The sequence below is a fragment of the Pseudomonas sp. NPDC089406 genome (assembly GCF_044900265.1).
Lineage (GTDB): Bacteria > Pseudomonadota > Gammaproteobacteria > Pseudomonadales > Pseudomonadaceae > Aquipseudomonas > Aquipseudomonas fakonensis.
In genome coordinates, this window is record NZ_JBJDNC010000041.1 from 1 (window position 1) to 53343 (window position 53343).

Below are 53343 nucleotides of genomic sequence, written 5' to 3' on the forward strand. Positions count from 1 at the left end.
ACTTCAGGAGGCCGAACGCAGGGATTGCGTAGGGGGGCGACCGGCATGGATGCCGGTCGAGCGCCGATCGGGCCAGGGACGGCCCGTCGGCGCGTACCCCCGGAGCAAGCCCGGAGTGAGGGTACCCCGGAGCGAAGCGCAGGGGCCGGATGAATGGAGCGAGGATTTTTTGGTGACTTTTGATTGGCCGGCATTCCGGACTTCAAAAAGTTACCCGCCGTAAGGGCGGAAAGGTGAATAAGCGTCACAACAAATAATGAATGCGCCTACAACTTCCAAAACCAACTCAAACCCACCCCAAACCCCATCAAGGCATCACAGGCGCAACATACTCCAAGGTCGTCCCCAACGCCCAAAGCAACACCAGCACCAACGGCACATGCACCAGCAACTGCACAAACGAGAAACCGATCAAATCCCGCGCCTTGAGCCCCAGCACCCCCAGCAGCGGCAGCATGTAGAACGGGTTGATCAGGTTAGGCAAGGCCTCGGCCGCGTTATAGATCTGCACCGCCCACCCCAGGTGGTACTTCAGGTCATTGGCCACCAGCATCACGTAAGGGGCTTCGATGATCCACTTGCCACCACCGGACGGAATGAAGAAGCCCAGCACCGCCGAGTACACCCCCATCAGCAACGCATAAGTGTCATGGGTGGCAATCTGGGTGAAGAACAGCGAAATGTGGTGGGCCAGGGTCTCGGCGTCAGCGCCCTTGACCTGGGTGAGAATCGCCGCAATCGAGCCATACAGCGGGAACTGGATCAACACGCCAGTGGTGGTCGGTACCGCGCGGGCCACGGCGTCGAGGAAGCTGCGTGGGCGCCAGTGCAGCAAGGCACCGAGCATGATGAACAGCAGGTTGTAAGTGTTCAGCCCGGAGATCGCGGTGATCGCAGGCTTGGTGGCGAACTCCTGGTACAACCAGCCCCCGGCCAGGGCCACCAGCAGCAGGATCAGGATCGGGCTGTATTCAAGCCACTCGCCCGGGCGGGTACGCTGCGGTGCCGGCGGTGCGGTGAAGCTGGGGTCGACGCCGCAGTCTTCGGCGCTGCGCGCGCTGTTGGGACCTGGCGCGGTGGCGTAGGCGATCACCAGCGAAACCACCACCAACGCCGCCAGCATCACCCCCGACTGCCAGAGGAAGATGGTCTGGGTGAACGGAATCACCCCGGTGATCGACAGGATCGACGGCGGCAGGCTGGCCGGGTTGGCCTGCAATTGCGCAGCCGACGACGACAGCCCCAGCGCCCACACCGCACCCAACCCCAGGTAGGCGGCAGCACCGGCGGCGCGGTAGTCCATCTTCAAATCGGTACGCCGTGCCAGGGCGCGCACCAGCAGGCCGCCGAACACCAGCGACAAGCCCCAGTTGAGCAGCGAGGCGAGCATCGAGATCAGCGCCACCCAGCACACCGCCGAACGGCCGTTTTTCGGGATGCGCGCCAGGCGGTCGATCAGCTTGGCAGCGGGTGGCGAGCTGGCCACCACATAACCGCCAATGACCACGAAGGCCATCTGCATGGTGAACGGGATCAGGCTCCAGAAGCCGTCACCGAAGGCCTTGGCCGTGTCGGTGGGTTTGGCGCCCATGGCCAGGGCGCCCAGGCACACCAGCACCACCGCCAGGGCGGCGAACACCCAGGAGTCGGGGAACCAGCGTTCGGCCCAGTTGGAGCAGCGCAGGGCAAAGCGGGCGGAGCGGCTGTCTTGAATATCAGCGGCCACGTGAGTCTTCCTTTTATTGGTTTTATTGGTCAGTTCTGAAGCGACGCAAATACCTGTAGGAGCGGGCTTGCCCGCGATAGCGATAGATCAGGCAGCGGTGTTGCCTGAGCTGGCGCCATCGCGGGCAAGCCCGCTCCTACAGGGGCACGGCAAGATTAAAAAGTCATTTCCTTCACATCGTCAGGCACGATCAGCTTGCCGGCGGTCTTGGCGATGATCTCCTCGACACTCACCCCCGGCGCGGTCTCACGCAGGATGAACGCGCCGTTGTCGATCTCGAGGTAGGCAAGGTCAGTCAGCACCTTGCGGATGCAGCCGGCACCGGTCAGTGGCAGGCTGCACTGGCTCAGCAGCTTGGACTCGCCGTCCTTGGAGGCGTGGGTCATGGTGACGATGATGTTCTCGGCACCGGCCACCAGGTCCATGGCGCCGCCCATGCCCTTGACCAGCTTGCCGGGGATCATCCACGAGGCGATGTTGCCCTGCACATCCACCTCGAAGGCGCCGAGCACGGTGAGGTCGACGTGGCCGCCACGGATCATGGCGAACGACTGCGCCGAGTCGAAGATCGACGCACCGCGCCGGGCGGTGACGGTCTGCTTGCCGGCGTTGATCATGTCGGCGTCAATCGTGCTTTCGGTGGGGAACTCGCCCATGCCCAGCAGGCCGTTTTCCGATTGCAGCATCACGTCCATGTCGGCCGGCACGTAGTTGGCCACCAGGGTGGGGATGCCAATGCCAAGGTTGACGTAGTAGCCATCCTTGAGTTCACGGGCGACGCGTTGTGCCATCTGTTCGCGGGTCAGTGCCATGGTCTGGGTCTCTTTGTTGTTCTTCGGGAGGCGGCGCTCAGGCCTTGACGGTGCGCTTTTCGATGCGTTTTTCGAAGGTGCCGACGATCACCCGGTCGACGAAGATGCCCGGGGTGTGGATCTCGCTGGGCAGCAGCACGCCGGGCTCGACGATTTCCTCAACCTCGACCACGGTGATCTTGCCGGCGGTGGCGGCCAGCGGGTTGAAGTTTTGCGCGGTGTTGCGGTACACCACGTTGCCGTAGTGGTCGGCCTTCCAGCCCTTGACGATGGCGAAGTCGCCGGTAATCGACTCTTCGAGGATGTACTTGCGGCCCTTGAACTCGCGTACTTCCTTGCCTTCGGCAACCGGGGTGCCGTAGCCGGTGGCGGTGTAGAAGGCCGGAATACCGGCGCCGCCCGCACGCATTTTTTCCGCCAGGGTGCCCTGCGGGGTGAGTTCGACTTCCAGCTCGCCGCTGAGCAGCTGGCGTTCGAATTCGGCGTTTTCGCCCACGTACGAGGCGACCATCTTGCGGATCTGCCGGTCTTCCAGCAGCACGCCCAGGCCGAAGCCATCGACGCCGCAGTTGTTGGAAACCACGGTCAGGCCCTTGACGCCGCGGCGCTTGATTTCGGCTATGAGGTTTTCGGGGATGCCGCACAGGCCAAAACCACCGGCCAGTACCGTCATGTCGTCGGTCAGGCCTGCCAGGGCCTCTTCGTAGGTTGCTACACGCTTGTCCAGTCCGGCCATGCTCAGTCGCCTTTTATAGTTGTTGGAACCGTACGGTCATCTTCACCGCAGCCGACTGATTTGTTAATTTTGTTTTCGTCATCGATTGATAACTTTTACAAAACAAATCGCGAGCCCGTCATGAACGTCAAGCAGCTGCGTGCCTTTGTCACCGTAGCCAAGTACCAGAGCTTCGCCCAGGCCGGCGAGCACCTGCATGTGTCGCAACCGGCCCTGAGCCTGACCATCAAGGCGCTGGAGGACAACCTCGGCGGCGCCCTGCTGACCCGCACCACCCGCAGCGTCAGCCTGACCCCCGAGGGCGAGGTTCTGCTGCCCCTGGCCCGGCGCCTGCTGGGCGACTGGGACGACACCGAAGAAATGCTGCGCCAGCGCTTCACCCTGCAACTGGGGCGGGTGTCGGTGGCGGCCATGCCCTCCTACGCCGGCAACCTGCTGCCCGATGCGCTCAAGGTGTTTCGCCAGCGCTACCCCAAGGTCAACGTCACCGTGCACGACGTGATCAACGAACAGGTGCTGGAACTGGTGCGCCACCGCCGCGTCGAACTGGGCATCGGCTTCGAGCCCGACAGCAACGCGGCGCTGCACTTTCACCCGCTGTACATGGACCGCTTCGTCGCCGTGGTGCCGGCAAGCTCGCCCCTGGCCCGGCAACCCCAGGTGCGCTGGCAAGAGCTGCTGGCCCAGGACTTCGTCGCCCTGCAACGGCCTTCGGCGGTGCGCCTGCTGCTGGAGCAGCAGGTGGCAGCAGACCACGGCAAGCTGGCGGTGGCCTTTGAAAGCCACCAGTTGTCCACGGTCGGGCGCATGGTCGCCAGTGGCCTGGGGGTGAGCGCGGTGCCGGCGCTGTGCATCGAACAGATGCAAGAGCTCGGCGCCTGCTGCGTGCCGTTGATCGAACCCTGCGTGGAGCGGCGCATCGGCGTGATCGCCCTGGCCGACCACAAACTGTCCAAGGCAGCCGAAGCGCTGCTCGACGTGTTGCTCAAGCACACCCATCCACAGGAGGTGACATGCGTTACGTGAATCTGGCGGGCAAGCAGGTACCGACCATCGGCCAGGGCACCTGGTACATGGGCGAAGACCCCGGCCGCAAGGCGGCTGAAGTGGCCGCCCTGCAACAGGGCATCGAGCTGGGCCTGACGCTTGTCGATACGGCCGAAATGTACGCCGAGGGCGGCGCCGAACAGGTGGTCGGCCAGGCCATCGCCGGGCGCCGCGACCAGGTGTTCCTGGTCAGCAAGGTGTACCCGCACAACGCCAGCCGGCGCGGTGTGCCGGCCGCCTGCGAGCGCAGCCTGCAGCGCCTGGGTACCGATTGCATCGACCTGTACCTGTTGCACTGGCGCGGGCAGCACCCGCTGGAAGAAACCGTCGAAGCCTTCGAGCGCCTGATCGAGCAAGGCAAGATTCGCCGCTGGGGGGTGTCCAACTTCGACCTGGACGGCATGCGCGAACTGGGCAACCCCGCCTGTGCCACCAACCAGGTGCTGTACAACCCGGCCGAGCGCGGCATCGAGTTCGACCTGCTGCCCTGGAGCCGCAAGCAGTCCATGCCGACCATGGCCTACTGCCCCCTGGCCCAGGCCGGGCGCCTGTTGCACCACCCGGTGCTGGGGCAAGTTGCCGAACGTCATGGCGCCACGCCGGCGCAGGTGAGCCTGGCCTGGGTGACCCGTGGCGAGGGGGTGATTGCCATCCCCAAGGCGGTCAGCCCCGAGCATGTGCGGCTCAATGCACAAGCCGCCGATCTGGTATTGAGCGACGCCGACTTGCAGGCGCTTGACCATGCGTTCCCGGCGCCGACGCGCAAGCAGCGCCTGGCGATGGTCTGAAGGCCGAACAAGGCCCAAAAAAAAGGCCCCTGGGCACGAACCCCAGGGGCCAAACGGCTGGAATCACCCAACCAAAGGAGCCGTTGCCAGGCGCCTCACTCCACCGCGTGCGCCTGCGCCGCTTGCGGCCGGCGCTTGAGCCGCGACAGCACCCAGACGAAGCACACCGGCACGAACACCACCCCCAGCAGCGTGGCGCTGAGCATGCCGCCGATCACCCCGGTGCCGATGGCCCGCTGGCTGGCAGCGCCCGCCCCGCTGGCGATGGCCAGCGGTACCACACCGAGGATGAACGCCATGGAAGTCATCACGATCGGCCGGAAACGCAGGCGCGCGGCCTCAAGCGCGGCGTCGCCCAGGCTGTAGCCCTTCTCCCAGAGCTCCTTGGCGAACTCGACGATGAGAATGGCGTTTTTCGCCGCCAGGCCAATGATGGTGATCAGCCCCACCTTGAAGTACACATCGTTGGGCATGCCCACCACCATCACCGCCAACACCGCGCCCAGCGCGCCGATTGGCACGATCAGCATCACCGTCAGCGGGATCGCCCAGCTTTCGTACAGCGCCACCAGCAGCAGGAACACCACCAGGATGGCCAGCGCGAACAGGCTCGAGGCCTGGCCGCTGGAGACCTTTTCCTGGTAAGAAAGCCCGGTCCAGGCATAGCCGATACCCGGCGGCAGCTCGCGGGCCAAGCGCTCCATCTCGGCCATGGCCTGGCCTGTGCTGTGGCCCGGCGCGGCGTCGCCGGCAATGCGGATGGACGGGTAGCCGTTGTAGCGCACGATCTGCACCGGCCCCTCCTCCCAGCCGGTGGTAACGAAGGCGCTGAACGGCACCTGCTCGCCGCTGGCATTGGGCGCGTACAGGCGTAGCACGCTCTCCGGGGTCATGCGCTCGGCCTGCTCGGCTTGCACCACCACCCGCTGCTGGCGGCCGGCGTTGGTGAAGTCGTTGATCACCGCCGAGCCGAACGCGGTGGCCAGGGTGCTGTTAAAGCTCTCGAAGCTCACGCCCAGGGCGCGGGCCTTCTCCCGGTCGATCTGCACCCGCAGCTGCGGCGCCTCGGCCAGGCCCTCCATCATCGCGTAGAGGATCACCGGGTTGCCGTTGGCAGCGCCGAGCAACTGGTCGCGGGCCGCCAGCAGCGCTTCGCGGCCCAGGCCGCCGCGGTCGAGCAGGCGCAGGGCGAAGCCGCCGGCATTGCCCAGGCCGTCGATCGGCGGCGGGTTGACCGCCATGATGCTGCCATCACCGTGGGCGGCGAAGCGCGCGTTGATCGCCTGCACCTCGGCGTCGGCCGACTGTTCAGGGCCACGCTGCGACCAGTCCTTGAACGTGGGGAACGCCAGGGCGGCGTTGTCGCCCATGCCCGAGAAGCTGAAACCACTGACCACAAACGCCGAGCCCAGCGCCTCGCGGGACATCAGGAACTGCTCCAGGGCCTGGCCGGTGGCGTCGGTACGCACGCGGCTGGCACCGGGCGGCAACTGCACGTCGACGATGGCGTAGCCTTGGTCCTCCACCGGCACGAACGACTCCGGCAGGCGCAGGTAGAAGTAGCCGAGCATGGCGATCAGCCCGACATACACCAGCATGCAGCGCCCGGCACGGCGCACCAGGGCGCTGTTCAGCAGCGCGTAGCGCTCGGTCAGGCGGGCAAAACCACGGTTGAAGGCACCAAAGAAGCCGCGTTTTTCGTGATGCCCCTGGGGCACCGGCTTGAGCAGCGTGGCGCACAACGCCGGGGTGAAGGTCAGGGCCAGGAAGCCCGAAAACAGGATCGACACCGCCAGCGACAGCGAGAACTGCTGGTAGATCACCCCCACCGAGCCGGACATGAACGCCAGCGGCATGAACACCGCCGACAGCACCAGGGTGATGCCGATGATCGCCCCCGACACCTGGCCCATGGCCTTGATAGTGGCCTGCACCGGGGACAACCCCTCCTCGGCCATCAGCCGCTCGACGTTCTCCACCACCACGATGGCGTCGTCCACCAGGATGCCGATGGCCAGCACCATGCCGAACATGGTCATCATGTTCACCGAGAAGCCCAGCAGCTTCATCACCGCCAGGGTGCCCAGCAGGCACACCGGCACCACGATGGAGGGGATCAGGGTGTAGCGGATGTTCTGCAGGAACAGGAACATCACCAGGAACACCAGCACCATGGCTTCGATCAGGGTGTGGATGACCTTCTCGATGGCCACGTCGACAAACCGCGAGGTGTCGTAGGGCACTGAAAACTCGACGCCTTCGGGGAAGTACGCCGACAGTTCGGCCAGGCGCTGCTTGACCCGCTCGGCGGTTTGCAGGGCATTGGCGCCCGGGGCCAGCTGTACTGCGCCGGCCACTGCCGGGCGGCCGTTCAGGCGCGAGTCGAAGTTGTAGCTTTCCAGGCCGATTTCCAGGCGTGCCACGTCCTGCAGGCGCACCAAGGAGCCGTCGGGGTTGGCCCGCAGCACCACCCGGCCGAATGCCTCGGGGTCGTCCAGGGTACCCTGCACGGCCAGGGTGGCGGTCAGTTCCTGTTCGCTGCTGCCGGGCGTTGCGCCGAAGGCGCCGGCCGGTACCTGCACGTTTTGCCCGCGAATGGCGTTGCCCACATCATCGATGGACAGCCCGTAGCCCACCAGCTTCTGCGGGTCGACCCACACCCGCATGGCGGCTTCGGAGGAGAAGAACTGCAGCTTGCCCACCCCGGGAATGCGGCGCAGCTCGTTGTTGATGTTGCGCGCGGCATAGTCGCCCAGCTGGGTGGTGTCGGCCCGCTCGAAGCCATCCTTGTAGCTGAGCGCGTAGATCAGCAAAAAGCCCGCGCTGGTCTGCTCTACCTGCAGGCCTTGAGTGGTCACCGCCTGGGGCATGCGCGCCTCGGCCTTTTTCAGGCGGTTCTGCACATCCACCTGGGCAAGCTCCGGGTTGGTGCCGGGCTCGAAGGTAACCACCACCTCGGCCATGCCGTTGGAGTTGTTGGTGGACTCGAAATACAGCAGGTTCTTGGCGCCGTTGAGTGACTCCTCGATGACGCTGGTGACCGACTCCACCAGCACCTTGGCCGAGGCGCCCGGGTAGGTGGCGGTGACGGTGATCTGCGGCGGCGCGACGCTGGGGTACTGGGCGACCGGCAGCAGCGGAATCACCAGCAGGCCGGCCAGGGAAATGAACAGTGCGACGACCCAGGCAAAATTGGGCCGGTTGATGAAGAATTTCGACATGTTGCTCCCCTCAGCGTGCCTGGGCCTGTTGCGCCTGGGCCGGCGCAACCTGCATGCCGGCGGCCAGGCCCGCAGGGCTGCCGACGATGACCTGGTCACCGGCCTGCAGGCCCTGGGTGATCTGCCAGCGCGCGCCGTGCATGGCGCCGGTGCTGACCGGGCGCGCCTCGGCCAGGTTGCCGGCGCCCACCACCATCACCCGCGCCTGGCCGTCACTGGCGCGCTGCACCGCACGCTGCGGCACCAGGATGGCCTGGCGGTCGACGCCCTGCGGGGTGTGCACGCGCACGTACATGCCCGGCAGCAGAATGCCGTCGGCGTTGTCGAAGCGCCCGCGCAGGGTGACCTGGCCGGTGCCGCGGTCCACCGCCACGTCGGTGAACATCAGCGCGCCCTGGCGCCGATAGTCGGTGCCTTCCACCTGGGCGCTCAGGGCGCGCTCTTCACCGCTGGCCAGGCTGCCGCTCTGCAGCGCCTGGCGCAGGCGCAGGGCATCGGCGGCCGACTGGGTGAAATCGACGTAGATCGGGTCGAGTTGCTGGATGCGCGCCATCAGCGTGGCGTCGCCCTGCCCGACCAGCGCGCCCTCGGTGGCCAGCGCCCGGCCAATACGCCCGGAAATCGGCGCGGTGACCGTGGCGTAGCCCAGGTTCAGGCGCGCCGTCTGTACGTCGGCCTGGGCCGACAGCACTGCGGCCTGGGCGCTGCGCGAATTGGCGCTGGCGGTATCGAAGTCCTGCTGGCTGATGGCCTGGATCTGCACCAGCGGCTGGTAGCGGCGCAGCCGCGCCTGGGCTTCGTGTTGCACCGCCTGGGCACGGGCCAGGTCACCTTCGGCGCGGGCCAGTGCCGCCTTGAACGGTGCCGGGTCGATCTGGAACAACAAGTCGCCGGCCTTGACGTCGGCGCCCTCCTCGAATGCCTTGCGCAGCACGATGCCGGCTACCCGCGCTCGAACTTCGGCCACCCGCATCGGTTCGACCCGGCCCGGCAAGGTCGAGGCCAGGGCCAGGGCCTCGTGGGTTACCGTAACGGTGTCCACGGGCAACGCCGCAACCGCTGCCTGCGGTTCATCCGCCGCCTCGCAGCCTGCCAGCAGCACCGCAGCCGCCAGCCAACCGGCCACCCCAATTGCACGCATCTTGCCCATGACTTCACCCGAGCCTTTGATTGAAAACGGCGCGAATGGTACGACCGGCCCTGCAATGAGTCAATTTAGTCTCATACGGTATTTGTGTGAACAATTGTAAGCATTGGCCGATCGTCGGCTGGCTGCATCCCTACCCGCCCCCAAGCGTCAAATGGGTTCTATCCCCACGGGAGAACCCCCATGACCTTGCATGCCGTCGCAGCCCTCGACCAAATCGACCCGCACCGGCCGCTGCGGGTACAAGCCGGCACCGAGGAGCTGATATTGGTGCGCCAGGGCGACCAGGTGCATGCCTACCAGGGCAACTGTCCCCACGCCGGCGCGCCGCTTGACGAAGGGGTTGTCTGCGCCGGGCTGCTGGTGTGCCCCTGGCACAAGGCGGCCTTTGCCGTGGATGAAGGCGCGGTGTGCGAGCCGCCGGCGCTGACCGGGCTGCGCCGCTACGCAGTACAGGTCAAGGACGGCCAGGTGTGGGTGGATGACCAGCCGCTACCGGATATTGCTGCCCCTCGTCACAGCGACGCCCGGGTATTTGTGGTGGTTGGAGCCGGCGCGGCCGGGGCCGCTGCGGTCGCCACCCTGTTGCAGCACGGTTTTGCCGGGCGCCTGGTGTGGGTCGACCAGGAGCAGGCACCCGCCTACGACCGTACGGCCTTGAGCAAATTCGTCATAGCCGGGCAGATGCCAGCCGATCAGGTCCCGGCCTTGCTGGAGCCCGACGACCTGCGCCGCGGCCAGTTGCAGCGGCTTACCGGCAAAGTGCGCAGCCTCGACCCCGGCAAGCGCCAACTGACCCTGGCCGACGGCCAGCAGGTGAAGTACGACGCGGCACTGCTGGCTACCGGCGGTAAAGCCAAACGCCCAGACCTGCCGGGCGTGCAGTTGCCCGGCATATGCGTGCTGCGCTCGCGGGATGACGCTGCCCGCCTGCTCGACCTGGCCGAACCGGGGCAGCCGGTGGTGGTGGTTGGCGATGGATTCATCGGCCTGGAGGCTGCGGCGGCGCTGCGCGAATATGGCTTGCAGGTGCATGTGGTGACGCGCCATGCCCTGGCGCTGGTTGGCCAGCTGGGCGAACGCATCGCCCGCAGCTTGCGTGAGCTGCATGAGCGCAAGGGTGTGGTGTTCCATGGCCCAGTGGAGGTGGCAGGGTTCGAAGGCACCGAGCGGGTCGAGGCCGTGTGCCTGGCCAACGGTGAGCGCATCGCCACCGGGCTGGTGCTGCTGGGCACCGGGGTCAGCCCGGCCACTGGCTGTGTCCAGGGTTTGCCGCTGGCGGCGGATCGTTCGCTGAATGTCGATGCGCACTTTCAAGCGGCTGATGGTCTGTGGGCGGCGGGCGATATCGCCACCTTTCCCCTCGCCGGCAGGCCCACGCGCATCGAACACTGGCGGCTGGCCCAGCAGCAGGGCGTGATTGCGGCGTGCAACATGCTGGGCGAGCGGCGCCGGTATGACGATGTGCCGTATTTCTGGACCTACCAGCATGGGCAGACCCTGGAAGTGCTGGGGCATGGGCGGCAGTGGAACCGCATCGAGTATGTGGGCGAGCCAGGCCTTGGGGATTTCGTTGCCTTGCAATGCGTTGATGATCAGGTCGAGGCGGTGGTTGCCGTGGGGTACTCGCGGGCCATGGCGGTGTTGTCGCAACGGATGAAGCGGCCGTTGAGCAGCCGGGAGGCGCGGGAGTTGATTGACGCTTGGCCGGGGTGAAATTTGTCTGCGAAGTGCTCGCCACAGACTCTACAGCGCCTGTGAGATCGAGCGCCGCCCGCGCGGCGCTTCGCGGGTAAACCCGCTCCCACAGTTTGTTTCGGGCCAATTATTCCTGTGAAAGTACCGCTGTCCGCCTTGGTGCATGCCTTGAGTCATGTGGAGCGGCGGCAACGCACATGCTGAAACCGCGTCGTACCAACAAGGCGGACCTGGTAATGGCACAGGACAGACTGGCCCGAAACAAACTGTGGGAGCGGGTTTACCCGCGAAGCGCCGCGCGGGCGGCGCTCGATCTCACAGGCGCTGCAAGGTTCATGGCGAACACCTCACAAGCACTGCAAAGCTTATGGCGAACACACCCTAGCCCAACCCCCTCCCCCGATAACTCCCCGGGCTCTGCCCCGTCCACTTCTTGAACGCCCGGTGAAACGCACTGGGCTCCTGAAACCCCGTGCGCCCGGCAATCTCGGCAATGCTCAAACGCCCCTCGCGCAACAACTCGAAGGCCATGGCCCGGCGCACCTCGTCCTTGATCTGCTGGTACGAACGCCCTTCGCGCTCCAGCCGCCGGCGCAGGCTGCTGGCACTGAGCCGGTGCTGCCCGGCCATGGCATCGAGGGTCGGCCATTGCCCGTAATCCAGGCCGCGCAGGTGACGGTATACGCCAGCCACCAAGCCATCATGGTTGCGAAAGCGCACCACCAACCCTTGCGGCGCACTGCGCAGGAAGGTCTTCAGCGCCGCCAGGTCCTGCACCACCGGCAGGCGCAGCCAGGCGCTGTCGAACTCCACCTCGGTACGCCCGCTGCCCAGGCGCAGGTCCGGCCCCCACAGCAGCGCATCATCTTCCTGGGCCGGCCGGGCCAGGGCGAACTCGGTGCGGTCGATGGCAATGCGCCGGCCAGCCAGCCAGCACAGCAGGCCGATCACCAGTACCAGGTAGGTTTCTTCGGCATATACCCGGGTCAACGGGTCGTCGATGGCCGATTGCACGCTGATCACCACGCGGCCCCCGCGCACCGTGAGGCTGCCGCGCACATCGTGCAGAAACAGCGCAAAGTTGCCCAGGCACTGGCGCAGGGCTTTTTCCAGGTTCGGTTCCTGGATCAACCCCCGGCAAATCAGGGCGAAGCTGCCCAGCGGCATGCCATGGCGGTCCAGCTGGAAGAACTCGTCGCCCAGCTCATTGATCAGCACCAGCCACAGCTGGGCGAACGCCTTGGCCGGCACCCGCGCCTCGGGCCTGGCCAGCAGCGCCGGGTCGATACCCACCGCGTGCAAGTGAGCGTCGCGCGCCTGGGGTTGCTCGCGCAGGGCATGGAGCATGGCATTGAGGAAGTACACCGCGACGGTGTCGCTATCGCGCATGGCAAAAATCCGATGGTCTAGGCTGAGTGGCAAAAACTGCCAGGCAAGCTGAGCAAATCCGGCATAGGCCACCTGCAGGCCTTTGCCTAGACTCCTTGCACCTTCTGGCGGCGGCCATTCTGGCAGAGCCTCGCCCCACCCCGCCATGCCTTCACACGGAGCCCTAGCATGAGCAGCACGCAAATTTACGTCGTCAGCGCAGTACGTTCGGCCATCGGCAGCTTTGGCGGTTCGCTCAAGGACCTGCCTCTGGCCGACCTCGCCACCCAGGTTACCCGCGCGGCCATCGAGCGCGCAGGCGTCGAGGCCGGGCAGATCGGCCACCTGGTGATGGGCAACGTGATCCCCACCGAACCGCGCGATGCCTACCTGGGCCGGGTTGCGGCGATGAACGCCGGCATCCCCAAGGAAGCCCCGGCGTTCAGCGTCAACCGCCTGTGCGGCTCGGGTTTGCAGGCCATCGTTTCGGCCGCACAGGGCCTGCTGCTGGGCGACAGCGACATCGCCCTGGCGGCAGGCGCCGAGGCCATGAGCCGCGGCCCGTACCTGCTGCCTCAGGCCCGCTGGGGTGCGCGCATGGGCGACCTGCAGGGCATCGACTACATGGTCGGCATCCTGCAAGACCCGTTCGAGCACTTCCACATGGGTATCACCGCCGAAAACGTCGCCACCGCCCACGGCATCAGCCGCGAAATGCAGGATGAAGTGGCCCTTACCAGCCAGCACCGCGCCGCCCGCGCCATCGCCGAAGGGCGTTTCGACGGGCAGATCGTGCCGATCGAAATCAAAACCCGCAAAGGCACCGTGCAGTTTGCCGTGGACGAAAACGTGCGCAGCGAGGTGACTGCCGAGCAACTGGCCGGCATGAAACCTGTGTTCAAGAAGGACGGCAGCGTCACCGCGGGCAATGCCAGCAGCATCAACGATGGCGCCGCAGGCCTGGTGCTGGCCACCGGTGAGGCCGTGCAGCGTCTGGGCCTCAAGCCCCTGGCCCGCCTGGTGGCTTACGCCCACGCCGGGGTCGAGCCGGCGCTGATGGGCCTGGGGCCGATCCCGGCCACGCAGAAGGTGCTGGAAAAGGCTGGCCTGAAAGTCACCGACCTGGACGTGATCGAGTCCAACGAGGCCTTTGCCGCCCAGGCCTGCGCCGTGTCCCGCGCCCTGGATTTCGACCCGGAGAAGGTCAACCCCAACGGCTCGGGCATCTCCCTCGGGCACCCGGTGGGCGCCACCGGGGCGATCATCGCCACCAAGGCGATCCATGAACTGCAGCGGGTTCAGGGCCGCTACGCCCTGGCCACCATGTGCATCGGCGGCGGCCAGGGTATCGCCGTCGTCTTCGAACGCGTGTAAGGAGCCAGCTACGTGACTATCGTGACTATCGAACAAATTGCCGTGATCGGCGCCGGCACCATGGGCAACGGCATCGCGCAGGTATGCGCGCTGGCCGGCTACCAGGTGCTGCTGGTGGATGTGTCCGAGGCTGCGCTGGAGCGCGGCGTGGCGACCCTGGGCAAGAACCTCGAGCGCCAGGTGAGCAAGGGCACCATTGAAGCCGGCAAGGCTGACGCCGCCAAGGCGCGCATCCGCACCAGCACCGACTACAGCCAGCTGGCCGCCGCGCAACTGGTGATCGAGGCCGCCTCCGAAAACCTGCAGCTCAAGCAACGCATCCTGCAGCAAGTTGCGGACAATATCGGCGAACAGTGCCTGATCGCCACCAACACCTCGTCGCTGTCGGTGACCGAGCTGGCCGCCAGCATCGCCCACCCCGAGCGCTTCATTGGCGTGCATTTTTTCAACCCGGTGCCGATGATGGCGCTGGTGGAGATCATCCGTGGCCTGCAGACCAGCGACGCCACCTACGCCCAGGCGCTGCTGGTGACCGAAAAGCTCGGCAAGACCCCGATCACCGCCGGCAACCGCCCGGGCTTCGTGGTCAACCGCATTTTGGTGCCGATGATCAACGAGGCGATTTTCGTGCGCCAGGAGGGCCTGGCCAGTGCCGAGGATATCGACACCGGCATGCGCCTGGGCTGCAACCAGCCGATCGGCCCGCTGGCCCTGGCCGACCTGATCGGCCTGGATACCCTGCTGGCGATCATGGATGCCTTCCACGAGGGCTTCAACGACAGCAAGTACCGCCCCGCCCCGCTGCTCAAGGAAATGGTGGCCGCCGGCTACCTGGGGCGCAAAAGCGGGCGCGGCTTCTTCACCTACTAACTAAAGGGGCGCCTGCCATGCCTGCGGTGCAAGCAGCCCTGCGCTGCGCCAGTTTCGAGGAACGTCGCGACAGGGCCATGGCGCTGTTCGCCGAAAAGGGCTTCGGCCAGGTCAGCATGCGCGAACTGGCGGCGCATGTAGGCCTGACCGCAGGCTCGCTGTATCACCACTTCCCCAGCAAGCAGGATTTGCTCTACGACCTGATCGAGGAGCTTTACGAAGAGTTGCAGGCAATTCTTGACCAGGGGCGCCGGGCACAGGCCCGGGGCAAGCCGGTGCTGGCCTGCCTGATTGCCGCGCACTGGCAGTTGCATGGCGAGCGGCCGTTGCAGTTTCGCCTGGCCGAGCGCGACTTCTGCTGCCTGAACCAGGCGCAACAGCAACACCTCGGGCAGTTGCGCGAGCGCTACGAAAGCGGCCTGCTGCGCCTGATCGCGCCGCAGGCCAGGCTTGGCGGCGAAGCGCTGGCGGCCACCGGGCAGGTGCTGGCCACCTTGCTCAACCAGTTGCCGGGGTTGCTGCGGGCCCGGGCGCTGAGTGAGGGGGATGGTTTGGCGTTGATGGAGCGCTTGGTGCTTGGGGGCGTTGAGCGGGCTCTGGGGTAAGCACACGCCCTCTGTAGGAGATCACCCAGCCCTTTGGGCTGCGCTGTCGCGCAGAGAACAGAATTCGTAAGCGCGCCACATACCCTGTGGGAGCGGGTTTACCCGCGAAGCAAGCGACGCGGAGTCTGGCACCGGCTTCGCCGGTGTTCGCGGGTAAACCCGCTCCCACAGGACCCTGCTAAATCAATGAGTTGTGTTTTGTTCTATGAGAGCTGGCTTGCCAGCGATGGGGCCGCGCAGGGCAGACAAATTTGCATCAGGGCTTAGGGCCCTATCGCCGGCAAGCCGGCTCCTACAGGGCTCGCATAACGTCCAAAGAGATAGCGCAGCGAGCCCGATCCTTCAGCGAATCTGGTGCTTGTGCAGCAGGCGGTAGAAGGTTGGCCGCGAGATGCCCAGCACCTTGGCGGCGATGCTCATGTTGTCGCTGTGCCGGTCGAGCACATCGCACAGGGCCTGGCGCTCGGCGCGCAGTTTGTAGTCTTCCAGCGTACCCAGGGGCTGGTCCTGCTCCTGCAGGTCTTGCAGGCCCAGGTCGGGGGCTTCGATCTGCCGTCCTTCGGCCAGCACCAGGCCACGCCGCACCCGGTTGGCCAGCTCGCGCACATTGCCCGGCCAGTCGTGACGGCCCATGGCCGCCAGGGCGCCGTCGCTGAACGAGCGCGGGCGCCGGCCCGTCTCGAGGCTGTAGAAGCGCGCAAAGTGCCCGGCCAGCAGCGACAGGTCACCATGCCGGTCGCGCAGTGGCGCGGTCACCACTTGCAGCACGTTCAGCCGGTAATACAGATCCTCACGAAAGCGCCCCAGGCCAATGGCCTTTTCCAGGTCGACGTGGGTCGCCGCCAGCACCCGCACATCCACCGGGATCGGCTGGTTGCCGCCGACCCGCTCGATGTGTTTCTCCTGCAAAAAGCGCAGCAGGTTGGCCTGCAGCTCCAGCGGCAGGTCGCCGATTTCGTCGAGGAACAAGGTGCCGCCGTTGGCCGCCTCGATACGCCCGACCTTGCGCTGGTGGGCGCCGGTGAAGGCGCCCTTCTCGTGGCCGAACAGTTCGGACTGGATCAGGTGCTCGGGAATGGCGCCGCAGTTGATGGCGATAAACGGCTGGTCGTGACGCTGCGAAAGCCGGTGCAGGGTGCGCGCCACCAGTTCCTTGCCGGTGCCGCTCTCGCCACGCACCAGTACCGGCGACTCGGTGGGCGCCAGCTTGCCCAGCAGCTTGCGCAGCTCGCGGATGGGCCGGCTTTCGCCGAGCAGCTCGTGCTCGTGCTCATCGACCCGTACCGCACCCTTGCCGCGCAGCCGCGCCATGCCGAAGGCGCGGCCAAGGGTCACCTGCACCCGCGACACGTCAAACGGCAAGGTATGGAAGTCGAAAAACCACTCACAGACAAAGTCGCCGACGTTCTGCATGCGCAGTTCTTCGGCGCTGAGCACGGCGATCCACTCGGTCTTGCTGCGCTGGATCAGATCCTTGACCGCGTCGGGGTGGCGAAGGTGCTGCGCCTGCAGGCGCAAAAGGCCGACATCGCAAGGGTGTTGCAGCGCCGTATCCAGCGTGCAACTGCGCACATCCCAGCCGACATTGCGCAGCCCGGGCAATAACCGGTGGCACTCTTCGCACGGGTCGACGATCAACAAACGGCGGTGGGATGAAGGTTCAAGCATGACCTTTCCTTGGCGCCGGTTTTCAGTTTTTTTCGTATAAACAGCAAGTTGCGACGCCAGAACTAACAGTAGCAATTAACTTGACGCACCCTGCTACCGTTGGTCAGCCCGCCTTTGTCACCTTGCCGTCATACGGGAATTTTCCCGAGTAAACAGCGTCACACGCCCCAGCACCGGCAACATGAAATCGCGTTCATTTAAAAAATTTCAAAACCCTTGTGACTCCACCCCTGATCTGGAGCATCAGTACAAATAACCCCGCGCTGTACGCTTAGCCGGAACAACAACGCGGAAACTCCTTTTCGCTGTTTGGGACCATAGAGAGACCGAACCATGAATGCCCCGCTGCGTGTCAACGAAGCACTGCTGATTGCCGACCACGCCTTCGAACCTTTCCAGTGCGTCGCCTGGGATGCCCCTAACGGCACCGGTGAACTGACCCTGGCAGTGATCGATCGGACCAGCACCCGCATTGGCGCCAAGCAAGTTTCCTCGCGGGTTTACTCGGACCCTGCGCAATGGGCCAGCCTGATCGAAGAAGTGCGCGCAGAACTGTGCCAGAAAGGCTACGACCTGCAGCCCTGGTCAATGCCGAAGTAAGTCGTTTGCAAGTACTGGTGCGTGCCCGCCACGCACCTGATGCAACTTTGCAGGTGACCGCGCAGTAACTTCCCGCCTTTCGCGACATTATGTCGCAGCGCTTCAATTCACTGTATTTGGCTGAACTGGCTGATGTGCCGGTATTCGGCCTGAAGTTGTTCGGCAAGTTGCCTTGCCCGCCCCAGGCGCACCGCCGCCAGTTCCATATCGACCACCAGTGTGTTGCACGGCAACGGTTGCGTTGCGCGCCATTGCGTCAGGCGACCGTCGGTCAGCACCAGGCAACGCTGCACTTCGTGGGGTAATTGCTTGCCGCGCGCCAGCAGCCACTGCCGGGCTTCATCGAGCGCTGCGAACAGCGGCGTACCGCCCCCGGCCCCCAAGCCCTGCAGCCACGGCTGCAACGCCGCCGAGGCCTTCAGCCCGTGGCGCTGCCAGCGCGGTTTGTCGCCACTGGCGGTGAGCAGCGCCAGGCGCGCACGTTGCCGGTAGGCCTGATCGAACAGCCCGGCCAGCAGGCCCTTGGCCTGGGCCAATGCCTGGTGACGACGGGTTGAAGCCGAGGCATCGACGATCACCAGCCACAGCTCCGGCGCCTGGGCCTTGCGCTGCTGCCAGCACAGGTCGCGGCGCTGGCGCGGGCGGCCCTTGAGCAGGGTCGAAAGCCAGGCGACACGGCCCTGGCCGGCGCCTTGCGGGCGACCGCGAGAAGCGCCCTGCGCCTGGCCTTTGCCGGGCCTGGCATCCACCGCCTGAGCCTGCTGCGGGTGGATGCTCAGGGCTTTTTTGCCCAGTTCGGCACCTCGCGCCGTGCGCTTGTAGCGACGGGCTGCGGCGCCATGGCGCCCCAACTGCCCTGCCCTTGGTCTTGTTGCTCCGGTTGCTGCCCCTGTTCGCCCCCGGCGGGCGGTGCGGCCTGTGGCTGCGGCGCTTGCGCGCTACGCCGATGGCGCAGGGCGAACTCGGCCACGGCCTCCACATCCTCTTCCTCGATGGCCGAGCTGGCGCGCCAGGCGGCATGGGCGCGGGCTGCCCGCAGCCACACAAGGTCGGCACGCAGGCCGTCCACGCCGGCGGCGTAGCAGCGCTCGGTGATCCAGGCCAGGGCCTGTTCGTCCAGGGGGATCGACGCCAAGCGTTGCCGCGCCCCGTGGCAGCGCTCGCGCAACTGTGCCTGCGCCCCGGCCCACTCGGCGCAGAACGCCTGCGGGTCACTGTCAAAGGCCAGGCGCCGACGGATGATCTGCTGCCGGGCCTGGGGCGCCGGCAAACCGTCGAGGGCAACGTTGAGGCCGAAGCGGTCGAGCAACTGCGGGCGCAGTTCGCCCTCTTCTGGGTTCATGGTGCCAATCAGCACGAAGCGCGCCGCATGCTGGTGCGAGATACCGTCGCGCTCGACCCGGTTGACGCCGCTGGCTGCCACATCCAGCAGCAGGTCGACCAGCGCATCGGGCAGCAGATTGACTTCGTCCACGTACAATACGCCGCCATCGGCATGGGCCAGCACCCCCGGCGCAAAGCGCGCCTGGCCCTGGCCCAGAGCGGCGTCAAGGTCCAGGGTGCCGACCAGGCGCTCTTCGCTGGCGCCCAGTGGCAAGGTGACGAAGGGCCCGTCGCCGAGCAGGTCGGCCAGGCCCCGGGCCAGGGTGCTCTTGGCCATGCCACGCGGGCCTTCGATCAGCACGCCGCCGATCTTAGGGTCGATGGCGGTCAGGCACAGGGCCAGCTTGAGCGCCTCGGCACCCACCACGGCGGCCAGGGGAAATTGCACAGGTTCGCTCATGTTCAGCAGTCTTCCTCGCCGTCGAGCAACTGCTGCTCGAGGCTTTCACGGTAAGCCCCCGGTTCTTGCCACAGGCCGCGCTGCTGGGCTTCCAGCAGGCGTTCGGTGAGGTCACGCAGGGCTTCTGGGTTGTGTTCACGCAGAAAATCGCGGGTGGCCGGGTCGAGCACATAGGCATCGGCCAGCCCCTGGTAATGATGGTCGTCGATCAGGTGCGTGGTGGCGTCGAAGGCGAACAGGTTGTCCACCGTTGCCGCCAGCTCGAACGCACCTTTATAGCCGTGGCGCTTGGCGCCGTCGATCCACTTGGGGTTCAGCGCACGGGCGCGGATCACCCGGTTCAGCTCTTCTTTCAAGGTGCGGATGCGCGGCCGGTCGGCCTGGCTGTGGTCGCCGTGGTAGCTGGCGCGCGTGCTGCCGGCCAGGGTTTCGGCGGCGGCCAGCATGCCGCCCTGGAACTGGTAGTAGTCGTTGGAGTCGAGCAGGTCGTGCTCGTGGTTGTCCTGGTTCTGCAGCACCGCCTGCACCTGGCCCAGGCGCCTGGCAAAGCTGGCGCGGGCCGGGGTGCCTTCGTCGCTGGCGCCATAGGCGTAGCCACCGTGGTTGAGGTAGACCTCGGCCAGGTCGTCGCGGCTGTGCCACAGCCGGCCGTCGATGGCGTTCTGCACCCCGGCGCCATAGGCCCCGGGCTTGGCACCGAACACCCGCCAGCCGGCTTGGCGGGCAGCCGTTTCATCATCCATGCCCTCACCCACCAATACCTCGCGCTCAGCGCGTACACGGGCGGCCAGCGGGTTGAGGTCGTCGGGCTCGTCCAGCGCCGCCACCGCCTGCACCGCCGCATCGAACAGGCGGATCAGGTTGCCGAAGGCATCGCGGAAGAAGCCCGACACCCGCAGGGTTACATCCACCCGCGGGCGGTCCAGCAGGCTCAGCGGCAAAATTTCGAAGTCATCGACCCGCTGGCTGCCGGTGGCCCATACCGGGCGCACGCCCATCAGCGCCATGGCCTGGGCGATATCGTCGCCGCCGGTGCGCATGGTCGCCGTGCCCCACACCGACAGGCCGAGCTGGCGCAGGTGGTCGCCGTGGTCCTGCAGGTGGCGCTCAAGCACCAGGTTGGCCGAGGCGAAACCCAGCCGCCAGGCGGTGGTGGTGGGCAGGTTGCGCACATCGACGGTGTAGAAGTTGCGCCCGGTGGGCAGCACGTCCAGGCGGCCACGGCTGGGGGCGCCGCTGGGGCCGGCGGGGACGAAACGCCCGGCCAGGGCCGCCAGCAGGCCGTCGATTTCGGCGCCGCCGCAGGCATCCAGCTGCGGGGCGATTTGCTCGACCAGCGACTGCAACACCGCCTGCACCGGCTGCCAGCCGGCCTCATCCGGTAGCGCCAGGGTGCCGCCCAAGGCTTGTTCGATTTGCATCAGGGCCAACTGTTCAAGGCGCTCGCGGGTATCGCCGGTGGTGCGCCACAACGCCGTGTCCACCGCCAGCAGCAGCGCCGGGCGCGGGCCCTGCCAGGGCGCGCCGAGGTCGCAGTCCAGCGGGTCGAAGCCCAGCGCCATGGCTTTGGCCAACGCGCGGATCAGGCTGGCATTGGCGCCCTTGCCGTCACCACGCTCCACCCGCAGCAAGGCCAACAGGGTGTCACGGCGCAGGCGCCCTTGCGGCGACTGGCCGAAGATGTGCAGGCCGTCGCGAATTTGCGATTCCTTGAGGTCGCACAGGTAGGTGTCCAGCCGCGGCAGCCAGACCGCCGCATCGTCGAGCTGGCCTTCCAGCTGCAATTCGCGGTCGATATGGTTGGCCTTGACCAGCTCGAGGATGTCGCGCTGCAGCTCCCGCGCCCGGCGCGGGTCCAGCAGCTGCGCTTCGTAGTATTCGTCGGCCAGTTGTTCCAGGTGGCGCAGCGGGCCGTAGGACTCGGCGCGGGTCAGCGGCGGCATCAGGTGGTCGATGATCACCGCCTGGGTACGGCGCTTGGCCTGGGCGCCTTCACCCGGGTCGTTGACGATGAACGGGTAGACGTTCGGCAGCGGCCCGAGCAGCGCGTCCGGCCAGCATTCATTGGACAGCCCCACGCCCTTGCCCGGCAGCCATTCCAGGTTGCCGTGCTTGCCCACATGCACCACCGCGTCGGCGGCAAAGCCGTTGCGCAGCCAGAAGTGGAACGCCAGGTAGCCATGCGGCGGCACCAGGTCGGGGTCGTGGTACACCGCGCTGTGGTCCACCTGGTAGCCGCGCGCCGGCTGGATGCCAACGAAGGTCAGGCCATAGCGCAGGCCGGCGACCATCATGCGCCCGCTGCGGTGCATCGGGTCCTGCTCGGGCGCGCCCCAGCGTTCCAGCACGGCGCGCTGGTTGGCCTCGGGCAGCGCGGCGAAGGCTGCATGGTAGTCGGCCAGGCTCAGGCTTTGCGCGCAGGGGCGCTGGTCGAGGTGGTCGAGGTCGTTGGTCACCCCGCCCAGCAACTGGTGAATCAGCGCGGTGCCGCTGTCGGGTAGCCCGGCCACCGGGTAACCCTGCTGTTGCAGGGCCTGGAGGATGTTCAGCGCAGCACCTGGGGTATCCAGGCCGACACCGTTGCCGATGCGCCCGTCGCGGGTCGGGTAGTTGGCCAGCACCAGGGCGATGCGTTTTTCGGCGTTGCCCAGCCTTGCCAGCTCGACCCAACGCCGGGCCAGCTCGGCAACGAAGTCCATGCGCTCGGGGTGCGCCCGGTAGCAGACCACGTCGGACTGGCTGCGTTCGCTGCGCCAGGCCAGGTCCTTGAAACTCACCGGGCGGGTGATGATGCGCCCGTCCAGCTCGGGCAAGACGATGTGCATGGCCAGGTCACGCGCGCCCAGGCCCTGCTCGCTCTGCTGCCAGGCGGGTTGGTTGTCCTGGGCGCAGATGGCCTGCAGCACCGGCACGTCGCGGCGCAGCGGGCGCAGGTTGGGCTGCTCGGGGCTGGACAGGGCAAAGCCTGTGGTGTTGATGATCACCTCGGCCTGCACCTCGTCGAGCCAGGCCTCGACCTGATCGAGGCAGGCGCGCTCTTTGAGGCTGGCCACGGCAATCGGCAGCGGGTTCAGGCCACAGGCCTGCAAGCGCTGGCAGAACACGTCGATAAAGGCGGTGTTGGCCGCCTGCAGGTGCGAGCGGTAGAACAGCAGCGGCGCCACCGGCCATTGCGGGTTCCATTCGCCGTACCAGCTCTGCAGCGTGGCACTGGGCAGCGCCGGGTGGTACACCGCAGTGCGCGGCAACGGCTGCGGCTCGTCCCAGGCGTAGTCACGGCCCAGCCATTGGTTGGCCAGGCAGTTGAACAGGTTGAAGGCGTTGGCCTTGCCGCCCTGGCGCAGGTAGTGCCAGAGCCGTTCGGCCTGCTCGCCAATCACCGTGCCAAGGCCGGTGAGCTCCGGGTCCGGGCGGTCATCGCCCGGCACCAGAATCAGCTGCACGCCACGGCTGGCCAGCTCTACCAGTTGCTCGACGCCGTAGCGCCAGTAACCCACGCCGCCGTGCAGCGACACCAGAATCACCTTGGCATGGCGCAGCACTTCATCGACATACAGGTCGACCGAGGCATGGTTCTGCACCTGCATGGGGTTGGCCAGGCGCAGGCTGGGGAAGTCTTCTGGCAACTGCTCGGCGGTTTCGGCGAGCAGTGCCAGGTGGGAATCGCCGCTGCAGAGGATCACCAGCTCCGCGGGTGTCTGGCCGAGGTCGGCGATGCTGTCGTCCGGCACGAAGCCGCCGGGCTGGGTCCGCAGCAGGTGCATCGGTCAGGCGCCCAGGGCCTGGCGCAGGCGCGCTTCCAGCTGGGCGGCGTCGAGGTCCTGGCCGATCAGCACCAGGCGGGTGATGCGCGGCTCGTCTTTGCGCCAGGCGCGGTCGAAGTGTTTGTCGAAACGCGTGCCCACACCCTGGATCAGCAGGCGCATCGGCTTGCCGGGGATGGCGGCGAAGCCTTTGGCGCGCAGGATGCCGAACTCGGTGACCAGTTGCGTCAGGGCATCGAGCAGCAGGCTCTCGTCGGCTTCGGGCAGGTCGATGGAGATCGAGTCGAAGGCGTCATGGTCGTGGTCATCATGGTCGTCACCGTCGTGGTGCGAATCATGATGGGTACGGCGGCCATCGATATGCGCCTCGGACTCGGCGCCCACGCCCAGCAAGACTTCCAGCGGCAGGCGGCCGCTGCTGGCCTCGATCACCTTGACCGCCGGCGGCAGCTCTTCGGCCACCTCGGCGCGCACCTTGGCCAGGCCTTCGGCGTCGATCAGGTCGGCCTTGTTCAGTACCACCAGGTCGGCGCTGGCCAACTGGTCGGCGAACAGTTCGTGCAGCGGCGATTCGTGGTCCAGGTTGGGGTCGAGCTTGCGCTGGGCGTCGACCTGGTCGGGGTAGGCGGCGAAGGTGCCGGCGGCCACGGCCGGGCTGTCGACCACGGTGATCACCGCATCGACCGTGCAGGCGTTGCGAATTTCCGGCCACTGGAAGGCCTGGACCAGGGGTTTGGGCAGGGCCAGGCCGCTGGTTTCGATGAGGATGTGGTCGAGGTCGCCACGGCGCGCCACCAGTTCGCGCATCACCGGGAAGAACTCTTCCTGCACGGTGCAGCACAGGCAGCCGTTGGCCAGCTCGTAGACGCGGCCGTTGGCCTCTTCTTCGCTGCAGCCGATGCTGCACTGCTTGAGGATTTCGCCGTCAATGCCCAGCTCGCCGAATTCATTGACGATCACCGCGATGCGGCGGCCCTGGGCGTTGTCGAGCATGTGGCGCAGCAGCGTGGTTTTACCCGAGCCGAGAAAGCCGGTGACGATGGTGACGGGGAGCTTGGCCAGTGTTTTCATGGGAGGTGCCCTTGGCTGCAGTGGCGCGGGCATGCGGCGCGACAGCCACGGGCGTTGCCGGCCGGGCGCGTTCGCCACCGGATCACCCCGCCCGGTTTAAAGTCGAAAACGTTGCGAGGCAGGTCTCCTGGCTTGCACCGTGCCGGCGGTTGCCGGCGGGTTGGCGCCTTCCCGCGCGTGCGCAGTGGCTGTGCCAACTCTTTAGTGCTTACAGTTGCGGGGGCAGCCGCGGCTTGGACCGCGTTCCCGTCTTAGCTCCGGCAGCAGCCGGAGAACCTCGAAGCGGCAAGGCTACGCAGTGCCTGCAATCCGGTCAACCGCCGCGGCGATTGACGCCCGCCCTGCCCCGTGATTTGCTAGCGCACTGCGTCAAGGTGCCCCCATTGGGGTGAAACGGGAAACCGGTGCGCCAAGTGCCTTTATATAAGGCCTGGCAAAGCCGGTGCTGCCCCCGCAACGGTAAGCGAGTGATGCGTCTGAACCACTGTGCCAGCAGTCCGGCATGGGAAGGAAACGCATAACCTGGAGCCCCGCTCCACCTCGCCAGCCCGGAGACCGGCCTGGACCCATATCAACACCCCGCGGTGGGCGGGCGCTGTCGTATCCCCTGGGCGTTGCATGCCCGGGGTCGCCGCGCTTGCCCGTTGCCACAACAAAAGCAGCAGAGGAACGCGTCATGCCTATCAGCACCGCCAAACACAGCATCGCCACCCCTACCTCCCTCAGCCAGCGCATGGTCATCGCCGTCGGCGCCAGCCTGCTGGGTTTGTGCCTGGTGTACTTTGCCGGCTTCTCGCACATCGAGGCCGTGCACAACGCGGCCCACGACACCCGCCACAGCGCTGCCTTCCCCTGCCACTGACCGGTTACCGAGAATCCCTGCATGATTACGCGCATTGCCCGCACCGCGGGCTTCAGCGGGCTGCTCGCAGCCCTGTTGCTGACTTTGCTGCAAAGTTTCTGGGTGGCCCCGCTGATTCTGCAGGCCGAAACCTACGAGAGTGCGGCACCTGCCGCCGAACACCACGAGCACGGCGGGGCAGCTGCCGCCCATGAGCACGAACACGGCGGCGAGGCCTGGTCACCGGAAGATGGCTGGCAGCGCGTGCTGTCCACCACCGGTGGCAACCTGGTGGTGGCGGTGGGCTTCGCCCTGATTCTCGCGGCGCTGTACAGCCTGCGTGAACCGGGCCGGGTGCGCACTGGCGCCTGGTGGGGGCTGGCGGGTTTTGCAGTGTTCTGCCTGGCACCAACCCTGGGGCTGCCACCGGAGCTACCAGGTACCGCCGCAGCCGACCTGGGCCTGCGCCAAAGCTGGTGGATCGGCACCGCCGCCGCCACGGCTACCGGCCTGGCGCTGCTGGTATTCGCACGGCACTGGTTGTTCAAGGTGCTGGGCGTGGCGCTGCTGGTGCTCCCCCATGTGATCGGCGCGCCGCAACCACCCGTACACGAAAGCCTGGCCCCCGAAGCCCTTGAAACCCAGTTCAAGATCGCCTCCTGGCTGACCAACGCTGCATTCTGGCTGGCCCTGGGCCTGCTCAGCGCGTGGCTGTTCCGCCGCGCCAGCGTCGCCTGATGTCTACCCCTGCGCTGTTCGCAGGCTTTGGTTGCCGCCGGGGTTGCCCGGTGGAAACCCTGGCAGTGCTGCTGCGCCAGACCCTGGCCGAGCACGGCCTGGCGCTGAATGCTGTGCATGGGGTCGCCAGCATCCGCCACAAGGCGCGCGAGCCCGGGCTGCTGGCACTGGCCGAACGCCTGGGGCTGCCCCTCATCTGCTTCGATGCCGAGCACCTGCTCGGCTTCGAGCCGCTGCTCAGCCAACGCTCGGCCGCAGCCTTCGCCCAGACCGGCTGCTGGGGCGTCGCCGAAAGCACCGCCCTGGCACTGGCCGGTACCCGTTTCGCAACGCCCCGCCTGCACGTGCCCCGGCAAATACTGGGTGGCGCTACCCTGGCGCTGGCGTACGGCGGATAATCCGCCTTTTTCTGCAAGGATTTTTCATGACGGTCTACTTCATCGGCGCCGGCCCCGGCGACCCCGAGCTGATCACGGTCAAGGGCCAACGCCTGATCCACCAGTGCCCGGTGATCATCTATGCCGGCTCCCTGGTGCCGCCGGCAGTGCTTGAAGGGCACCGCGCCAGCACCGTCATCAACAGTGCCGAACTGCACCTGGAGCAGATCATCGAAGCCATGCGCCAGGCCCACGCCAACGGCCAGGATGTGGCCCGGGTGCACAGCGGCGACCCGAGCCTGTACGGTGCCATCGGCGAGCAAATCCGCCACCTGCGCGAGCTGGGCATCGACTACCAGATCATCCCAGGCGTCACCGCCACCGCCGCCAGTGCCGCCCTGCTCGGCTGCGAGCTGACCCTGCCGGAAGTGGCACAAACAGTGATTCTGACCCGCTACGGCGACAGCTCACCGATGCCTGCCGGCGAACAACTGGCCGACCTGGCCCGCCATGGTTGCACCCTGGCGATCCACCTGGGCATCCGTAACCTGGCGCGCATCGTCGACGAGCTGCTGCCGCATTACGGCGCCGACTGCCCGGTGGCGGTGGTGCACCGGGCTACCTGGCCCGACCAGGACTGGGCCCGTGGCACCTTGGCAGACATCGTCGAACTGGTGGCCGGCAAGGGCTTCCGGCGCACGGCGCTGATTCTGGTCGGCCATGTGCTGGGCGATGCGCCGTTCGCCGATTCGGCGCTTTACCGCGCAGGCCACGCCCACCTTTATCGTCCCGGCTCCTGAGCCCATTGCCGGGCAGCATGGCGCCGTAGCACACTCAGGCTTTGCCAATCACGGAAGCCACGCCATGCTCGAGCTACGCCCCAACTGCGAATGCTGTGACCGCGACCTGCCCGGTGACAGCCCGGATGCGCTGATCTGCTCGTTCGAATGCACCTTCTGCAGCGCCTGCGCCGCGCAGCATTTCAGCAGTGGCTGCCCTAATTGCGGCGGCCAGCTGAGCCCTCGGCCAACCCGGGTTGGCCGGGCCTTGCACAACAACCCCGCTTCCACCCAGCGGGTGCACAAGGCCCACCCCGCCTGCGCCTGACGCTAAACACACACTCTGTGCACAAGGGCCGCCCGAGGCCCTTTTGTAGTCCTTTTCAACAAATATGTGTTGTTTTTTCAACACACCTATACTCCCCTATTACCAAGGCTCCTGAATCTCCGTAATGTGCGCTGCCCCGGCTTCGCAGCCCCAGACCTGAGCCTGTTGGATCAAAGGACGCGGGCTCAATTCAACAGGAGTGATTGCATGACATCCGTGCTGCTGGTCGATGACCACCACATCGTTCGCCTTGCCGTGCGCATGCTGCTCGAAAACGAGCGCTTCACCGTCGTTGGTGAAACCGGCAAGGGCAAGGAGGCCGCCACCTTGGCGGCCAAGACCAAGGCCGACGTGGTCATACTCGACATCGGCCTGCCCGACCTGGACGGCATGGAGGTGATCAAACGCCTCAAACTGCTGGACCCTCCCCCCAAGATCATGGCCCTGACCGGCCAACCCGCCGACTTGTATGTGCGCCGCTGCATGGATGCCGGCATTTGTGCCTTCGTCAACAAGGACGAGGACCTCGACGCACTGGTGTTCGCGCTGAAGGCGCTGGTGAAGGGGTATTCGACCTTCCCGCAGATGGCAGTCAACAGCAACAGCCTGGAAAGCGAGCACGAACGCCTCGGCCTGCTTTCCAACCGTGAAATGGAGGTTTTGCGGCGCCTGTGCGCCGGGCAGAGCAACAAGCTGATCGGCGAGCAGATGAACCTCAGCGCCAAGACCATCAGTACCTACCGCGGCCGGATTCTCGAGAAGCTCAAGGCCGAATCGCTGGTGGAAATGGTCGACCTGGCCAAACGCAACAACGTGGTCTGAGACCATGGGCAAAGGCACCCTGGCGTGCCTGCTGCTGGCCGCATTCGCGCTCCCCCCCAGCTGGGCGCAAGCGGCCGGCGAACCCCGCCAACTGCTGGCCCGCTCGCAAAGCGCCGTGCCTCCCTTGCGCCTGGCGCTTGCCGACCGCGAGTGGCTGGCGCTGCGCAACGGCCTGCGCCTGGGCACCTCGCACCCCGATTACCCCCCCTTCGACATCAATACCAGCCAGGCCGCCTACGAAGGCCTCAGCGCCGACTATGCCGGCCTGATCGGCGAACAACTGGGCGTTGCGGTGCAGGTTATTCGCTACCCTGACCGCGCCCAGGCCATTGCTGCCCTGCATAAGGGTGAAATCGACCTGCTGGGCAGCTCGAATGCCTTCGAAGCCGCCGATGCGGGGCTTGCATTGAGCCAAGCCTATGCCGATGACCTGCCGGTGATCGTCGCTCGGCACGGTCGCCCGTTGCGTGATGCCGGCGACCTGACCGGCATGCGCCTGGCCATGGTCGACCACTACTGGCCAAGCGAGGCCGTGCGCCAGCTCTACCCCAATGCCCGGCTGGTGCTGCAGCGCTCCACACTGGCAGGCGTCGCCGCCGTTGCCCTGGGGCAGGCCGATGCGTATCTGGGCGATGCCATCAGTACCGACTACGTGATCGGCAAGGGCTACCAGGGGCTGGTCGCCATCGATCACCTGGTCAAGGCGCCGCCCAGCACCTTCTCCTTCGCCGTGGACCGTGACCAGCAGCGTTTGCTGCAACTGGTCAACCAGGCGCTGCAACGCATCGGCGACAGCGAGCGCCTGAACATCCTGAACCGCTGGACACGCGGCAGCACCACGACGCTGCTCGATCGACGCCTGGATGCGCTGAGCGCCGAGGAGCGCAACTGGATCGCTCGACACCCCAGCGTGCGGGTGATGATCAACACTCGCCTGGCGCCCTTGACCTTCAGCGATGCCCTGCAGCAACCCCGTGGCATCGCCATCGATGTGCTGGAGCAGATCAGCCGCCGCACCGGCCTGCATTTCGAATTCGTGATGGCAGACTCGTTCGACGAAATGCTCGAGGCTGCAGCGCAGGGCAAGGTCGACATGCTTGGCGCCATCGGCCATGACCCTCGCCAGGCCAATCGTCTGCGCTACACCCGCTCCTTCATGGTCAGCCCCCGGGTACTGGTAACCCGCGCCAATGCACCAATGCTGGACACCGGGCAGCCGCTGCGCGACATGCGAGTCGCCGTGCTGCAGGGCTCGCCGCTTCGCCCGGACCTACCTGGCCAACGGGTAGTGGAAGCGAAAAACCCGCTCGAGCTGCTGCAAGCAGTGATCGATGGCAAGGCCGATGCCGCCCTCAGCCCGCTGATCAACGCCAACTACTTCATCAACCAGCTGGGCAACAGCAAGCTCAGGGTTGCCGGGCAATTTGGCGACGAGCCCATAGCGGCAAGCTTTGCCGTCACCCCGGCGCTGCCGCAGTTGCAGGCAATCCTCGACAAGGCGCTGCTGAGCCTGCCCCCCGACCAGTTGGACCATCTGGTCGACCGCTGGCGCAGCAGCGCCGTGGCCAGCGACAGCCCCTGGCGCAATTACCGCAGCCTGGCAATCCAGGCATTGCTGCTGGCTGGCGTGGTACTGGCAGGGGTGCTGTTCTGGAACCTCTACCTGCGCAAGCTGATCCACCAGCGCACCGAGGCCCAGAGCGCCCTGCAAACGCAACTGGGCTTGAGCCGCGCATTGCTTGAGCAATTGCGCCAGGCCAAGGTCGATGCCGAGCAAGCCAGCCACGCCAAGAGCGCCTTCCTGGCGGTGATGAGCCACGAGATACGCACCCCCATGAACGCCATCATCGGCTTGCTCGAGCTGGCCCTGCAGGACAGCCGGCAGGGCCGCAACGACCCACAGGCCCTCGAGACCGCCCACGATTCTGCGGTCGGGCTGCTCGATCTGATAGGCGATGTGCTGGACATCTCACGCATCGAATCCGGGCGCATGACCCTGCAAGCTGTGCCTGTCGAGTTGCGCGCCCTGGTGCAGGCGGTGTTGCGCATGTTCGAGGGCAATGCCCGGGCCAAAGGCATTGGCCTGCATGTTTCGGTGCCCGAAGCCGTATGCTGGGTCGAGGCCGACCCGCTGCGGCTCAAGCAGGTGCTGGCCAACCTTGTGAGCAACGCGATCAAGTTCACCCAGCGCGGCCAGGTGCAGGTAACCTTGCGCGGCACACCTGATGCGCCGGGCATGCTTGCCGTGCATTTGCAGGTCAGTGACAGCGGTGTGGGTATCAGCAGCGCCGATCAGGCCCGACTGTTCGAGGCCTTCGCCCAGGCCGGCGAGCACGCTGGCCGCCAGGGGGCTGGCCTGGGCCTGCTGATCAGCCGCCACCTGTGCGCCCTGATGGGCGGCGAGCTCAGTCTGCAAAGCCTGGAGGGCCTTGGCACCCAGGTCGATGTGCGGCTCACCTTGAAACAGGCCGAGCCCGCCGCCGATATGCCAGGCACCCCGGATGAAAACGCCCAGGGCGCCACGGCGCTGCGCATTCTGGTGGTCGACGACTACCCCGCCAACCTGTTGCTGCTGGACAAGCAATTGGGCTCGCTCGGCCACCAGGTGAGCTTGGCCGAACACGGCGAAGCGGCGCTGAGCCTGTGGCAGGCCGGTGACTTCGATGTGCTGCTGACCGACTGCAACATGCCGGTGATGGATGGCCATGCCCTCACCCGGCGCGTCCGCGTGCTGGAGCATTCCCTGCAACGGCCGCGCTGCCGGATCATCGGCGTCACCGCCAATGCCCAGGCCGAAGAGCGCCAACGTTGCCTGGCCAGCGGCATGGACGAGTGCCTGTTCAAACCGCTGGGCCTGCACGCCCTGCGGGCCAGCCTGGCCACGGCCAAGCCACTGCCCTTCACCGGGCAACCGCAAGCAGCGCCACACAGGGCCAGTGGCTTCGAGCTGGCCAAGCTGCGCCACCTGACGCAGGACGACCGCCAGCTGACCCTGACCCTGTTGCGTCAACTGGCCGAAAGCACTGCCGAAGACCTGCAGTCACTGCGCAACCTGGGCGAGCCGGCAGCGCCCGACGCCCTGGCCATGGCCGTGCACCGCATCAAAGGTGGGGCGAAGATGCTCAAGGTGAGCACGGTGGTGGGCGATTGCGAGGCGCTCGAGCAGGCCATCGCCGACGGCCTGCCGACCGGGCCATTGCTGGCCCCCTTGCTTGAGAGCCTGCAAAGCCTGGAGCGCGAACTGCGCCAGGGGGTCAATGCAATTGCAGGGTCGAGCTGATCTGGCTGATCGCGTCGACCACGTGCCGCGAGCCCTGCTGAATTTCCATGATCACCGTACCGGCCTCGTTGGCCAGTTCCACACCGATGCCGGTGCGGGTCAGGCTCGATTGCATGCTGGCCACGGCAGTCAATGACAGGTCGTGGTTCTGCCGCACCACATCGACGATTTCCAGAGTGGCCTTGCTGGTGCGCGCCGCCAGGTTGCGCACCTCATCGGCCACCACCGCAAAGCCCCGCCCGTGCTCGCCCGCCCGCGCCGCCTCGATCGCCGCATTGAGCGCCAGCAGGTTGGTCTGGTCGGCGATGCCGCGAATGGTCAACACGATCTGCCCGATCACATCGGACTGCTTGCTCACCGCATCGATGGTGCGCGCGGCCTCGTTCAGCTCCACGGAAATCTGCTCGATCACTTCGACGGTCTGCTGCACCACTTCACTGCCCTTGCGTGCGCAGGCGTCGGTTTGCACCGAGCTGGCATGGGCGGCATCGGCGGCGGTCTGCTGGGTGCTGACCTGACGGGTGATGTCGCTGGCGAACTTGACCACCTTGTACAGGCGGCCCTTGTTGTCGAAGATCGGGTTGTACGACGCCTCCAGGTAGACGGTGCGGCCCTGCTTGTCGACCCGCTCGAAGCGGTGCGAGTGGTACTCGCCGCGGTTGAGCGAGGCCCAGAAGTCGCGGTATTGCGCCGACTCGCGCTCATGGGGCAGGCAGAACAGGCCGTGGTGGCGCCCCACCACTTCTTCGTGGCGGTAGCCCATGGTGTCGAGGAAGTTCTGGTTGGCCTTGATCACCCGCCCGGCCGGGGTGAACTCCACCACCGCCATGGAGCGGCCGATGGCCTTGAGCAGGCTTTCGCTTTCGTGTTCCTCGATCACGTGCCGGGTGATGTCGGAGGCCACCTTGATCACGCTGGTCACCTGCTGGCGCTCATCGAGCACCGGCATGTAGCTGGCTTCCAGCCACACCTCGCGGCCGGCTTTGTCCAGGCGCTCGAAGGTACCGCTGATGGCCTTGCCCTCACCCAGCTCGCGCCACAGCTGCTGGTACTCGGCGCCTTTGGCGTAGGTGGGGTCGCAAAAAATACGGTGGTGCTTGCCGCGGATCTCGTCGGCGCTGTAGCCCATGGTCTTGCAGAAGTGCTCGTTGGCTTCGAGGATGGTGCCGTCGGGGGCGAACTCGATCATCGCCATGGAACGGCTGATCGCCGCGAGCTTGGCTTGCACGCCGGCCAACGCTTGCTGGCAACGCTGAATCTCGACCAAATCGGACTTGCGATGAAACTCCAACATGACCCGGGCCTCCTTTGTGCCCACCGGATGCTCAAGAGCATAGATGGGCGCTGGGGGCGTGCAAGCGAACTGCTATCACTTATGGATTAAGCCGCCGATAGCCGGTAATCCGGCGCTGCGCCCTGCAGGAGCCGGCTTGCCGGCGATAGGGCCGGGCCTGAAACCAACTTGCTGTGCCGGGCTGCCGGCCTCATCGCCGGCAAGCCGGCTCTCATAGAACAAACTACAACTCATTGATTTAGCAGGGGCCTGTGGGAGCGGGCTTGCCCGCGAACACCGGCGAAGCCGGTGCCAGACACCGCGTCGCCTGCTTCGCGGTGGTCCGGCACTCCGGCAAGCCCGCTCCCACAGGTACCGCGGCGGGCTCGTGCCCAGTTCTCTGCGCGACAGCGCAGCCCGAAGGGCTGGGTGATCTCCTACAGATAACCGCGTGCCTCGAGCGGGTTATGAGCTTTCCCGCACCACCAGCTCGAAGCCCAAGTCCTGGCGTTCGGCCCCCACCCGCTTGCCGTCGAGCAAGCCCAACAGCGCCTGGGCAGCACCTCGGCCAACCGCCGCCCGGGGCGTGCGGATCGAGGTCAGCGGCGGCACCATGTGCGCCGAGGCCGGCAGGTCGTTGAAGCCCACCATCGCCACCTGCCGCGGCACCTCGATACCCTGACGCAGCGCCTGCAGCACCGCGCCCTGGGCCAGGTCGTCATTGCAGAAGAACAGGCCGTCGACATCCGGCGCGCTGGCCAGCAAGCGGCTGAACAACTCGCCCCCCAGGCCGATGGACGACGGTTGCGGGTCGAGCATTTCCAGCTCCGGCGCCCTTAGCCCGGCCTCGGCCAGCGCCTGGCGGAAGCCTTCGGCGCGCTGCATCACCCGCGGGTCGAGTTGCGCGGCAATGAAGCCCAGCCGCCGCCGGCCGCGCTCGATCAGGTGGCGCGCCGCAGCGCGCCCGGCCTCATGCTGGGAAAACCCAACCGACAACTCCCCCGCCTCGCCGCCTAGCTCCATCATGTGCACGCAGGGCACCCGGCTGGCCGCCAGCAACTGGCGCGAAGCGTCGCTGCGCTCGAAGCCGGTGAGCAGCATGCCGCAGGGTTGATAGGCCAAGTAGTTGCGAATCAGGTTTTCTTCTTCGGCGATATCGTAGTGATAGTTGCCGATCAGCACTTCCATGCCGCGCGGCCGCATCACCTCGTGAATAGCCTCGAGGGTGTCGATGAACAGCTGGTTGGACAGCGACGGGATCAGCACCACCACCGACTGGCTGCGCGCAGAAGCCAGGGCCCGCGCCGCCGGGTTGGCAACGTAGCCAAGGCTGGCGGCGGCGGCCATGACTTTTTCCACCAGCTCCGGCGCGACCGTGCTGACCCCGCGCAGGGCGCGGGAGGCGGTGATGGGGGAAACCCCGGAAAGCCTGGCGACTTCGGCCAGGGTGGGACGACCAGTGGTACGAGAGCCGATGCGAGACATGGATGTTGTAATTTTACTACTTGCAGGAATGGGGAACGGTCACTAAGGTAGCGCTGTCTCAGGACGCAGGCAATGCAAACCTGGTAGCAGGCATGCGTAAAGCGTCCATACTGCCCAAGACAAGACCAATAACACCCGGGAGGGTGGCGCTCGCAATCTCGTTTCGCTCCGTTCGAGACAGCGCTATCTCACCCTGCAGGAGGTACTGATGAACCCTTCCCTGTCCGCGATCGTGGTCATGGGCGTGGCTGGCTGCGGCAAGAGCTGCGTCGGCGCCGCCATCGCTGAGCGCAGCGGCGGCCGCCTGATCGAAGGCGATGCCTTTCACCCTGCCGCCAACATCCAGAAGATGAGCGCCGGCACCCCGCTGAACGACGACGACCGAGCCGGTTGGCTGGTGCGCCTGGGCGAAGAGCTGCAGGCCACCATCGCGGCAGGCGAGCGGCCCATTCTCACCTGCTCGGCGCTCAAGCGCCGCTACCGTGAAACCTTGCGCCAAGCCGTGCCTGAACTGGGCTTCGTGTTCCTCGAACTGACCCCGGCCGAAGCCGAAAAACGGGTACTCGCCCGCCCCGGCCACTTCATGCCGGCCAGTTTGATCGACAGCCAGTTCGCCGCCCTTGAAGCCCCCCACGGCGAACCCCGCACCCTGGCCCTGGACGCCACCCGCCCCATCGACAGCCTGTCGCTGCAGGTGGACAGCTGGCTAAAGCCCTGCGGTGAGCGGAGCCTGGCGCGCACTGCCTGAACGGGCGGTTTTCCGGCTCACCAAAGATAGCGCTGTCTCGACACCTGCATTCAGCAAAAGTTGCAAAAAGCTTCACTCGCTACGCCACTACAACAACGACAATACAGAGGCAAACGAACCATGTTCGGACTGGCTACTGATACCTTCCTGTTGCTCGACGCGCTGGTCACCATCGTCGGGCTGATCCTGCTGATCACTCATTTCAAGGTCCATCCCTTCGTCGCCCTGACCCTGGCAGCTGGCTTTCTCGGCCTGACCTCCGGCATGCCGGTGGCCAAGGTGATGAAGTCGTTCCAGGACGGCTTTGGCGGGGTGCTGGGCTTCGTCGGCATCGTCCTGGCCCTGGGCACCATGCTCGGCAAGCTGATGGCCGACTCCGGCGGCGCCGACCAGATCGCGCAAACCCTGATCCGCGCCTTCGGCAAGCAGAAGGTGCACTGGGCGATGATGTTCGCCGCCTTCCTGGTGGGCATCCCGCTGTTCTTCGAAATCGGCTTCGTGCTGCTGATCCCGCTGGTGTTCATCGTCGCCCGGCGCTCGGGGGTGTCGCTGGTGAAGATCGGCATCCCGCTGTTGGCCGGCCTTTCGGTGGTGCACGGCCTGGTGCCGCCGCACCCGGGGCCGTTGCTTGCGATCGGAATCTTCCACGCCGACATTGGCAAGACCATCTTCTACGGCCTGCTGGTGGCCCTGCCGACTGCGGTGATCGCCGGCCCCCTGTTCGGTAACTTCATCTCCCGCTATATCCCGGGCAACCCGTCCCAGGAGCTGATGGACCAGATTGCCCGCGAATCCAACCAGCAGAACCTGCCGAGCTTCACCATCACCCTGGTGACCGTGCTGCTGCCGGTGGTGCTGATGCTGCTCAAGACCTTCGCCGACGTGGTGCTGCCCGCCGAACACATCGTGCGCCAGTGGATGGACCTGATCGGCCACCCCATCACCGCCCTGCTCGCCGCGCTGCTGCTGGCCTTCTATACCTTCGGTTCGGCCCGCGGCTTCAGCCGCCAGCAGATCATGAAGATGCTCGACCAGAGCCTGGCGCCCACGGCGGCCATCGTGCTGATCGTCGGTGCCGGCGGCGGCTTCAAGCAGATGCTGGTGGATACCGGGGTGGGCAACGTGATCGGGCAAATGGCGGTGCAAGCCGAGATCTCGCCGATCATGCTGGCCTGGCTGGTGGCGGCGGTGATCCGCATTGCCACGGGCTCGGCCACCGTGGCCACCATCACCGGTGCCGGCATCGTCGCCCCGGTGATCGACCTGGTGCCCGGGGTCAACCGCGAGCTGCTGGTACTGGCCACCGGCGCCGGCTCGCTGATCCTGTCCCACGTCAACGACGCCGGGTTCTGGCTGGTGAAGCAGTACTTCAACATGACCGTGGCAGAAACCTTCAAGACCTGGAGCATGATGGAAACCATCCTCTCGGTGGTGGGCATCATCTTCATCATGCTGTTGTCGATGGTGGTGTGACCGTTGATCGGGGTGATGGCACCTTGCTGATGGGCAGGCAGCCCAAAGCTGCATGCCCTCAAGCTCGCGATGGGCTTGAAGGGTCTATAGACGTCACAGCCACGGAGCCTGCCCCATGAAGCGTTCGTTCCTGCTCGCCGCCCTGCTCGTCTCGCCGCTGGCGCTTGCCGTCGGCACCGGCACCACCTACCCGGATGACCCGCACAACCCCGCCCCGCAACCGGGCGTGGACAGCACCCTCAACCCCATCGAAAAGCCCATGCCGCGGGACACCGACCCGCGCATCAAGGGCAACGACCCGGACAGCCCGCCGGCCGAACAGAACGACGACCGCGGCCTGCCGGGGATGGATGGCGGCAGCGGGTCGGAGGGGATGGGGCGCCAGGGTGAAGGGGGGAGTTCAGGCAGTGGCGGTAAACCCTGACTCGAACCGTGGGAGCGGGCTTGCCCCGCGATAAGGCCATCGCGGGGCAAGCCCGCTCCCACGGTTACCCCTTTTGCGGCCGCGATGGGCTACGCAGAAGCCCCGGCAATTACCCTGATATCACCACTGCCGCTTGTCCGGCCGGGTCAGCCCGAGCTTCTCGATCTTGTAGCGCAGCATGTCCCGCGACAGCCCCAGCAGCCGCGCCGACTTGGTGACGTTCCAGTCGGTGCGGTCCAGGGTGCGGCAAACCATGTCGCGCTCCATGTCCGGCAAGCTGCCGTTCACCTCGGGCTCATGGCGCGGCACTTCGTACAGCACCGTGGGCGGTGGTGGTGCCAGCGGTTCGTCGACCAGGCTCAGGCACAGGTTCAACTGGTGTGCACCAATCACCTCGGTCGGCGCCAACAGTACGGTCTGCTCCAGCATGTTGCGCAACTCGCGCACATTGCCCGGCCAGCTGTAGCCCAGCATCAACGCTTCGGCTTCGGCCGAAAAGCGCAGGTTCGGCTTGCCGTAGCGGCGCCCGTGGTGGGCCAGAAAATGCCGCGCCAGGCGCAAAATGTCCTGGCCCCGGGCGTACAGCCGCGGCACCTTGATGGCGATGATGCGCAGGCGGAAGAACAGGTCGCGGCGGAACTTGCCCTGCTGCACCATCTGCTCCAGGTTGCAGTTGGTGGCGCTGATCACCCGCAGGTCGACCTTGCGCTCCTTAACTGCGCCGATGCGGCGGATGCAACGGTCCTCCAGCAGCTTGAGCAGCTTGGCCTGCAGCACCAGGTCCATCTCGCCGATCTCGTCGAGGAACAGCGTCCCGCCGTCTGCGGCCTCCACCAGCCCCACCCGGCGCTCCTTGGCATCGGTGAAGGCGCCCTTCTCGTGGCCGAACAGTTCGGCCTCCAGCAGGTTGGCCGGAATCGAGGCGCAGTTGAACTCGATGAACGGCCCCTTGGCGCGGCTGCCGTCAAAGTGCAGGGCGCGGGCCACCAGTTCCTTGCCGGTGCCGGTTTCACCCTCGACCAGCACCGGCGGCAGGTCGCCGCTGGCCATGCGCCGCTCGGCGTCGAGCAACTGGCGCAGGGTGTGTTTGAGTTCGAGCATGGCCGGCGACTCGCCGATCAGCGCCTGCAGGCCGGACTTCTGCGCCTCGCGTTCCTGGTAGAAGGTCAGCGTGCGCTCCATGCGTTCTGCGGCCAGGGCCTTGTCCAGCATCAACTTGAGTTCAGCCAGCACCACCGGCTTGGTCAGGTAATGAAAGGCCCCCTCCTTCATGGCCAGCACGGCGTCCTCGACGTTGCCGTAGCCGGTCATCATGATCACCTTCAACTCCGGCGCCTGCGCCACCAGCGCGCTGAGCAGGCCGTGGCCGCTCATGCCCGGTAGCGAATTGTCGGTCAGCACCGCATCGGGCATGGCCCGGGCGACCTGCTCCAGGGCCAGTTCCGCGCTGTGACACACAGTGACTTCAAAGCCCTTGAGGCTCAGGTAGGTACTGATGTTCTCGGCGAGGATTTCATCATCCTCGACCACCAGGATGCTGTGCTCCATGGTCCCCTCCCGCTGCAATATTGAAGATCAGACTGACACGGGTTCCTTCCTCTTCGCGGCTGCTCAATTCGACCGAGCCGCCAAAGCGTTCCATGATGCGTTTGACCAGGGCCAGGCCGACACCCAGCCCACCTTGCTTGGTGGTGTAGAACGGCTTGAACACCATGCGTTTTTGCTGCTCGCTCATGCCCTTGCCGGTGTCGCTGAGCAGCAGCGCCACCTGGCCACCCTCCAGCACCTGCACCTCCACACGCAGCTCGCCGCCCTGGGGCATGGCCTCCAGGGCGTTGGCGAACAGGCTGTTGAGGATCTGCGTCAGCTGCAGCGGCTGGCTGGCCACCCGCTGCTCGGCGGGGCCGACGAAGGTAAAGCGCACGCCGTTGCGCTCGATCTGCGGGGCGAAGGTCTGCCGGGTGTCTTCGACGGCAGCCACCAGGTCGACCGCCTCGGGCTCGTCGCTGGTCGGGCGCAGCGACACCAGCAGGTCGCGCACCCAGCGCGACATGCGGTCGACCTGGGTGATGATGTCGGCGATGTTCTTTTGCGCAGGCGGGTTGGCGATATCCTGGGCCAGCTCCGCGCTGGAGCGGATGTTGGCCAGCGGGTTGCGCAGGCTGTGGGCCACCGCCGAGGACATCTCGCCCAGCGCCACGTAGGTTTCGCTGGCGATCAGCCGCTCCTGCTGATGGCGCAGCAAACTGGCGGCGCGGCGCACGATCCAGAACAGGCCGAAGTACACCAGCGCCCCGCCCACCAGGGTTGACGCCCAGATCAGCACGTAGCCGCGGTGGATACGCCGCACCAGGTCCTGGGGCTCTTTATAGACCTCGACCATGGCCAGCACCTGCTCACCCTGGCTGTCGAACAGCGGGATGTAGTTCTCGATGAACAGGTGCCGCGGTTCGCGCTGGAACTGCTGCTCCTCGCGGTCCTCGTCGACCTTGTGATAGCTGGCCGAAACCGACTTGCGCGAACGGAACGCGCGCTCCAGGCCGCCATCATCATCGATGCGCTTGCCGAGCAGCTGCGGGTTGGTCGACCAGATCACCGTGCGGTCGCGGGCGTAGGCGTTGGCCAAAAGCGTGTCAGGCAGGTGTTCGATATGGTCGAGAAACTCCACCCGAGTGGCCTCGGCCAACTGCGGGCTGAACTGCAGGTGGCGCTGGTCCAGGCGCGGGTCGAGCAGTTCACCCATGGTGGTGCCCGGTGGCAATTGCGAATGGCGCACCTCGGCCTGGGCCATGGCCTGGATGAACTGGGCGGTCAGCATGGCGTCACGCTCGACACTGTCACGCACCACGAAACGGGTCGACACATAACCCAGGCTGCCGGCCACCGAAGCGATGATCAACAGGCTGACCAGCGAGAACCAGCGCAGCAGGTTGAACTCGTGCAGCGGCGCAGCCAGCCCGGTGGACGGCACCGTTGCCTTGTCTAGGGCTTGGTTCTCCAGCATCTGCATCGCGTAGGTCCCGCCTGCAAGCCTGATGAAGGGTCGTGGTGCCACTGCTACCAGTGGTAGCGAATGGCCGTCTTTCAGGTAGTGCAACACGCTTGATGAAAGCGGCATGGGTGAAGCTGCAAAAAGTCAGCCAGCTGCACAATCAAAATATAAAACAACGACAAATCAATTAGTTATAGATACTTTGCAATCCAAAATCTCTTAAAAATCCCCAGATTTGGGTAATTTTCACCCATAAATATAAAACCCATATAAATCAGTAACTTGAATCAGATTTTCAATGGTTGACTTTAAGTCCTAACCAAGCGAAAGCTCAGCGACACCCTCGTCCCACCGCCCAGGCGGCTACTCAAGCGCACCGACCCACCAAAGCGTTCCATGATCCGCTTGACCAGCATCAGGCCCACCCCCAGGCCGCCCTGCTTGGTACTGAAGAACGGCCGGAAAGCCATGCGCTGTTGCTGCTCGCTCATGCCCTTGCCGGTGTCGGATACCCGCAGCACCAGGTAACGCCGGTCATGGCGCACCACCTCCACGCGCAACTCGCCGCCCTGCTCCATCGACTCCAACGCATTGGCGAACAGGCTGTTGAAAATCTGCCCCAGCAGCGCTGGTTGCCCCAGCACCTGCACTGCCGGCAACTGCGCCACCTGCACCGTCACCTCGCTGCGGCGCAGCGGCGCGGCATAGGCCTGCAGGCTCTCGCGCAGGGCCAGAGCGAGGTCTACCGGCACTGCTTCGTCATTGAGCGGGCGCAGCGACTGGAGCAGCTCGCGCACCCACTGCGACATGCGGTCGACCTGGCTGATGATGTCATTGACATGCCGCTGCGCCGGCCCTTCGTCAAAGGCCTGGGCCAGCTCGGCACTGGAACGGATGCTGGCCAGGGGGTTGCGCAGGCTGTGCGCCACCGCCGAGGACACCTCGCCCAGGGCAATGAAGGTTTCGTTGCCGATCAGGCGTTTTTGCTGCACCGCCATCAACCGCGCGGCACGCCGCATGATGCCGTACAGCCCCACGTAAACCAGCCCGGCGCCCACGGTGATGGCCAGCCAGATCAATAGCAGGCCATGCTCGATGCGCACGATCAGGTCATGGGGCTCCTTGTAGATCTCGACCATGGCCGTCACCTGCTGGTCATCGGCGTCGAACAGCGGGATGTAGTTCTCGATGAACAGTTGCTCGGGCGGGGTGACGAACTTTTGCTCGCTGCGCGCCAGCTCGAAGTCGTGATAACTGGCCGACACCCGGATCTTGTACTCGAAGGCCCGGTCCAGGTCGTCATCGCCCTCGATCAGCTTGCCGATCAGCGCCGGGTTGCTCGACCAGATCACCGTGCGGTCCGGGGCATAGATGTTGACCAGCAGCATGTCCGGCAGGTGGGCGATATGGTCGAGAAACTCGCCCCGTGCCTTGCGCCGCGCCTCGGGGTCGACATCGGGCATGGCCTGGTCGGTGCGCGGATCGAGCAGCTCGCCCATGGTGCGCACGTTGGGGATCGACACGTGGCGCACCTCGGCGTCGGCAATCGAGGTGATGAACTGGGCGGTGAGCAGCGCGTCGCGCTCGATGCTTTCGTTGATGATGAAGCGGCTGGAAATAAGCCCCAGCCCCACGGCCACCGAGAGGATGATGGCCAGGCTCACCCAGGCATACCAGCGCAGCAGGTTGAACGGCTTGCGCGGCGTGCTGGCCTCGGTACCGGGTACGGCGGGTTCGGGGCGGTTGGCGAGGTCCATGGTGGGCTTCTGCTGCTGGGCACTGTTCATTGGTTATAGCCCAGAGTTGGGGAAAACCAGTGGCCTGGACAGCGGAACCGGGCGTGAGCCGACGAACCCGCCGTACAGGCCACTAGTGTCCTGTCTCGGAAATACGTTCTCTTTTGGCGAGTGGCTTGGGTGTTCGGCCAAGGCGCCGCGACGAGTCATAGCAGGGCTATGGCGAGGAGTGGCAACGCAGGCCGGGCGCCCAAGACGCCGTCAAAAGTGAACAGCTTATTTCCGAGACAGGACACTAAGGCTCGGCCAACCCCTGCAGCAACCTGTAGTCGCGCAGCACCGTCGGCACATAGCGGCGCGTCTCGGCGAATGGTGGCACCACCTTGCCGCGGCTCAGTACCGCCTCGGGGCCGGCGTTGTAGGCCGCCACGGCCAAGGTGATGTCGTTGTCGAACAGGGTCAGCATGCGCTTGAGGTAACGCGCCCCGCCCTGCACGTTGGCCTCGGGGTCGAGCACATCCTTGACCCCCATCTCCTTGGCGGTGTCCGGCATCAGTTGCATCAGGCCAGCCGCCCCCTTGGGCGAGCGGGCCTTGGGGTTGTAGCCGGACTCGGCCTTGATCAAGGCGTGCAGCAAGGCCTGGGGCACATCGTTGGCCAATGCCGCTGCAGCCACCACCTCGGCATAGGGTCGGCCAGTGACCAGTTGCGCGTTCACCGGCCCGCTGCTGCCGGGAGACTCGCTGATGACCCGGTCGTACTGGCGCCCTGGCCGGTGCACGTTGGACAGAATGAACCCGCCCTTGCCATCGCTCGAGATGTACACATCGGCCTGAGCGCCCAGGGCCATCAGCCCCGCCGCCAGCCCCGTCGCCATCAGCATCAGACCACGCATGCCGGTCGCCTCCCCGTTCGTGGCCCCCGAAGTGGGGGAAATACCCCGGAAAACCCGGGGTTTGCAGCACTGACGCAAGCAGCGTGCCGCCCGCCAATGCGCATGGCGCAAGGGCCCGGCCTAGACGTGCACGGCTGTTGCATGGCAAGGCCAAAACGCAACGGAGGGTTTCGTCATGCAGCGCAGAATCAATGCCCAACGCGGTTTCACCCTGCTCGAACTGCTGGTGGTGCTGGTGGTGCTGGGCCTGTTGGCCGGCATTGTCGCGCCCAAGTACTTCAGCCAGCTCGGGCGCTCCGAAGCCAAGGTGGCGCGGGCGCAGATCGAAGGCCTGGGCAAGGCCCTGGACCTGTACCGCCTGGAGGTCGGCCATTACCCCAGCAGCGAGCAAGGCCTGCAGGCGCTGGTAATCGCCCCCAGCGGCGAAGCCCGCTGGACCGGCCCGTACCTGCAGAAGGCCGTGCCCCAGGACCCTTGGGGCCGCCCGTACATCTACCGCCAACCTGGTGAAAACGGCGGCGAGTACGACCTGTTGTCGATGGGCAAGGACGGCCAGCCCGGCGGTGACGGCGAAAACGCCGAAATCACCAGCTGGCAGTAAGGGGCGCGGCCATGCGCTTCGAACTCAAGGCCCTGGGCCGCCAGGGCGTGGTGCAGTTGCAGGTGGATGCCGAGGACCTCGACCAGGCCCGGCGTCAGGCCGAAAACCAAGGCTTGCGCGTACTCAGCGTGCGCAAGCCGGGCCTGAGCCTGGGCGCCCTGCCCTGGCGCCGCGCGCCGGCCTTCGACCTGGTGTTGTTCAGCCAGGAGCTGGCCACCCTGCTCAATGCCGGCCTGCCGCTGATCGACGCCCTGGAAAGCCTGGCCGAAAAAGCCCCCAGCGGCGCTGCCCGCAAGACCCTGGAAGCACTGGTACGGCAACTGTACGAGGGGCGCTCGCTGTCCCAGGCCTTGGCCCAGCAGCCACGGGTATTCCCCGCGCTGTACGTGGCGCTGGTGCAGTCCAGTGAACGCACCGGCGCCCTGGGTGACGCGCTGGGCCGCTATATCAGCTACCGCCAGCGCCTGGACCTGGTGCGCCAGAAGCTGGTAGGGGCGTCGGTCTACCCCTTGCTGCTGTTGCTGGTGGGCGGTGGTGTGGTGCTGTTTTTGCTGGGGTATGTGGTGCCGCGTTTCAGCCTGGTGTTCGAAGGCATGGGCACGGAGCTGCCGTGGCTGTCGCGGGTGCTGATGCAAATCGGCCTGTTCCTGCATGCCCAGCAACTGCCCCTGGGCCTTGGCACCCTCGGGGCGGTCGCGCTGCTGGTGGCGCTGCGCCGCAACCCGCGGGTACGCAGCTGGGCCAGCCGCCAGCTGCGCCGGGTGCCGGCGCTGCACCAGCGCCTGGTGATGTACGAGCTGGCGCGCTTCTACCGCTCGCTGGGCATCTTGCTGCAGGGCGGCATCCCCATTCTCACCGCCTTGAACATGGCCCGCGGGCTGCTCGGCAGCGCCGCCGCCGAGGGCCTGGAGCAGGCCAGCCGGCGGGTGGCCGAAGGGCTGCCGCTGTCCGATGCACTGGAGGCCGGGCAATTGGTCACCCCGGTGTCGCTGCGTCTGCTGCGTGCCGGGGAGCAGTCGGGCAACCTGGGCCAGATGCTGGAAAGTTGCGCGGACTTTCACGACCAGGAAATCGGCCGCTGGGTGGAATGGTTCGTCAAACTGTTCGAACCCTTGCTGATGACCTTCATCGGATTGTTGATCGGCTTGATCGTGATTTTGATGTACATGCCGATCTTCGAACTGGCTTCGAGTATTCATTGAGTGCTCAGGCCAATCGCCGCGTCGCCTGCTTCGCGGTGGTTCGGCACGCCGGCAAGCCCGCTCCTACAGGATTGCGCACAACCTGAATCCGGCGCGGTGCCTGTAGGAGCCGGCTTGCCGGCGATCACCGGCGCAGCCGGTGCCTGCCCACTCATTCAACAGGCCCGCCCCGGTCGCGCCCATCTCTCACTCAGTAATCGAAGCGCTCCACCGCCCGGCGCCGCTCGTTGTCGTCGCGCCGGTCGTACCCGGCCGTGGTCTGGATGTTGGCGTGGTGGGCCAGCTTCTGGGCGATCGACAGGTCGTGCTCTTCGATCACCCGGGTGATGAAGGCCCGGCGAAAATCGTGGGGCATGATCTTCGCGCCCACCTGCGCCCCGCGCTGGCGGGCGATGTAGTAGATGGCGTGCTTGGTGATGCGCGCGCGGGTGATGTGGCTGCCACGGCGAATGCGGTTGAACAGGAAGCTGTCGTCGCGCTCGCCGGCCGGCAGGTGCTGGCGGCGCAGCTCGAGCCAGGCCTGCAACTTGTCGAAGGCCCAGGCCGGGGCGTACTTGAGCAACTGACGGTTGCCCTTGCCCATCACCACCACGCTGCGCTCGGCAAAATCCACCTGGGCCAGGTCGACGTCCACCGATTCGGACTTGCGCATGCCGGTACCGTACAGCAGCGCCAGGATGGCCGCATCGCGCACCCCTTGCGGGCGCGGGTCCGCCGCGCATACATCCATCAACTCGCGGATCAGGCTGCGGCGCAGGTTGCGCCCCGGCGGCAGGCGGCTGCCGGTGGCCGGCTTGATCTCGCGAATTTTCAGTAGCTGATCGTGCTCGATCAGGCCCTGGCGCCAGGCCTCGTTCATCACCCCGCGCACGGCATTCACGTATAGCGACGAGGTATTGGGGGCGTAGCCATCGGCACGCAGCGCCGCGACCAGCGCGATCACGTGGCCAGGTTCGAGGTGGTGCCAGGGCACGTCGGCGATGTCGGCATCGACGAAACCCAGGCGGTCGGCGGCGTCCTGCAGGATGTAGCGCATGGTCAGCTGGCTGGAGGGCGCCAGGCGGGCCAGGTACTGCAGCAGCGGGTTGCGCAGAAGATCGGTCACAACGAGGTCCTGTCACTTGAAGCAGGTCTTTATGACTATCTGCAAGTCATAAAGACTGGATTAACATGAAGTCATATTGACTCTATAGAGTGCCATCACCTTGATATTCAAGGCTTTGTTAGCTGGCATGGATCGTGATGGTAACCCAATCGACCTTCCGGAATCGAACCAAGGTGGCCGTCATGCTCGTTCAGCCGATTAACGCTCGCCCGCGCCGGGCACTCTGGGCGCTGGGTTTTCGCCCGTTCTTCCTGGGCGGCAGCCTGTTCGCCCTGCTGGCCCTGTTGCTGTGGGGCGGCGTGCTGGCCGGTGTGCTGCAAGCCAGCCCTGCAGGCGGGCTGCTGGCGTGGCACCGCCACGAGATGCTGTTCGGGTTTGCCGTGGCGATCGTCGCTGGTTTTTTGCTGACGGCGGTGCAGAACTGGAGCGGTATCCCCGGCCTTGGCGGCCGCCCGTTGCAGGGGTTGTTTCTGCTCTGGCTGCTGGGCCGGGCCAGTTGGTTCCTGCCCTTGCCGGGCTGGTTGATGGTCACCCTTCAGGGCGCCTTTTTGCCGCTGGTGGCCGTGGCCCTGGCGCGACCGATCATCCAGAGGCGCCTGCGCAACAACTACCCCATCGTCGCACTGCTACTGCTGCTGGCTGCTTGCCAGTGGCTGACCCTGGTGGGCTGGCTTACCCATGACGAGGGCCTGCAGCGCCGGGGCGTGCTCGCCGGGTTGTGGCTGGTGGCGGCGATGATGAGCGTGATCGGCGGCCGGGTGATTCCGTTCTTCACCCGCCGTGGCCTTGGCAACATGACACCGGCCCCGGCACGCCCGTGGCTCGACCGCGCCTGCCTGCTGGGCAGCATCGCCCTGCCGGCCAGCTACGCGGCCGGGCTCAACGAAGCGCCCAACGCATTCATGGCCGTGCTGTTTGCCGCCCTGGCCGTGCTCCACGCGGTGCGCCTGGTGGTGTGGTACGCACGGGGTATCTGGCAGGTCCCACTGCTGTGGTCGCTGCACCTGGCCTACGCCTGGATGGTGCCGGCATGCCTGGGATTGGCGCTTTGGCATGCGGGTGTTGCCGTTAGCCCGAGCCTGGCGGTGCATGCCTTGAGTGTCGGCGGTATGACCGGGCTGATCGTGGCGATGATGGCGCGGGTGAGCCTGGGTCATACCGGGCGGCCGCTGGCCGTGCCTGCCAGCATCGGCTGGGCGTTTGCGCTGGTGCAGATGGCCGCAGTGGCGCGGGTGCTGCTGGTGCCGGTCACGTCATTGGGGCTGGGGTTGTCGGTGCTTCTGGCTTGTGCCGGATTGGGGTTGTTCGTGTGGCATTATTTGCCGGTTCTGCTGCGGGCTCGGGTGGACGGGATGCCTGGGTGACGGCGATTTGCGCCTACCAGCTGGCTCGGCCCCCGTAGGAGATCACCCAGCCCTTCGGGCTGCGCTGTCGCGCAGGGAACTGCGGCCGCAAGCGCGCCCGCGCCCTCTGTAGGAGCCGGCACAGGCGAATGCTGGCACCGGCTGTGCCGGTGATCGCCGGCAAGCCGGCTCCTACAGGATCGCGCGAACCCCGAACCAAGCGCCGTACCTGTGGGAGCGGCTTTAGCCGCGAAGCAGGCGCCGCGTTAGATGGCACCGGCTTCGCCGGTGTTCGCGGCTAAAGCCGCTCCCACAGAGTCTTCGTTAAATCAACGAGTTGTGATTTGTTCCATAGGAGCCGGCTTGTCCCCCGAACGCGGGCGAAGCCCGTGCCATACCGAATCCATCATTAGCCCAACCCGCAAAATATAAGCCGCCCGCAAGGGCCTCATCGCCGGCAAGCCGGCTCCTACAGGCTCGGCACAGGCCAGTAGGGTGAACGGCGCCTGACGGGATTGCGGCCACATCCAGCCTCGACTACGCCTGCGCGAAACGTCTACCATCGGCCATCAAACGTTTCAGCATGTTTCGCAAAGGATCCCGATGTCTGTCCACCAAGCCCCGCCCCAGCTCCCCGCCAAATCCACCGTCGTGAAAATGGAAGCCGCCATGGCCCTCGGCAGCTTCGCCATCGGCACCGGCGAGTTCGCCATCATGGGCCTGATGCCCGATATCGCCAGCAACCTGCAACTGAGCGAACCCCAGGTCGGCCATGCCATCAGCGCCTACGCCCTGGGTGTGATGGTCGGTGCGCCGACCCTGGCCATCCTCGGCGCCAAGTTGCTGCGCAAGCATATGCTGTTGCTGCTGATGGCGCTGTACGCCATTGGCAACCTGGCCACCGCGTTCGCCCCATCGTTCGCAAGCCTGGTGGCGTTCCGCTTCATCAGCGGCCTGCCCCATGGCGCCTACTTCGGCATCGCCGCCGTGGTGGCCTCGAGCATGGTCGCCAGCAATCAGCGCGCCGGCGCCGTGGCCCGGGTGATGATGGGCCTGACCCTGGCCATGTTGCTGGGCAACCCGGTGGCCACCCTGCTCGGCCAGTTCTTCGGCTGGCGCTCGGCGTTCGTGCTGGTGGCGGTAATCGCCCTGGCCACCGTCGCCCTGGTGTGGCGCTTCGTGCCACAGCCCCACGACGAACCCCGCAGCGACCCGCGCAAAGAGCTGCGCGCCTTCGCCCTGCCCCAGGTGTGGATGGCCCTGGCCATCGCCTCCATCGGCTTTGCCGGCATGTTCTGCGTGTTCAGCTACCTGGCGCCGACCATGCTGCAGGTGACCCAGGTGGCGCCGCAGTGGATTCCGTTCGGCCTGGCGGCCTTCGGCGTGGGCGGCATCGTCGGCAACATCGCCGGCGGCAAGCTGTTCGACACCTTGCAGTTCCGTGCGGTGGGCATCGTGCTGGTCTGGTCGATGGCCGTGCTGCTGTTCTTCTCGTTCGCCGCCCAGTCGCTGTGGACCCTGCTGCCGGGCATCGCCCTGGTGGGCACCATGATCGCCCTGGCCGCGCCGCTGCAGATCCGCCTGATGGACATCGCCCACGAAGCGCCAAGCCTGGCGGCCGCCTCCAACCACGCCGCGTTCAACCTGGCCAACGCCCTCGGGCCGTGGTTCGGCGGCATGGCCATCAGCGCCGGCCTGGGCTGGACCAGCACCGGCTACATCGGCGCAGCCGCGGCATTTGCGGGCCTGGTGATCTACCTGATTGCCCGGCGCATGAAAGGCGGGCATTGATCCATGCCTGATACGCGGCCGGCACCAGCGCTGGTCGCGTCCATTACCTGCGGGAGCGGGCCTGGCCGGCAAATTGACGTCACCAGCCGATGATTATACATTCTGTATACACGCACTCCCGCAGACTGAAGCCCGACAGCAACCACCTGTAGAGTGCGTGCCCATCTCTCAAGGACGTACCAACATGCCCTTCAAATTGCCCCTGGCCCTGCTGGCCACCCTCACCGCCAGCAGTGCCTTCGCCAACCCCGAATACGCCATCGAAAACCCCTTGCGCCCCGGCGCCAAGGCGGCCCATTGCTCATCGACGCAAACCGTTGACGGCTGCATCTTCCACAGCGTCGCCGGCGACACCTACACCGCCCGCCTGCCGTTCGCTGCTGGCGAGCATTGGGTTGCCAGCAGCGCCGAGGCCGGCGAAGTGGCCTTCGAACAGCTCCCGGCCAGTGAAACCGAGGGCGGCCAGGCTTACCAGTTGATCAAGCTGCTGCCCAACCCTGCGCACAACGCCGACGCCAGCGTCACCTTCGACAAGCTCACCGGCCAGGGCGATGCACAGAAAGTGATCGAACGCCGGCGCATCAGTGTGATGATTCACCCCGCCTGAGTACCGGCCAGCAGCAGTGCCATGCCTCATGTAGGAGATCACTCAGCCCTTGGAGCTGCGCTGTCGCGCAGAGAACAGAATTCGCAAGCGCGCCGCGTACCCTGTGGGAGCGGGTTCACCCGCGAAGCAAGCGACGCGGAGCTTGGCACCGGCTTCGCCGGTGTTCGCGGGTAAACCCGCTCCCACAGGTCCCTGCTAAGTCAGTGAGTTATGTGTTGTTCTATGAGAGCCGGCTTGCCGGCGATGAGGCCGTTTCAGGCCAAGATGCCCCCTGCCAGGGCGCCATCGCCGGCAAGCCGGCTCCTACAAGGGTCAGCATTTAGCCAACTGGGCCAGGCCCTCTTCCACGGCCGCCACCGAGCGGTTGCCTTTGGCCGCTGGCAGCGCCCAGGCTGCAATGTGCAGGCCCAGCGGCACCGCACGGGCGAGCGGTGCCACCAGCTCGCCGTTGTCCAGGTAACGCTGCACCAGGCTCCTGCGCCCGATCAGCACACCAGCCCCCAACAACGCCTGTTGCACCGCGCTGGCATACAGCGAGAACCCCGGCCCGCGGGCCACGAATGGCTCGCCCATCACCTCCCGCGCCCAGACCTCCCAGTCGTTCCAGTCTACCTCGGCGATGCAGCGTACCCGGGCCAGGTCCTCGACACCGCGAATACCGGCCGCCAGCGCCGGCACGCACACCGGGAGCACCTCTTCGCTGGCCAGCGCGCGCTGGCCGCGCTCGAGCCGGTCGGTATAGAACAGGCACAGGTCGAACGGGCTGCGCTTGAGGTTGGGTACCTCATCCACCGCCGTGACCGAGATTTCGATGGGCGCGAGCATTTGGGTCAATTGCGGCAGCCGCGGGCCGACCCACAAATGCGCCAGGGCCGGCGAAGTGACGATATGCACCCGCTGCGGCGCCGCCAGCCGACGCAGGGTGCGTGCGGCGTCTTCCACAGCGTCGAAGGCCACGGTGAACTGCCCCTTGATGCTCTCCCCAAGCGGCGTCAGGCGCACGCCCTTGGCGTGGCGTTCGAACAACGCAGCGCCGTACTGGCGCTCCAGGGTCTTGACCAGCGCGGCAATGGCGCCAGGGGTCAGCTTCAGTTCGTGGGCGGCACGGGCAAAGCCACCCAGGCGGGCAGAGGCTTCGAAGGCACGCAGCGCATTGAGTGGCAGCGCGTGGCGGGTGGGGTTGTCGAGGGGCATGGTTCGAGGCTCATTTTTTCTAGGCCTAATATTCTAGAATTCTGCGCTTGTGACCATCTGCCGCAGCGCCTTATGTTGAGCAGGCAAAACAACAACAGAGAACCACCATGAACTACCCAAGCGGCAAGCAGGCATTCATTCAGGGTGCGCGGGACGTGCTGCCCCTGACCACCGGCATCGTCCCCTTCGGCCTGATCACCGGGGTTACCGCCATCGGCATGGGCATGTCGCCCACCGAGGCCATGGGCATGACCCTGCTGTTCTACTCGGGCTCGGCACAACTGGTGGTGATGCAACTGATGCAAAGCGCCGCGCTGCCGGTGACCATGGTGGTCACCGCCCTGGTGATCAACCTGCGCTTTCTGATGTACAGCGCTTCGCTGGGCCAGCACTTCAACCGCCTGCCGCGGCGCCAGCGCTGGTCGCTGGCCTACCTGTTGTCGGACCAGAGCTTCGCCCTGTGGTCGCTGAAAACCCCGGCCAGCGGCCCGGGCGCCTTCGCCTTCCACTACTACACCGGCACGGCCATCGTGATGTGGTGCGGCTGGAACCTCGCGGTGCTGGCGGGCGTGCTGCTGGGCAGCGGCATCCCGGATTCCTGGCAGCTGGGCTTTGCCATTCCGCTTTCGTTCCTGGCGCTACTGGTACCCAGCATCCGCAACCCGGCCACCCTCGGTGCCGCGATCGTGGGTGGCGCCCTGGCGGTGCTGGCCGTCGACCTGCCTTATAACCTGGGCCTGTTGGTGGCCGCGCTGGGCGGCATCATTGCCGGGGTAACCATCGAGCACTTGCATACCCCTGCACGGGCTGAAGCCACCCAGGAGGCATCGTCATGAGCCCGTGGGTGCAGTGGCTGGTGTTCGTGCTGGCCGGGCTGGGCACCTTCGCCCTGCGCCTGTCGTTCATCGAGTTCTACGGCGCGCTGCGCATCCCGCCGCTGTTGCGCCGGGCCTTGGCCTACGTGCCGGCCAGTGTGCTGGCCGCGCTGGTGCTGCCGGCGGTGATCTTCCCCGAGCGGCATGCTGCATTCGACTGGAGCACCCCGCAGATCCCCGCCGCCGTCGTCGCCGGGCTGGTGGCCTGGAAGACCCGCAGCACGCTGCTGACCCTGGCGGTGGGCATGGGGGTGTTGCTGGCGCTCAAGCATTGGGGGTGGTGAGGCGCGACAGCGAATCTTGGAACCCTGCACAATTGCCGGGGCTGCGATGCAGCCCTTTCGCGGCGCAAGGCCGCTCCTACAAGTACAGCCTTGGTCTGACAGGCATCTGATACTGCGCACTAGCACAGCGCACGGAATATTACCTGAACAGAAGCTGAAGCAACTTTCAAATTAAAATAAACTTCAGAATAAAACAGAAAATATTCATTTGCGCCGCATCGATTAAAATAGTTTCACGCAAACTTCCCCACCCCTGCAATTGCAATAACCGGCGCACCCATCCAGAATCCCCAACCTCAGCCTAGAGCCCTGCAGGCCCCGCGCAGCGTGGGCAACAACAGCCAAAGCAATTACCAGCCTATGGCATGAGCCAATTAACGGCTCACAACTTTTTCACGGCGCGTTGACACTGATATCTTTCAAATGCGCAGCACCCAACTTTAGAGGCAACACCGATGAATGCACTGACCCAAGGTAATATGTTCACCTCCGTCGCGACTCGCGAACATATCTTGCTGACCGGGGCCACGGGTTTTCTCGGTGGTTCCGTGGCGGCACAGCTGATGGCCGACGGCCAAGGTGCAGGCTTGTGCTTTCTGGTGCGTGCCGACACCCCGCACCAGGGCCTGGAGCGCCTGCGTGACAACCTGCGCCAGCATGGTGTCAGCGAGCGCGATTGCCTGGCGCTGGACGCTGGGCAGATCCTTTGCGGCGACCTGCTCGACACCTCCTGGCTGGCCCGTGAAACGCCGCGCCTGATGCAGATGGACCGGGTGATCAACTGCGCCGCCGTGGCGTCGTTTTCGAAGAACCCGAGTATCTGGCCGGTCAACGTCGAAGGCACCTTTGCCTTCGCCGAGGTGCTGGCGCGCTCGGCCCGGCTCAAGCGCTTCCTGCATGTGGGTACCGCGATGTGCTGCGGGCCTGAGCGCGAGTCGCCGATCAGCGAATCGTGGGAGTTCCCCGAAGCTGAGCAGCAGTTGGTGGACTACACCGCCTCCAAGGCGGAAATCGAACGGCGCATGCGCGAAGAACTGCCCGGCCTGCCGCTGGTGGTGGCGCGGCCGTCCATCGTGGTTGGCCACCGCAGCCTTGGCTGCCAGGCGTCGGGCAGTATCTTCTGGGTGTTTCGCATGGGCTTTGCGCTGGAAAGCTTCACCTGCGGGCTGGACGAGCAGATCGATGTGATCCCGGTGGACTATTGCGCCGAGGCGCTGATTGGCCTGGCGCGAAAGCCGCAGCTCAATCACGACCTGTACCACATCTCTGCCGGCCACGGTTCGGCCTGCACCTTTGCCGAGATTGACCGGGCCTTTGCCCTGGCCAATGGCGCGGAGCCTGTGGGGGAACGTTATCGCAAGGTTGGCGTGGACGACCTCAAGTCGCTGGCCAGCAGCTTTGAAAGCCGCATTGGGCCGGCCAACCCGCGGTTGGTGCTGCGCGCCCTGCGTTTGTACAGCGGGTTTGCCGACCTCAATTACCTGTTTGACAACAGCCGGTTGCTGGAGGAAGGGATTGCGGTGCCGCCGCGGTTTACCGATTACCTGGAGGTGTGTGTGAGGTCCTCCAGTGAGGTGAGTATTGCGGTGCAGATGCAGTGGGATTTCAAGTGATGGGTTTGGGTTCGGAGCTCATGGTAATTGCTTTTGGAGATGCATACTCATTCGTTGACGGTAGAGGCTTTTAGTCACCTTTCCGCCCTTACGGCGGGTTACTTTGGACGGCCAAAGTAACCAAAGCCGCCTGCTCCCATCATCCGGCCCCCTGCGCTGCGCTCCGGGGGTTCCCTCGCTCCGGGCTTGCTCCGCAGGTACGCGCCGACGGGCCGTCCCTGGCCCGATCGGCGCTCGACCGGCATCCATGCCGGTCGCC

43 protein-coding genes, 2 pseudogenes and 2 riboswitches are annotated in these 53343 nt (G+C 65.9%); of the genes and pseudogenes, 25 read left to right on the plus strand and 20 right to left on the minus strand.

Translation table 11 applies throughout. The annotated features are described in order from the left end of the window. Positions 1 to 307: 307 nt before the first annotated feature. The 3 genes from ACI2KK_RS23515 to ACI2KK_RS23525 form a co-directional block, all read right to left on the minus strand. Positions 308 to 1726, minus strand: a complete 1419-nt coding sequence (locus tag ACI2KK_RS23515) for a short-chain fatty acid transporter (protein ID WP_404670820.1) — start codon at positions 1724 to 1726, stop codon at positions 308 to 310. Positions 1727 to 1881: 155 nt separating this feature from the next. Continuing rightward, positions 1882 to 2538, minus strand: a complete 657-nt coding sequence (locus ACI2KK_RS23520) for a CoA transferase subunit B (RefSeq protein ID WP_404670821.1) — start codon at positions 2536 to 2538, stop codon at positions 1882 to 1884. Between the two features lie 37 nt (positions 2539 to 2575). Next, entirely contained in the window at positions 2576 to 3274 is a 699-nt protein-coding gene (locus ACI2KK_RS23525) for a CoA transferase subunit A (protein WP_217885022.1), read from the minus strand. A gap of 120 nt (positions 3275 to 3394) precedes the next feature. Between ACI2KK_RS23525 and ACI2KK_RS23530 the strand changes: the two genes are divergently transcribed. Both ACI2KK_RS23530 and ACI2KK_RS23535 read left to right on the plus strand, forming a co-directional pair. After that, the gene (locus tag ACI2KK_RS23530) at positions 3395 to 4300 is read left to right on the plus strand and encodes a LysR family transcriptional regulator (RefSeq protein ID WP_404670822.1); all 906 of its coding nucleotides are present in this window, start codon (positions 3395 to 3397) and stop codon (positions 4298 to 4300) included. Then, positions 4288 to 5109, plus strand: coding sequence for an aldo/keto reductase (locus ACI2KK_RS23535; protein ID WP_404670823.1), 822 nt, complete (start codon positions 4288 to 4290; stop codon positions 5107 to 5109). Before ACI2KK_RS23530 ends, ACI2KK_RS23535 begins: the two co-directional genes overlap by 13 nt. Before the next feature lie 95 nt (positions 5110 to 5204). Here ACI2KK_RS23535 and ACI2KK_RS23540 read toward each other — a convergent pair whose 3' ends face one another. Beyond that, the gene (locus ACI2KK_RS23540) at positions 5205 to 8330 is read right to left on the minus strand and encodes a multidrug efflux RND transporter permease subunit (protein ID WP_404670824.1); all 3126 of its coding nucleotides are present in this window, start codon (positions 8328 to 8330) and stop codon (positions 5205 to 5207) included. A 10-nt stretch (positions 8331 to 8340) separates the two neighbouring features. Continuing rightward, positions 8341 to 9480: a MexC family multidrug efflux RND transporter periplasmic adaptor subunit gene (locus tag ACI2KK_RS23545; protein WP_404670825.1), complete on the minus strand. Its 1140-nt coding sequence runs from the start codon at positions 9478 to 9480 to the stop codon at positions 8341 to 8343. Positions 9481 to 9660: 180 nt separating this feature from the next. Between ACI2KK_RS23545 and ACI2KK_RS23550 the strand changes: the two genes are divergently transcribed. Further along, positions 9661 to 11193, plus strand: a complete 1533-nt coding sequence (locus ACI2KK_RS23550) for an FAD-dependent oxidoreductase (protein WP_404670826.1) — start codon at positions 9661 to 9663, stop codon at positions 11191 to 11193. Positions 11194 to 11556: 363 nt separating this feature from the next. Here the strand turns inward: ACI2KK_RS23550 and ACI2KK_RS23555 are convergent, their stop codons facing one another. Further along, positions 11557 to 12564, minus strand: a complete 1008-nt coding sequence (locus ACI2KK_RS23555; RefSeq protein WP_404670827.1) for an AraC family transcriptional regulator ligand-binding domain-containing protein — start codon at positions 12562 to 12564, stop codon at positions 11557 to 11559. A gap of 168 nt (positions 12565 to 12732) precedes the next feature. On the opposite strand from ACI2KK_RS23555, the gene ACI2KK_RS23560 reads away from it, so the two are divergent. From ACI2KK_RS23560 to ACI2KK_RS23570, 3 genes are read left to right on the plus strand one after another with little or no spacing between them, the layout of a single operon-like run. Continuing rightward, a complete protein-coding gene (locus tag ACI2KK_RS23560) occupies positions 12733 to 13917 on the plus strand; it encodes an acetyl-CoA C-acyltransferase family protein (protein WP_404670828.1) in 1185 nt (394 codons plus the stop codon). Positions 13918 to 13938: 21 nt separating this feature from the next. After that, a complete protein-coding gene (locus ACI2KK_RS23565) occupies positions 13939 to 14787 on the plus strand; it encodes a 3-hydroxybutyryl-CoA dehydrogenase (protein WP_404670854.1) in 849 nt (282 codons plus the stop codon). 17 nt (positions 14788 to 14804) lie between these two features. Then, positions 14805 to 15392, plus strand: coding sequence for a TetR/AcrR family transcriptional regulator (locus tag ACI2KK_RS23570; protein WP_404670829.1), 588 nt, complete (start codon positions 14805 to 14807; stop codon positions 15390 to 15392). A gap of 342 nt (positions 15393 to 15734) precedes the next feature. On the opposite strand, the gene ACI2KK_RS23575 is transcribed toward ACI2KK_RS23570, so the two are convergent. Further along, a complete protein-coding gene (locus ACI2KK_RS23575) occupies positions 15735 to 17060 on the minus strand; it encodes a sigma 54-interacting transcriptional regulator (RefSeq protein WP_404670830.1) in 1326 nt (441 codons plus the stop codon). Positions 17061 to 17393: 333 nt separating this feature from the next. Between ACI2KK_RS23575 and ACI2KK_RS23580 the strand changes: the two genes are divergently transcribed. Further along, complete coding sequence (locus tag ACI2KK_RS23580) at positions 17394 to 17660, plus strand: hypothetical protein (RefSeq protein WP_194791433.1); 267 nt, start codon at positions 17394 to 17396, stop codon at positions 17658 to 17660. A gap of 107 nt (positions 17661 to 17767) precedes the next feature. Here the strand turns inward: ACI2KK_RS23580 and ACI2KK_RS23585 are convergent, their stop codons facing one another. Genes ACI2KK_RS23585 through cobW form a run of 4 tightly spaced genes read right to left on the minus strand, consistent with a single transcriptional unit; the run spans position 17768 to position 24278 of the window. Next, a complete protein-coding gene (locus ACI2KK_RS23585; protein ID WP_404670855.1) occupies positions 17768 to 18409 on the minus strand; it encodes a VWA domain-containing protein in 642 nt (213 codons plus the stop codon). Between the two features lie 26 nt (positions 18410 to 18435). Continuing rightward, the gene (locus ACI2KK_RS23590) at positions 18436 to 19443 is read right to left on the minus strand and encodes an ATP-binding protein (protein WP_404670831.1); all 1008 of its coding nucleotides are present in this window, start codon (positions 19441 to 19443) and stop codon (positions 18436 to 18438) included. A 2-nt stretch (positions 19444 to 19445) separates the two neighbouring features. Then, positions 19446 to 23207: a cobaltochelatase subunit CobN gene (cobN, locus tag ACI2KK_RS23595; protein WP_404670832.1), complete on the minus strand. Its 3762-nt coding sequence runs from the start codon at positions 23205 to 23207 to the stop codon at positions 19446 to 19448. A 3-nt stretch (positions 23208 to 23210) separates the two neighbouring features. After that, positions 23211 to 24278 carry a cobalamin biosynthesis protein CobW gene (gene cobW, locus ACI2KK_RS23600; RefSeq protein ID WP_404670833.1) on the minus strand — a complete coding sequence of 356 codons (1068 nt, stop codon included), beginning with the start codon at positions 24276 to 24278 and terminating at the stop codon, positions 23211 to 23213. A 99-nt stretch (positions 24279 to 24377) separates the two neighbouring features. After that, a riboswitch (cobalamin riboswitch) is annotated at positions 24378 to 24573 on the minus strand. A gap of 60 nt (positions 24574 to 24633) precedes the next feature. Further along, positions 24634 to 24857, plus strand: a riboswitch (cobalamin riboswitch). 97 nt (positions 24858 to 24954) lie between these two features. Between cobW and ACI2KK_RS23605 the strand changes: the two genes are divergently transcribed. The 7 genes from ACI2KK_RS23605 to ACI2KK_RS23635 all read left to right on the plus strand — a co-directional run bounded on the left by ACI2KK_RS23605 (position 24955) and on the right by ACI2KK_RS23635 (position 31443). Further along, entirely contained in the window at positions 24955 to 25140 is a 186-nt protein-coding gene (locus tag ACI2KK_RS23605) for a CbtB-domain containing protein (protein ID WP_404670834.1), read from the plus strand. Between the two features lie 21 nt (positions 25141 to 25161). Then, positions 25162 to 25857, plus strand: a complete 696-nt coding sequence (locus ACI2KK_RS23610) for a CbtA family protein (RefSeq protein ID WP_404670835.1) — start codon at positions 25162 to 25164, stop codon at positions 25855 to 25857. After that, positions 25857 to 26255: a cobalamin biosynthesis protein gene (locus tag ACI2KK_RS23615; RefSeq protein WP_404670836.1), complete on the plus strand. Its 399-nt coding sequence runs from the start codon at positions 25857 to 25859 to the stop codon at positions 26253 to 26255. Before ACI2KK_RS23610 ends, ACI2KK_RS23615 begins: the two co-directional genes overlap by 1 nt. Before the next feature lie 26 nt (positions 26256 to 26281). Then, positions 26282 to 27034, plus strand: a complete 753-nt coding sequence (gene cobM, locus ACI2KK_RS23620) for a precorrin-4 C(11)-methyltransferase (protein WP_404670837.1) — start codon at positions 26282 to 26284, stop codon at positions 27032 to 27034. 64 nt (positions 27035 to 27098) lie between these two features. Next, complete coding sequence (locus tag ACI2KK_RS23625; RefSeq protein ID WP_217843421.1) at positions 27099 to 27341, plus strand: DUF1272 domain-containing protein; 243 nt, start codon at positions 27099 to 27101, stop codon at positions 27339 to 27341. 207 nt (positions 27342 to 27548) lie between these two features. Then, a complete protein-coding gene (locus ACI2KK_RS23630; RefSeq protein WP_369992047.1) occupies positions 27549 to 28163 on the plus strand; it encodes a response regulator in 615 nt (204 codons plus the stop codon). Positions 28164 to 28167: 4 nt separating this feature from the next. Next, the gene (locus tag ACI2KK_RS23635; RefSeq protein WP_404670838.1) at positions 28168 to 31443 is read left to right on the plus strand and encodes a transporter substrate-binding domain-containing protein; all 3276 of its coding nucleotides are present in this window, start codon (positions 28168 to 28170) and stop codon (positions 31441 to 31443) included. On the opposite strand, the pseudogene ACI2KK_RS23640 reads toward ACI2KK_RS23635, so the two are convergent. The 3 genes and pseudogenes from ACI2KK_RS23640 to ACI2KK_RS23650 form a co-directional block, all read right to left on the minus strand. Continuing rightward, positions 31418 to 31780: pseudogene (locus tag ACI2KK_RS23640) on the minus strand (methyl-accepting chemotaxis protein); the annotation flags it as partial. The gene ACI2KK_RS23635 and the pseudogene ACI2KK_RS23640 overlap by 26 nt on opposite strands. A gap of 174 nt (positions 31781 to 31954) precedes the next feature. Next, positions 31955 to 32737: pseudogene (locus ACI2KK_RS23645) on the minus strand (PAS domain-containing protein); the annotation flags it as partial. Positions 32738 to 33181: 444 nt separating this feature from the next. Next, positions 33182 to 34201: a LacI family DNA-binding transcriptional regulator gene (locus ACI2KK_RS23650; RefSeq protein WP_404670839.1), complete on the minus strand. Its 1020-nt coding sequence runs from the start codon at positions 34199 to 34201 to the stop codon at positions 33182 to 33184. Between the two features lie 208 nt (positions 34202 to 34409). On the opposite strand from ACI2KK_RS23650, the gene ACI2KK_RS23655 reads away from it, so the two are divergent. The 3 genes from ACI2KK_RS23655 (at position 34410) to ACI2KK_RS23665 (ending at position 36846) form a co-directional block, all read left to right on the plus strand. Next, on the plus strand, positions 34410 to 34949 hold the full coding sequence (locus tag ACI2KK_RS23655; RefSeq protein WP_404670840.1) for a gluconokinase: 540 nt from the start codon (positions 34410 to 34412) through the stop codon (positions 34947 to 34949). Between the two features lie 120 nt (positions 34950 to 35069). Then, positions 35070 to 36422, plus strand: coding sequence for a GntP family permease (locus ACI2KK_RS23660; RefSeq protein ID WP_217843416.1), 1353 nt, complete (start codon positions 35070 to 35072; stop codon positions 36420 to 36422). Positions 36423 to 36537: 115 nt separating this feature from the next. Then, a complete protein-coding gene (locus ACI2KK_RS23665) occupies positions 36538 to 36846 on the plus strand; it encodes a hypothetical protein (RefSeq protein WP_404670841.1) in 309 nt (102 codons plus the stop codon). Between the two features lie 120 nt (positions 36847 to 36966). Here the strand turns inward: ACI2KK_RS23665 and ACI2KK_RS23670 are convergent, their stop codons facing one another. The 4 genes from ACI2KK_RS23670 to ACI2KK_RS23685 form a co-directional block, all read right to left on the minus strand. Then, positions 36967 to 38394 carry a sigma-54-dependent transcriptional regulator gene (locus tag ACI2KK_RS23670; protein WP_369992056.1) on the minus strand — a complete coding sequence of 476 codons (1428 nt, stop codon included), beginning with the start codon at positions 38392 to 38394 and terminating at the stop codon, positions 36967 to 36969. Further along, positions 38363 to 39856 (minus strand): sensor histidine kinase, encoded by a 1494-nt coding sequence (locus tag ACI2KK_RS23675; protein WP_404670842.1) that lies wholly within the window; start codon positions 39854 to 39856, stop codon positions 38363 to 38365. Before ACI2KK_RS23675 ends, ACI2KK_RS23670 begins: the two co-directional genes overlap by 32 nt. A 290-nt stretch (positions 39857 to 40146) precedes the next feature. After that, positions 40147 to 41595, minus strand: coding sequence for a sensor histidine kinase (locus tag ACI2KK_RS23680; RefSeq protein WP_404670843.1), 1449 nt, complete (start codon positions 41593 to 41595; stop codon positions 40147 to 40149). A 274-nt stretch (positions 41596 to 41869) separates the two neighbouring features. Further along, entirely contained in the window at positions 41870 to 42469 is a 600-nt protein-coding gene (locus ACI2KK_RS23685) for a lytic transglycosylase domain-containing protein (RefSeq protein ID WP_404670844.1), read from the minus strand. Between the two features lie 175 nt (positions 42470 to 42644). On the opposite strand from ACI2KK_RS23685, the gene gspG reads away from it, so the two are divergent. Together gspG and ACI2KK_RS23695 are read left to right on the plus strand one after the other, a co-directional pair. Further along, positions 42645 to 43070, plus strand: a complete 426-nt coding sequence (gspG, locus tag ACI2KK_RS23690) for a type II secretion system major pseudopilin GspG (RefSeq protein ID WP_369992064.1) — start codon at positions 42645 to 42647, stop codon at positions 43068 to 43070. 11 nt (positions 43071 to 43081) lie between these two features. Then, a complete protein-coding gene (locus tag ACI2KK_RS23695; RefSeq protein ID WP_404670845.1) occupies positions 43082 to 44272 on the plus strand; it encodes a type II secretion system F family protein in 1191 nt (396 codons plus the stop codon). Positions 44273 to 44462: 190 nt separating this feature from the next. Here the strand turns inward: ACI2KK_RS23695 and xerC are convergent, their stop codons facing one another. Next, the gene (xerC, locus tag ACI2KK_RS23700; RefSeq protein WP_404670846.1) at positions 44463 to 45377 is read right to left on the minus strand and encodes a tyrosine recombinase XerC; all 915 of its coding nucleotides are present in this window, start codon (positions 45375 to 45377) and stop codon (positions 44463 to 44465) included. A gap of 182 nt (positions 45378 to 45559) precedes the next feature. Between xerC and ACI2KK_RS23705 the strand changes: the two genes are divergently transcribed. The 3 genes from ACI2KK_RS23705 (at position 45560) to ACI2KK_RS23715 (ending at position 49118) form a co-directional block, all read left to right on the plus strand. Next, positions 45560 to 46741 carry an NnrS family protein gene (locus ACI2KK_RS23705; RefSeq protein ID WP_404670847.1) on the plus strand — a complete coding sequence of 394 codons (1182 nt, stop codon included), beginning with the start codon at positions 45560 to 45562 and terminating at the stop codon, positions 46739 to 46741. 582 nt (positions 46742 to 47323) lie between these two features. After that, positions 47324 to 48511 (plus strand): MFS transporter, encoded by a 1188-nt coding sequence (locus tag ACI2KK_RS23710; RefSeq protein ID WP_404670848.1) that lies wholly within the window; start codon positions 47324 to 47326, stop codon positions 48509 to 48511. Positions 48512 to 48695: 184 nt separating this feature from the next. Beyond that, a complete protein-coding gene (locus ACI2KK_RS23715; RefSeq protein ID WP_404670849.1) occupies positions 48696 to 49118 on the plus strand; it encodes a hypothetical protein in 423 nt (140 codons plus the stop codon). Positions 49119 to 49430: 312 nt separating this feature from the next. Here the strand turns inward: ACI2KK_RS23715 and ACI2KK_RS23720 are convergent, their stop codons facing one another. Then, positions 49431 to 50312 carry a LysR family transcriptional regulator gene (locus ACI2KK_RS23720; RefSeq protein ID WP_404670850.1) on the minus strand — a complete coding sequence of 294 codons (882 nt, stop codon included), beginning with the start codon at positions 50310 to 50312 and terminating at the stop codon, positions 49431 to 49433. Between the two features lie 107 nt (positions 50313 to 50419). On the opposite strand from ACI2KK_RS23720, the gene ACI2KK_RS23725 reads away from it, so the two are divergent. The 3 genes from ACI2KK_RS23725 to cprA all read left to right on the plus strand — a co-directional run bounded on the left by ACI2KK_RS23725 (position 50420) and on the right by cprA (position 53084). Then, positions 50420 to 51148 (plus strand): AzlC family ABC transporter permease, encoded by a 729-nt coding sequence (locus ACI2KK_RS23725; RefSeq protein ID WP_404670851.1) that lies wholly within the window; start codon positions 50420 to 50422, stop codon positions 51146 to 51148. Further along, positions 51145 to 51471, plus strand: a complete 327-nt coding sequence (locus tag ACI2KK_RS23730) for an AzlD domain-containing protein (RefSeq protein WP_404670852.1) — start codon at positions 51145 to 51147, stop codon at positions 51469 to 51471. The genes ACI2KK_RS23725 and ACI2KK_RS23730 overlap by 4 nt, the downstream gene beginning before the upstream one ends. Before the next feature lie 455 nt (positions 51472 to 51926). Then, positions 51927 to 53084 (plus strand): cationic peptide resistance protein CprA, encoded by a 1158-nt coding sequence (gene cprA, locus ACI2KK_RS23735; RefSeq protein ID WP_404670853.1) that lies wholly within the window; start codon positions 51927 to 51929, stop codon positions 53082 to 53084. Positions 53085 to 53343: the final 259 nt, after the last annotated feature.

Coding starts and splice junctions, on each gene's coding strand:
- ACI2KK_RS23520 (WP_404670821.1), bottom strand. CDS start 2,538: ATGGCACTGACCCGCGAACAGATGGCACAACGCGTCGCCCGTGAACTC.
- ACI2KK_RS23525 (WP_217885022.1), bottom strand. CDS start 3,274: ATGGCCGGACTGGACAAGCGTGTAGCAACCTACGAAGAGGCCCTGGCA.
- ACI2KK_RS23530 (WP_404670822.1), top strand. CDS start 3,395: ATGAACGTCAAGCAGCTGCGTGCCTTTGTCACCGTAGCCAAGTACCAG.
- ACI2KK_RS23535 (WP_404670823.1), top strand. CDS start 4,288: ATGCGTTACGTGAATCTGGCGGGCAAGCAGGTACCGACCATCGGCCAG.
- ACI2KK_RS23540 (WP_404670824.1), bottom strand. CDS start 8,330: ATGTCGAAATTCTTCATCAACCGGCCCAATTTTGCCTGGGTCGTCGCA.
- ACI2KK_RS23545 (WP_404670825.1), bottom strand. CDS start 9,480: ATGGGCAAGATGCGTGCAATTGGGGTGGCCGGTTGGCTGGCGGCTGCG.
- ACI2KK_RS23550 (WP_404670826.1), top strand. CDS start 9,661: ATGACCTTGCATGCCGTCGCAGCCCTCGACCAAATCGACCCGCACCGG.
- ACI2KK_RS23555 (WP_404670827.1), bottom strand. CDS start 12,564: ATGCGCGATAGCGACACCGTCGCGGTGTACTTCCTCAATGCCATGCTC.
- ACI2KK_RS23560 (WP_404670828.1), top strand. CDS start 12,733: ATGAGCAGCACGCAAATTTACGTCGTCAGCGCAGTACGTTCGGCCATC.
- ACI2KK_RS23570 (WP_404670829.1), top strand. CDS start 14,805: ATGCCTGCGGTGCAAGCAGCCCTGCGCTGCGCCAGTTTCGAGGAACGT.
- ACI2KK_RS23575 (WP_404670830.1), bottom strand. CDS start 17,060: ATGCTTGAACCTTCATCCCACCGCCGTTTGTTGATCGTCGACCCGTGC.
- ACI2KK_RS23580 (WP_194791433.1), top strand. CDS start 17,394: ATGAATGCCCCGCTGCGTGTCAACGAAGCACTGCTGATTGCCGACCAC.
- ACI2KK_RS23590 (WP_404670831.1), bottom strand. CDS start 19,443: ATGAGCGAACCTGTGCAATTTCCCCTGGCCGCCGTGGTGGGTGCCGAG.
- cobN (WP_404670832.1), bottom strand. CDS start 23,207: ATGCACCTGCTGCGGACCCAGCCCGGCGGCTTCGTGCCGGACGACAGC.
- cobW (WP_404670833.1), bottom strand. CDS start 24,278: ATGAAAACACTGGCCAAGCTCCCCGTCACCATCGTCACCGGCTTTCTC.
- ACI2KK_RS23605 (WP_404670834.1), top strand. CDS start 24,955: ATGCCTATCAGCACCGCCAAACACAGCATCGCCACCCCTACCTCCCTC.
- ACI2KK_RS23610 (WP_404670835.1), top strand. CDS start 25,162: ATGATTACGCGCATTGCCCGCACCGCGGGCTTCAGCGGGCTGCTCGCA.
- ACI2KK_RS23615 (WP_404670836.1), top strand. CDS start 25,857: ATGTCTACCCCTGCGCTGTTCGCAGGCTTTGGTTGCCGCCGGGGTTGC.
- cobM (WP_404670837.1), top strand. CDS start 26,282: ATGACGGTCTACTTCATCGGCGCCGGCCCCGGCGACCCCGAGCTGATC.
- ACI2KK_RS23625 (WP_217843421.1), top strand. CDS start 27,099: ATGCTCGAGCTACGCCCCAACTGCGAATGCTGTGACCGCGACCTGCCC.
- ACI2KK_RS23630 (WP_369992047.1), top strand. CDS start 27,549: ATGACATCCGTGCTGCTGGTCGATGACCACCACATCGTTCGCCTTGCC.
- ACI2KK_RS23635 (WP_404670838.1), top strand. CDS start 28,168: ATGGGCAAAGGCACCCTGGCGTGCCTGCTGCTGGCCGCATTCGCGCTC.
- ACI2KK_RS23650 (WP_404670839.1), bottom strand. CDS start 34,201: ATGTCTCGCATCGGCTCTCGTACCACTGGTCGTCCCACCCTGGCCGAA.
- ACI2KK_RS23655 (WP_404670840.1), top strand. CDS start 34,410: ATGAACCCTTCCCTGTCCGCGATCGTGGTCATGGGCGTGGCTGGCTGC.
- ACI2KK_RS23660 (WP_217843416.1), top strand. CDS start 35,070: ATGTTCGGACTGGCTACTGATACCTTCCTGTTGCTCGACGCGCTGGTC.
- ACI2KK_RS23665 (WP_404670841.1), top strand. CDS start 36,538: ATGAAGCGTTCGTTCCTGCTCGCCGCCCTGCTCGTCTCGCCGCTGGCG.
- ACI2KK_RS23670 (WP_369992056.1), bottom strand. CDS start 38,394: ATGGAGCACAGCATCCTGGTGGTCGAGGATGATGAAATCCTCGCCGAG.
- ACI2KK_RS23675 (WP_404670842.1), bottom strand. CDS start 39,856: ATGCAGATGCTGGAGAACCAAGCCCTAGACAAGGCAACGGTGCCGTCC.
- ACI2KK_RS23680 (WP_404670843.1), bottom strand. CDS start 41,595: ATGGACCTCGCCAACCGCCCCGAACCCGCCGTACCCGGTACCGAGGCC.
- ACI2KK_RS23685 (WP_404670844.1), bottom strand. CDS start 42,469: ATGCGTGGTCTGATGCTGATGGCGACGGGGCTGGCGGCGGGGCTGATG.
- gspG (WP_369992064.1), top strand. CDS start 42,645: ATGCAGCGCAGAATCAATGCCCAACGCGGTTTCACCCTGCTCGAACTG.
- ACI2KK_RS23695 (WP_404670845.1), top strand. CDS start 43,082: ATGCGCTTCGAACTCAAGGCCCTGGGCCGCCAGGGCGTGGTGCAGTTG.
- ACI2KK_RS23705 (WP_404670847.1), top strand. CDS start 45,560: ATGCTCGTTCAGCCGATTAACGCTCGCCCGCGCCGGGCACTCTGGGCG.
- ACI2KK_RS23710 (WP_404670848.1), top strand. CDS start 47,324: ATGTCTGTCCACCAAGCCCCGCCCCAGCTCCCCGCCAAATCCACCGTC.
- ACI2KK_RS23715 (WP_404670849.1), top strand. CDS start 48,696: ATGCCCTTCAAATTGCCCCTGGCCCTGCTGGCCACCCTCACCGCCAGC.
- ACI2KK_RS23720 (WP_404670850.1), bottom strand. CDS start 50,312: ATGCCCCTCGACAACCCCACCCGCCACGCGCTGCCACTCAATGCGCTG.
- ACI2KK_RS23725 (WP_404670851.1), top strand. CDS start 50,420: ATGAACTACCCAAGCGGCAAGCAGGCATTCATTCAGGGTGCGCGGGAC.
- ACI2KK_RS23730 (WP_404670852.1), top strand. CDS start 51,145: ATGAGCCCGTGGGTGCAGTGGCTGGTGTTCGTGCTGGCCGGGCTGGGC.
- cprA (WP_404670853.1), top strand. CDS start 51,927: ATGAATGCACTGACCCAAGGTAATATGTTCACCTCCGTCGCGACTCGC.